35 protein-coding genes, 1 tRNA gene and 2 pseudogenes are annotated in these 41,215 nt (G+C 64.4%); 21 read left to right on the forward strand and 17 right to left on the reverse strand.

From position 1 onward, the window contains the following. Positions 1–54 precede the first annotated feature (54 nt). Positions 55–2,388 (reverse strand): 5-methyltetrahydropteroyltriglutamate--homocysteine S-methyltransferase, encoded by a 2,334-nt coding sequence (gene metE, locus AC3WJU_RS15605; RefSeq protein WP_441438087.1) that lies wholly within the window; start codon positions 2,386–2,388, stop codon positions 55–57. Positions 2,389–2,454: 66 nt separating this feature from the next. Further along, positions 2,455–3,423, reverse strand: coding sequence for a methylenetetrahydrofolate reductase (locus AC3WJU_RS15610; RefSeq protein WP_332602084.1), 969 nt, complete (start codon positions 3,421–3,423; stop codon positions 2,455–2,457). Positions 3,424–3,874: 451 nt separating this feature from the next. Between AC3WJU_RS15610 and AC3WJU_RS15615 the strand changes: the two genes are divergently transcribed. After that, positions 3,875–4,078 carry a hypothetical protein gene (locus AC3WJU_RS15615; protein ID WP_113990700.1) on the forward strand — a complete coding sequence of 68 codons (204 nt, stop codon included), beginning with the start codon at positions 3,875–3,877 and terminating at the stop codon, positions 4,076–4,078. An 18-nt stretch (positions 4,079–4,096) separates the two neighbouring features. Here AC3WJU_RS15615 and AC3WJU_RS15620 read toward each other — a convergent pair whose 3' ends face one another. The 4 genes from AC3WJU_RS15620 to AC3WJU_RS15635 all read right to left on the reverse strand — a co-directional run bounded on the left by AC3WJU_RS15620 (position 4,097) and on the right by AC3WJU_RS15635 (position 8,615). Continuing rightward, entirely contained in the window at positions 4,097–4,951 is an 855-nt protein-coding gene (locus AC3WJU_RS15620) for a carbohydrate ABC transporter permease (protein ID WP_492260325.1), read from the reverse strand. Between the two features lie 20 nt (positions 4,952–4,971). Next, positions 4,972–5,775, reverse strand: coding sequence for a carbohydrate ABC transporter permease (locus AC3WJU_RS15625; protein ID WP_253257420.1), 804 nt, complete (start codon positions 5,773–5,775; stop codon positions 4,972–4,974). Positions 5,776–5,901: 126 nt separating this feature from the next. After that, positions 5,902–7,257 carry an extracellular solute-binding protein gene (locus AC3WJU_RS15630; RefSeq protein WP_492260307.1) on the reverse strand — a complete coding sequence of 452 codons (1,356 nt, stop codon included), beginning with the start codon at positions 7,255–7,257 and terminating at the stop codon, positions 5,902–5,904. Between the two features lie 104 nt (positions 7,258–7,361). Then, complete coding sequence (locus AC3WJU_RS15635) at positions 7,362–8,615, reverse strand: ROK family transcriptional regulator (protein ID WP_284988286.1); 1,254 nt, start codon at positions 8,613–8,615, stop codon at positions 7,362–7,364. A 138-nt stretch (positions 8,616–8,753) separates the two neighbouring features. Here AC3WJU_RS15635 and AC3WJU_RS15640 point away from each other — a divergent pair, with 138 nt between their 5' ends. After that, the gene (locus tag AC3WJU_RS15640; protein ID WP_492260308.1) at positions 8,754–9,635 is read left to right on the forward strand and encodes an aminoglycoside phosphotransferase family protein; all 882 of its coding nucleotides are present in this window, start codon (positions 8,754–8,756) and stop codon (positions 9,633–9,635) included. Positions 9,636–9,638: 3 nt separating this feature from the next. On the opposite strand, the gene AC3WJU_RS15645 is transcribed toward AC3WJU_RS15640, so the two are convergent. Next, positions 9,639–10,778, reverse strand: a complete 1,140-nt coding sequence (locus AC3WJU_RS15645) for a class I SAM-dependent methyltransferase (protein ID WP_492260326.1) — start codon at positions 10,776–10,778, stop codon at positions 9,639–9,641. A 209-nt stretch (positions 10,779–10,987) separates the two neighbouring features. Here AC3WJU_RS15645 and AC3WJU_RS15650 point away from each other — a divergent pair, with 209 nt between their 5' ends. Beyond that, positions 10,988–11,365: a cupin domain-containing protein gene (locus AC3WJU_RS15650; RefSeq protein WP_059389338.1), complete on the forward strand. Its 378-nt coding sequence runs from the start codon at positions 10,988–10,990 to the stop codon at positions 11,363–11,365. A 73-nt stretch (positions 11,366–11,438) separates the two neighbouring features. Here the strand turns inward: AC3WJU_RS15650 and AC3WJU_RS15655 are convergent. Both AC3WJU_RS15655 and AC3WJU_RS15660 read right to left on the reverse strand, forming a co-directional pair. Beyond that, positions 11,439–11,514, reverse strand: a tRNA-Ala gene (locus AC3WJU_RS15655). Between the two features lie 251 nt (positions 11,515–11,765). Further along, positions 11,766–12,716: an NAD-dependent epimerase/dehydratase family protein gene (locus AC3WJU_RS15660; RefSeq protein WP_284988289.1), complete on the reverse strand. Its 951-nt coding sequence runs from the start codon at positions 12,714–12,716 to the stop codon at positions 11,766–11,768. Here AC3WJU_RS15660 and AC3WJU_RS15665 point away from each other — a divergent pair. Further along, complete coding sequence (locus AC3WJU_RS15665) at positions 12,707–13,405, forward strand: ScbR family autoregulator-binding transcription factor (protein ID WP_284988290.1); 699 nt, start codon at positions 12,707–12,709, stop codon at positions 13,403–13,405. The two genes, AC3WJU_RS15660 and AC3WJU_RS15665, sit on opposite strands and share 10 nt — an antisense overlap. 1 nt (position 13,406) lies before the next feature. Here AC3WJU_RS15665 and AC3WJU_RS15670 read toward each other — a convergent pair whose 3' ends face one another. Further along, positions 13,407–14,576, reverse strand: a complete 1,170-nt coding sequence (locus AC3WJU_RS15670) for a ScbA/BarX family gamma-butyrolactone biosynthesis protein (RefSeq protein ID WP_350224956.1) — start codon at positions 14,574–14,576, stop codon at positions 13,407–13,409. Here AC3WJU_RS15670 and AC3WJU_RS15675 point away from each other — a divergent pair. Further along, positions 14,458–15,075: a TetR family transcriptional regulator gene (locus tag AC3WJU_RS15675; protein WP_059389342.1), complete on the forward strand. Its 618-nt coding sequence runs from the start codon at positions 14,458–14,460 to the stop codon at positions 15,073–15,075. The genes AC3WJU_RS15670 and AC3WJU_RS15675 overlap by 119 nt on opposite strands. A 91-nt stretch (positions 15,076–15,166) precedes the next feature. Next, positions 15,167–15,946, forward strand: a complete 780-nt coding sequence (locus AC3WJU_RS15680) for an SDR family NAD(P)-dependent oxidoreductase (RefSeq protein ID WP_284988292.1) — start codon at positions 15,167–15,169, stop codon at positions 15,944–15,946. A 105-nt stretch (positions 15,947–16,051) separates the two neighbouring features. Here AC3WJU_RS15680 and AC3WJU_RS15685 read toward each other — a convergent pair whose 3' ends face one another. Continuing rightward, positions 16,052–16,837, reverse strand: coding sequence for a GntR family transcriptional regulator (locus AC3WJU_RS15685; RefSeq protein ID WP_492260309.1), 786 nt, complete (start codon positions 16,835–16,837; stop codon positions 16,052–16,054). A gap of 159 nt (positions 16,838–16,996) precedes the next feature. Between AC3WJU_RS15685 and AC3WJU_RS15690 the strand changes: the two genes are divergently transcribed. Genes AC3WJU_RS15690 through AC3WJU_RS15705 form a run of 4 tightly spaced genes read left to right on the forward strand, consistent with a single transcriptional unit; the run spans position 16,997 to position 20,837 of the window. Beyond that, positions 16,997–18,430, forward strand: a complete 1,434-nt coding sequence (locus AC3WJU_RS15690) for an MFS transporter (protein WP_492260310.1) — start codon at positions 16,997–16,999, stop codon at positions 18,428–18,430. 37 nt (positions 18,431–18,467) lie between these two features. After that, a complete protein-coding gene (locus AC3WJU_RS15695; RefSeq protein WP_492260311.1) occupies positions 18,468–19,445 on the forward strand; it encodes a nucleoside hydrolase in 978 nt (325 codons plus the stop codon). An 8-nt stretch (positions 19,446–19,453) separates the two neighbouring features. Next, the gene (locus AC3WJU_RS15700) at positions 19,454–19,951 is read left to right on the forward strand and encodes a nucleoside deaminase (RefSeq protein WP_492260312.1); all 498 of its coding nucleotides are present in this window, start codon (positions 19,454–19,456) and stop codon (positions 19,949–19,951) included. Positions 19,952–19,997: 46 nt separating this feature from the next. Next, a complete protein-coding gene (locus tag AC3WJU_RS15705; protein WP_492260313.1) occupies positions 19,998–20,837 on the forward strand; it encodes a ribokinase in 840 nt (279 codons plus the stop codon). Here the strand turns inward: AC3WJU_RS15705 and AC3WJU_RS15710 are convergent. Further along, positions 20,834–21,499 (reverse strand): TetR/AcrR family transcriptional regulator, encoded by a 666-nt coding sequence (locus AC3WJU_RS15710; RefSeq protein WP_492260314.1) that lies wholly within the window; start codon positions 21,497–21,499, stop codon positions 20,834–20,836. The two genes, AC3WJU_RS15705 and AC3WJU_RS15710, sit on opposite strands and share 4 nt — an antisense overlap. 100 nt (positions 21,500–21,599) lie before the next feature. Between AC3WJU_RS15710 and AC3WJU_RS15715 the strand changes: the two genes are divergently transcribed. Further along, positions 21,600–22,646: an agmatine deiminase family protein gene (locus AC3WJU_RS15715; protein WP_492260315.1), complete on the forward strand. Its 1,047-nt coding sequence runs from the start codon at positions 21,600–21,602 to the stop codon at positions 22,644–22,646. Continuing rightward, complete coding sequence (locus AC3WJU_RS15720; protein WP_492260316.1) at positions 22,643–24,364, forward strand: amidase; 1,722 nt, start codon at positions 22,643–22,645, stop codon at positions 24,362–24,364. Before AC3WJU_RS15715 ends, AC3WJU_RS15720 begins: the two co-directional genes overlap by 4 nt. A gap of 4 nt (positions 24,365–24,368) precedes the next feature. On the opposite strand, the gene AC3WJU_RS15725 is transcribed toward AC3WJU_RS15720, so the two are convergent. From AC3WJU_RS15725 to AC3WJU_RS15735, 3 genes are all read right to left on the reverse strand, one after another. Beyond that, entirely contained in the window at positions 24,369–24,740 is a 372-nt protein-coding gene (locus tag AC3WJU_RS15725) for a sec-independent translocase (RefSeq protein ID WP_332602078.1), read from the reverse strand. Positions 24,741–24,787: 47 nt separating this feature from the next. Next, positions 24,788–25,351: a hypothetical protein gene (locus tag AC3WJU_RS15730; protein ID WP_059389348.1), complete on the reverse strand. Its 564-nt coding sequence runs from the start codon at positions 25,349–25,351 to the stop codon at positions 24,788–24,790. Positions 25,352–25,439: 88 nt separating this feature from the next. Beyond that, positions 25,440–26,042 carry a cadmium resistance transporter gene (locus tag AC3WJU_RS15735; protein WP_332602077.1) on the reverse strand — a complete coding sequence of 201 codons (603 nt, stop codon included), beginning with the start codon at positions 26,040–26,042 and terminating at the stop codon, positions 25,440–25,442. 87 nt (positions 26,043–26,129) lie between these two features. Here AC3WJU_RS15735 and AC3WJU_RS15740 point away from each other — a divergent pair, with 87 nt between their 5' ends. From AC3WJU_RS15740 to AC3WJU_RS15780, 9 genes are all read left to right on the forward strand, one after another. Next, positions 26,130–26,975 carry a phosphotransferase gene (locus AC3WJU_RS15740; protein ID WP_492260317.1) on the forward strand — a complete coding sequence of 282 codons (846 nt, stop codon included), beginning with the start codon at positions 26,130–26,132 and terminating at the stop codon, positions 26,973–26,975. A gap of 159 nt (positions 26,976–27,134) precedes the next feature. Next, positions 27,135–27,998 carry an ATP-binding cassette domain-containing protein gene (locus tag AC3WJU_RS15745; RefSeq protein ID WP_492260318.1) on the forward strand — a complete coding sequence of 288 codons (864 nt, stop codon included), beginning with the start codon at positions 27,135–27,137 and terminating at the stop codon, positions 27,996–27,998. Continuing rightward, positions 27,995–28,795: an ABC transporter ATP-binding protein gene (locus tag AC3WJU_RS15750; RefSeq protein ID WP_492260319.1), complete on the forward strand. Its 801-nt coding sequence runs from the start codon at positions 27,995–27,997 to the stop codon at positions 28,793–28,795. The genes AC3WJU_RS15745 and AC3WJU_RS15750 overlap by 4 nt, the downstream gene beginning before the upstream one ends. Then, positions 28,792–30,054 carry an MFS transporter gene (locus tag AC3WJU_RS15755; protein WP_492260320.1) on the forward strand — a complete coding sequence of 421 codons (1,263 nt, stop codon included), beginning with the start codon at positions 28,792–28,794 and terminating at the stop codon, positions 30,052–30,054. Before AC3WJU_RS15750 ends, AC3WJU_RS15755 begins: the two co-directional genes overlap by 4 nt. Positions 30,055–30,088: 34 nt before the next feature. Beyond that, positions 30,089–31,615, forward strand: coding sequence for an ABC transporter substrate-binding protein (locus AC3WJU_RS15760; protein ID WP_492260321.1), 1,527 nt, complete (start codon positions 30,089–30,091; stop codon positions 31,613–31,615). Next, positions 31,615–33,357 (forward strand): ABC transporter permease subunit, encoded by a 1,743-nt coding sequence (locus AC3WJU_RS15765; protein ID WP_492260322.1) that lies wholly within the window; start codon positions 31,615–31,617, stop codon positions 33,355–33,357. Before AC3WJU_RS15760 ends, AC3WJU_RS15765 begins: the two co-directional genes overlap by 1 nt. A 31-nt stretch (positions 33,358–33,388) precedes the next feature. Next, on the forward strand, positions 33,389–34,045 hold the full coding sequence (imuA', locus tag AC3WJU_RS15770; RefSeq protein ID WP_216363235.1) for a DnaE2-dependent mutagenesis accessory factor ImuA': 657 nt from the start codon (positions 33,389–33,391) through the stop codon (positions 34,043–34,045). Then, positions 34,042–35,664 (forward strand): DNA polymerase Y family protein, encoded by a 1,623-nt coding sequence (locus AC3WJU_RS15775; protein WP_492260323.1) that lies wholly within the window; start codon positions 34,042–34,044, stop codon positions 35,662–35,664. The genes imuA' and AC3WJU_RS15775 overlap by 4 nt, the downstream gene beginning before the upstream one ends. Positions 35,665–35,699: 35 nt before the next feature. Continuing rightward, on the forward strand, positions 35,700–39,131 hold the full coding sequence (locus tag AC3WJU_RS15780) for an error-prone DNA polymerase (RefSeq protein ID WP_492260324.1): 3,432 nt from the start codon (positions 35,700–35,702) through the stop codon (positions 39,129–39,131). On the opposite strand, the pseudogene glgC reads toward AC3WJU_RS15780, so the two are convergent. Both glgC and AC3WJU_RS15790 read right to left on the reverse strand, forming a co-directional pair. Continuing rightward, positions 39,127–40,446, reverse strand: a pseudogene (gene glgC / locus AC3WJU_RS15785) (glucose-1-phosphate adenylyltransferase); the annotation flags it as partial. The gene AC3WJU_RS15780 and the pseudogene glgC sit on opposite strands and share 5 nt — an antisense overlap. Positions 40,447–40,549: 103 nt before the next feature. After that, positions 40,550–41,215, reverse strand: a pseudogene (locus AC3WJU_RS15790) (DUF3417 domain-containing protein); the annotation flags it as partial.

Genomic DNA, 41,215 nt, shown 5'->3' on the forward strand with positions numbered 1-41,215 from the left:
CCCCCCCCCCCCCCCCCCCCCCCCCCCCCCCCCGCCGTTCGTACTACGTGATGTCTACTTGGCTGCTTCGAGCAGGCTGGCGCGGACCGTCTTGGTGGCCTTGACCAGGTTGCGCAGGGACTCTTCGGTCTCGGCGTAGCCACGGGTCTTCAGGCCGCAGTCCGGGTTGACCCAGAGCTGGCGGGACGGAACGTGCTTGACGGCGGTGGACAGCAGCTCGGTGACTTCGGCCTCGCCCGGAACACGCGGCGAGTGGATGTCGTAGACGCCCGGACCAACGCCGCGGCCGAAGTGATGCGCCTCGAGGTCGTGGACAACCTCCATGCGTGAACGTGCTGCTTCGATGGACGTGACGTCGGCGTCGAGGCCGTCGATCGCGTCAATGATCACGCCGAACTCCGAGTAGCAGAGGTGGGTGTGGATCTGGGTGGCGTCGGCGGCACCGGCGGTGGCCAGGCGGAAGGAGTCAACCGACCACTTCAGGTAGGCCGCGTGGTCGGCCTTGCGCAGCGGCAGGAGTTCGCGCAGGGCGGGCTCGTCCACCTGGATGACCTTGATGCCGGCAGCTTCGAGATCGGCGATTTCGTCGCGCAGCGCCAGGCCCACCTGGTTGGCGGTCTCGCCCAGCGGCTGGTCGTCGCGGACGAAGGACCAGGCCAGGATGGTGACCGGACCGGTGAGCATGCCCTTCATCGGCTTGTTGGTGAGGGACTGCGCGTATTCGGCCCAAGCAACCGTGATGGGAGCCGAACGGGTGACATCGCCCCAAAGTATGGACGGACGGGTGCAACGCGAGCCGTAGGACTGGACCCAGCCGTGGACCGTGACGTCGAAGCCTTCGAGGTTCTCGGCGAAGTACTGGACCATGTCGTTGCGCTCGGGCTCGCCGTGCACCAGGACGTCGTAGCCGAGCTCTTCCTGCAGCTCGACAACGCGCTTGATCTCATCCTTCATGAGCTGTTCGTACTGCTCGTTGGTGAGGTCGCCCTTGTTGTTGCGGGCACGGGCGGAGCGGATTTCCGAGGTCTGGGGGAAGGAACCGATGGTGGTGGTGGGCAGCGGCGGCAGGTGAAGCGCTGCTTCCTGTGCGGCTTCGCGGACCGAGTACTCGGAGCGGTTGAAGTCGGCCTCGGTGAGGGCAGCGGTGCGGGCACGGACGTCGGCGCGCTGGACGCCTTCGGCGGTGGCGCGGGAGGCGATCACTGCGGACGCTTCGTCGATGGCGGCCTTCGCGGAAGCCGGGTTGGCCAGGTAGTCGGCGAGGGTCTTGACCTCGACGGCCTTCTGGTCAGCGAAGGCGAGCCAGCTGCGGAGCTGCGCGGAGAGCTGGGTTTCCTCGGCAGTATCGTGCGGAACGTGCTGGGTGGAGGTGGAGGTGCTGACGGCGAGCTTGCCGGCCGCGGCCTTCAATTCGTCGAGCTTTGCGGCCGAGACCGCGAGGTCGTTGCGCCAGATGTTGTGGCCGTCGACGACGCCGGCAACCAGGGTCTTGTTGCCGAGGCCCGCCAGGGCTGCCGCGGACGGTACCGCGCCCTTGAAGACGTCGATGTGCAGGGCGTCGATGTTGGTGGCGGCAAGGGTACCGAGCTGGCCGTCGAGGGAGCCGTACGGGGTGGACACGAAGAGCTGGGGGCGCGCTGCGGCACCGGAGAGAACTTCGTAGGCACGGGCAACGGCAGCCTGGATTTCTTCGGCCGGGGTGTCCTGGTCGACGACGAGGGCGGGCTCGTCCAACTGGATCCAGCTGGCGCCGGCGGCGGCAAGCTTGCCGAGCAGCTCAACGTAGACCGGGAGGATGTCCTCGAGTCGGGACAGCGGGGCGAAGCCCGCAGGAGCGTCGTCCGAAGCCTTGGAAAGCAGCAGGTAGGTCACCGGGCCCACGATGTACGGGCGGGTCTCGATGCCGTTGGCCAGGGCGAACTCGAATTCCTCCACGATGCGGTTGGAGGCGAGCTTGAAGTCGGTCTCCGGGCCGATTTCCGGCACGAGGTAGTGGTAGTTGGTGTCGAACCACTTGGTCATTTCCAGCGGCTGCTGTTCCTTGTTGCCGCGGGCCAAGGTGAAGTAGCCATCGATGTCGAGCTGGCCTTCGGCGTTGAGCAACTGGCCGAAACGGGCCGGGACGGCACCCAAGTGAGCCGTCGCGTCGAGCACCTGGTCGTAGAAGGAGAAGGTGCCCGGAACGGCTGCGGCTTCGTTGAGGCCCAGTTCCTGGAGTCGCTTCGCCGTGGTCAGCTGGATGTCCTTGGCAGCGGCGTCAAGGGCAGCGGCGTCGATCTTGCCGGCCCAGTAGGCTTCAACAGCCTTCTTGAGTTCACGACGGCGGCCGATGCGCGGGTAGCCGAGCAGGGATGCGGCGGGGAACTGGGTGATGTTCTGTTCAGTCATGGGATTTCCTTGGGGCAGTAGGTGCAAATCGATGTGTCTAGGGGTGCGCGGAGCAGCGTTGGCTGATCAGCTGACGAGTTCTTGGCGGCGGGCGATGGCACTGAGCCTGCTGGCGGGCCTCGCCGGCCGGGGCAAGGCAAGCTTGTCCAGCACGTCCAGGGCGCAGGCGTGCTCGTTGAAGGTGTACAGGTGGATGCCCGGAGCACCGGCCTGGAGGGCGGCGTTGGCCAGGTCCACGGTGGCACGGACTCCGATCCTGCGCCGTTCGGCGTCGCTGTCCGCCGCGGCAAGGCGCTCGATGAGCTCCGGTGCCGGCTCGACGCCGGTGAGCTCGCCGAGGCGCTTGAGCCGGCGAAGGCTGGTCAGCGGCATGACACCCGGGATGATCGGGATCGTGACGCCCGCACGCCGGGCCCGGGAGATCAGGTCCGCATATTGTTCGGTGTGGAAGAAGACCTGCGTGATGGCGAAGTCTGCGCCCGAACGCTGCTTCGCAAGCAGCACCTCGACGTCGTGCTCCACGCTCGGCGACTCAGGGTGGCGGGTGGGATAGGCGGCCACGCCAACGGCGATCTTGCCCGCGCACAGGAGGGCCGAACGTCGCTGTTCCACGCGCCGGATCAGTTCGATCAGGTCCTGGGCGTAGCGCAGCGAACCGTTGACTGGTTGGCCGCTGTCCTTGGGGAGGTCGCCACGCAGCGCAAGGATGCCGCGCACGCCGTTGTCCAGGAGCTCGCCGATGATCTCGGCCAATTCCTCCGGGGTGTTTCCAACGCAGGTCAGGTGGGCCAATGGCCGCAGGGTCGTTTCGAGCAGCAGCCGGTTGATGAGCTCGACGGCGGTGTCCCGGTTGGAGCCGCTGGCGCCGTAGGTGACCGAGACAAAGTCGGGGTCAGTGGCCTCGAGCTCCCCGATGGTCGTCCAGAGGGACGCCGCGGCGGCGGGAGAGCGGGGAGGGAAAAGTTCGTAGGACAGGGCAACGGGCGCCGCGCCGGTCAAGTTTGGATGGGTGTCGATGAGGCTTGGTGGTGACATTTGCGTCCTTGGCTGTGTGTCAGCGGGCCTGCGTTCACGGACTTGAAAGCCAGGTCCATGGACTGCAGAATCGGTGAATTGAGTTTGGGGATACACGCAACGAACTCCAGCAGGGCGCAGCCGCGACTGTTACGCCTGGAATGAAGTTGTCCGTGTGCAAATGTCAGGCCCACATGGGGGCACCCACACCCTCCTGCCTGCCTTCAAGAGGCAGATCCGGCGGAGGATCGCTGACACGTTACCGCGGTAACTTGAATACGACTCTAGATCGGGGTTCCGGGCGCCACAAATCCCCCGCCGAATTAAGACGCATTTTTACGCTAGGTTTCGCCTGATTTCTGAAGATTGTTCGCTTTGGCTACTGGCAGGGTTTAAAGCCGAAAACAGTACGCCACAGAGAAGCCCGTTGCGAGCCCTCCCCATGACGGTCCTGCAGGACTATTCTTTTGCCATGATCCAGCTTCCAGCCAGTTATCAGGAATACCTCGACGGCAAGGACGAGCGGTTCATCCAAACCGTCCGCCCCATCTTGATGCAATCGGCCGCGGACAAGCTTCACGGGGTGCGGGTGCTTTACAACCGCGGCCTCACCGGCCACCAAGCACACCTGGATGATTCCATCCCCTACGGCACCATCGTGGAGGACATCGACTGAGTCCTGGCTGTCGGCCGCTCACCCCTTCATCGCGCCGGACAGCGCAAACGCGCTTCCCGAACCCTTGGCGACCACCGTGTAGAGGATAAGCACCGGGACCGAATACAAGATGGAGAACGCGGCAAGTTCCCCGTAGGCAATGGCTCCGTGCTGGCCAAAGAAGCTGAAGACAGACACCGCGGCCGGCTGCTTTGAGGTAGACAACAACAGGATGAACGGGACAAAGAAGTTCCCCCAGGCCTGGATGAAGACGAAGATGAACACCACTCCCAGCCCCTGCCTCATCAGGGGCACCACGATTCTCCGCAGCGTGGCCAGTCCCGAGGCGCCGTCCATCCAGGCGGCTTCCTCCAGCTCCAACGGCACGGAGTCCATGAAGTTCTTGGTCATCCAAATGGCCATCGGCAAGGTGGTGGTTGCCATGAAGAAAATGGTTGCCGGCATCGAGTCCAGCAATTGCAACTGTACGAACAGGCCGTAGACCGGCACCATGATCGCCGTGACCGGGAGCGAAGTGCCAAACAGGATCGCGTAGAGGAACGGCTTGTTGAAGCGCGATTGGTAGCGGGACAGCGGATAGGCCGCGAGCACGGCAACCGCGAGGTTCACGACGGCGGTTCCGGCAGAGAGCAGGAAGCTGTTCACGAGCGGCTGGAAGAGCAGCCCGGGCGTCATCACGGCGGCAAAATTGGCGGGCGACGCCGATTGCGGCCACCGCGTCTCGTATCCGGCGCGCGGATCAACGGAGGCGAGGAGCAACCACGCAAGGGGCAGCACAAAGCACAGCCCAATCACGGCCAAAGCCGCATTGGCAGCGAAGCGCACGCGGAGCCGCCGCCCTGGTACCGCCGTCGGGCGCCTCCCGGCGAGCAGGGGCGCACGCCGCAGGGAGGTCACGGCTTCGCCCCGCGGATCAGCCTGACGTACACAGCCCCGAAGACCATGCCGATGAGGATCAATACCGAAGCGATCGCGGTGCCGTAGCCGATGTCTCCGAGCTTGAAGGCTTCCTGGTACGCCAGCACGGGCAAGGTGGTGCTCGCGTTGGAGGGACCACCGGCCGTCATCACCCAGATGAGGGTGAATACCGCGAGAGTCTGGAGGGTGATCAGCATGAGGTTCGTGGCGATGCTTCCCCGGATGATCGGCAGGGTGATGAAGGCCAGGCGTTGCCAACCTCTGGCGCCGTCCATGAGGGCGGCTTCGGAAATGTCGCGCGGGACCTGGGAAAGCGCGGCCCTGTAGACCAGCATCGAGAACGCGGTGCCGCGCCACACATTGGCCAGGATGATGGCGGCCATCGGAAAAGCGTAGAGCCAGTTGGTGCCTTGGACACCGAACATTGCCAAGAGCTGGTTGAGTGTGCCGTCTTGGCTGAAGTACGCGTAGGCCGCGAAGGCCGCCACGATCTCCGGCAGGATCCACGCCGCGACCACCACCGTGCCCACTAGCGACGCCGTCGCTCCCCCGGATCTAGTCATCAACAGGGCGATGACCAGGCCCAGGGCGTTCTGTCCGAGGATCGCGGAAACGGCCACGAAAATTACCGTCAGCCATGCCGAGAGCGGAAAGACCGAATCCGTCAGCATCCGCGCGTAGTTGTCCAGGCCGACCCATTGGGGGTTCAAGGCCGCCTTGCCGGACAATGCGGCGTTGGTGAAGGAGGCGTAGAAGGACCACGCCACGGGTGCCACCATGAAGAGGGCCAACAGCAGGATTGACGGCAAAACCGGCAACAAGCGGAGCCTGCGACGCAGAGCCTTTCGGACGGGCGATCTGCGTCGCAGGGAACCGCGGTTGAGGGAATCAGGGACTGCCATGCGTCATTTCTGCATGACCTTGGCGTCGCCGACGAGTTTCTTGACCGAAGCGTCGTATTCGGCTGCGGCTTCCGCGGGGTTTTGTTTGCCGGTGATGACAGCCTCGGTGGCTTGTTGGACCGCGAGGGAGATCTTCGGATAGTCGGCGGTTGCCGGGCGATAGTGGGTGACGCCCACCAAATCGGAAACATCCTTCACGAACGGGTTGGCCGCTTGGTATCCGGGATCGGAAGCGACATCGGTGCGGACGGCGATCTGCGAGTTGTTCACGTCAAACGCCAAGGCATTCTTCTTGTTCACGGCAGTCGTCAGGAACTTGAAGGCCAGGTCCGGGGTCTTGGTCTTCGCACCGACGGCGAGCGTCCATCCACCGGACATGCTCACGCCACCGGGATCCTGTCCACGCTGTGTCGGGAACATGGCCACTCCCATGTCCTGCGCATAGCCGGCCCATTCGTAGGAGCCGCCCTTCTGCCAGAAAGACGGCGCGTAGGAGCCTTCCACGGTGGCACCCATTTTGCCTTGCGGCAGCCACTGTCCAAAGACTTTCTTCCAGACGTTCGAATCGAGGGCATCCGCAGGGGTCACGGAAAGCTTCTCGTCGTAGAGGGTCTTCAGGAACTGGAGCGAGTCGGTGAACCCCTTGGAACCCACAACCCACTTTTTGTCGCTTTCCGAATACAGGGAGCTTCCCGTTCCATAGAGCAATTCGTAGAAGCTCTGCATGACGGTTCCCTCACCGGTGCCTTTTCCGGCGTACATGCTGAAGGGAATCACGCCCGGATCCGCGGCCTTCATCTTGCGGGCCGCAACCAGGATGTCTTCCCAGGTCTTCGGCTGCCAGGGCACCGAGATGCCGGCCTTCTGGAGGACTGTCTTGTTATACCAGATGGCCCTCGTGTCAGTGCCGAGCGGGACGGCGTAGATGCTGCCGTCGTCACCGCGTCCCGCGGCCTTGGCACCCTCGTTGAACTTGGACCACTCGTCCCACGCGGCCAGCTGCGAGTCGAGTTTCAGCAAGTATCCGGCGTCGACGTCCGAGCGGACCTTGAAGGTGTCCTCGTAGAAGACGTCCGGAGCCGTGTCCGGGGAACGCTGGGCCAGCGCGAGCTTGGTGCCGTAATCGTCGTCGTTGGCTTGGATGGGCTCCAAGTCCACGGTGACGCCGGCGTTTGCCGCCTCGAATTCCTGTTTGGCGTCCTGGAAGACTTTGTCCAGGGCGGTGAAGGAGTCCGTCTTTTGATAGACGATCTTGATGGTTTGTTTGTTAACAGCTTGCGGTTGGGCAGAGCAGGCGGCCGAGGCCAAAAGGCCTACGACGCCGAGCAGTGCTGCTCCGATCCGGACTGGGCGACGCATGACGCTCCGATCTTCAAACGGCTGCAGCCCCCACACTTCAGCTGGCCCAGCCTGTTACCGATATTGATAAATGCGGCCCTGCGACGCAGGACGTGGTGAAGGCCTCAGCCTTCCAAAAGGAGCCGCTGGGCGCGCGGCGCAAGCGTATGTTCCAGCACCAGGCAGGCCGCGCCGATGGCGCCGACATCTTCGCCCACTCCGGTCCCGACAACCTCGATGCCGTGGATGCTGTTGGCGGCGCTGTTGGCCGCGAGCAAGGGCGGAATGCGATCCAGGTAACGTTCAGACATCCGGCCCCAGAACGGGCCGCCAAACACGACGCGTTCGACGTCAAGGGTGTTGGTCACCACCGCGACCGCCCGGGCAACCAGCACCGCCGACTTGTCTATGATCGCGATGGCCCGTTCGTCACCTGCATCCGCGGCATCGCAAAGCCGGGCAAAGCCTTCCTGGACCTCCGGGCCTTCGGTGCCTTTGCGGCCACCGTTCAGGACACCTTGCTCTTCGGCTTCGGCCACGAGCACCTGCGGGATGCAGGAGGACTTGACGCAACCGCGCAGGCCGCAATCGCATGCTGGCCCGTCCGGATCGACAATGATGTGTCCGATCTCACCGGCGTTGCCGGACGTTCCACGGACAACTTCGTCATTCAAGACGATGCCGCAACCAATACCGGTACCCATATACATGAAGATGAAACTTCCGGTGCCGCTGGCCCCGCCCGCCCAGGTTTCGGCGACGGCCGCACTGGTAACGTCCTTGTCCACAAGGGTCTCGAGCCCGGTGGCTTCGGCAAGGGCGTCCCTCAAGTGCACCCGGTCCCAACCCGTCATGAGGGGCGGATCCACGACCGTACCCTCGTCAAGGTCTATGGGGCCCGGCGCCGCGACGCCAAGTCCCGCGATCTTTCCCGTATCAACACCGGAATCTTCGATCAGCGCCTTGATTTCCTCCGCTATGGCGGCGATGACGCGCTGCGGATTGCTTCCGGCCGGCGTGGGAATCCTGGAGTGCTTCACAACGTCTCCGACCAGGTCCAGGACCACGGTGGTGATGACCGCAGGATCGAGATGGACGCCAAGCGCGTACATTCCGGAAGGGTTCAGGCGCAGGATGGTGCGGGGCTTGCCCGGGCCGCTGCCTTCCTTGCCCGCTTCGACAATGAGGTGTTGATCCAGGAGGCGCCGGGAGATGTTCGAAATGGTCTGCGGTGAAAGGCCGACAATCTGGGCGAGTTCCACCCGGCTCAGTCCGCCGGACGAACGCCTGATTGCGTCGAGAATGACGGTCAGGTTGAAGTCCCCCATGCGGGGCAGATTGGTTCCGCGCCTCGGAGTCGGCTGGCGGATCTCAGTCACGGATTCCCCTAAAATCATTCGAATAATGCTGTTGCATTTGCATCGTACGGCACCTGTGCTTGTCCCGGTATGCCCACACGCTGCCCAGGCGTAATGGACCCGGATATTGCTGATCGGAGGCCCCGGAATATGGCACTCATGCCGCAGGCCGAGCTGGACATCACCGCAGGGTTGGTGAGGAGTTTGCTCGAAGATCAACTGCCAGGGCTCGCCGACCTTCCCTTGGAGTTGGTGGCCAACGGCTGGGACAACGTCATGTACCGGCTCGGCAAGGAGTGGGCCGTCCGCTTGCCCCGCCGGGAGGCGGCAGCGCAGCTGATACTGCATGAGCAGCACTATCTCCCCGGGTATGCCAAGCGTTCGCCAGTGCCCCTCCCCAGCCCCATCCATTCGGGGCGGCCATCCGCGGATTATCCATGGCCGTGGAGCGTGACTCCTTGGTTGGAGGGACTCTCCGCGGCGCGGGCGCCCCAGGAGTTACGGAATGCGGCAGCCGAGGACCTTGCCGCGTTCCTCGTCGCCATCCATGTTCCGGCCGCACCGGGCGCGCCCGTCAATCCCCTCCGGGGGGTGCCTTTGGCAGCGAGGTCCAGCGTGGTCATGGAGCGGCTCGACGATTCCAGCCGCTATCCGCAGGCGGCACGGTTGCGGACGCTCTTTTCCGAGGCCTGCGGGGCGCCGCCGTGGGACGGCCCCGGGCTGTGGCTGCATGGAGATCTCCACCCGGCCAACGTCCTCCTGCGGCCCGACGGCCGCCTCGCCGCCGTCGTCGACTTCGGCGACCTCGGGGCCGGGGATCCCGCCGTCGACCTCGCCGTGGCATGGTTGATGTTCGACGGCGGTGCGCGGCGCCGTTTCATGGCGGCCTTCGGAGGCGCGGTGGACGCCGCTACGTGGGCCCGGTCCCGCGGCTGGGCTGTGGTCCTTGCGACGGCGATGGTCAGTTTCTCGGATGACAATCCGCGGATGGCGGGAATCGGGCACTTCGGGGTGGAGCAGTTGCTGTCGGAAGCGCTCTGATGGTTAACGTTTGATACTGCGCGTCACGGTGAATTTCGGGTTGCGGCCGATTTCGGTGGTGGGACCGATCAGCCTTTCGAGCGCCGCGCGGTACTGCAAATGGCTGTTGTAGACAGTCCAGAGTTCGCCGCCGGAAGACAGGACCCTCGCCGCGGCATCGAACATCTTCGTGGCCGCCCCGGCATGGACGCTTGCGCCGAGGTGGAACGGCGGGTTCAGCAGGATGAGGTCGGCGCTGCCCGGTTCGAAAGTGGACATGGCGTCGTCCTGGACTACCGTGATGCGATCTGCCAGTCCGTTGGCTGCCGCGGTTGCCCTCGCGGAAGCGACGGCTGCCGCCGATTGGTCCGTCGCCGTAACCCGGGCGTCGGGATGCTTCCGGGAGTAGATCGTGGCGAGGATCCCGGTACCGCAGCCGAGGTCTACCGCGTGCCGCGCTCCAGGGATCCTGTCCAGGAAGCCCAAGAGGAAACGCGTGCCGATATCCAGCTTCGTGCCCGAAAACGCACCCCCGTGGGCGCAGACCGTCATCCCCAGCTCCGTGTTCTGTTCCGAGACCGGGAAGGGCTCCGGGGTGTCCGGCCGCTTGGGACCGGCGGCAAGCAGGACACGTGACTTCCGTTGCGCAAGCTGCGGCTGCACCGATTCGAAGCGGCGTTCAAGGACGGCGTTCATGCCCAGGGACATGTGCTTGACGCGTCCTCCAGCGAGCAGGACAGCTCCCGGCGCCGCAAAGCGCGCAACGGCGTCGACGATTTCTTCCAGTTCCGCGAGGGCCTTGGGGAGCTGCATGATCACCAGTTCGGCGCCGTCGAGCAGGCCGGCGCCCAGCTCGAACTGACCAATGCGGCCGGACATCCCGGACGCCTCGGCGTTCCGTTGCAGCGCGAGCCTGCCGGCGTAGGGGTCCTGGGTCACCCGGACGTGCCCGACGCCGAGCGCCGCCAAGGCGCCGAGGGTCAGTGCTCCGTAGCGGTCGCCGATCACCGCAACGCGGGATTCCGGATTACTGAGGTAGCCCGCCGCGGTCTCAAGGAGGAGCCGGTCGGTGGCGTCATGCGCCTGCAGGTTCTCCGCCTCGACGTCGGGAAAGCGGCGCAGGGTGCCGAAGAGCGTCTCAAGGTGTGCATCCAGCTCGGTCAAGGTCACGGTGCACCAATCTATCCCCCTCAGGAACCCTCGACAACACGGGGGTGGCGGAGGATGGTAGAGATTGCAAGTAATCGACCGTCTGACCGCTGCTGAAGGCACGGCACGCGCCGCAAGCAGCCCGGACATCAGGGTCCGCTGCGAAGGGCGAGCCACGTTGCGGACCTGGAAGACCAGGCTCCCACTCCCCTTGTGAGCAGACCATGACTGTCAACCTCGTCACTCAGCTTGAAGTAAAGTCGCACAATTCCCCCGATGAAGTTCGCCGCCCGGAGAAAACCGTGGTGGAAAACGTCACTGTTGGTGACTACACGATCGGCCGCCTCAGCTTCGAACCGGGCTGGAGCTGGGCGGACTGCATCAAACCGGTGGTCCAAACGGATTCCTGCCAGCTCAACCACGTGGGTTACTGCATTGCCGGCGCACTGGAAGTCGAGACCAGCGACGGCAAGAAGATCAGCATCTCCAAAGGAGATTCGTACACCATTCCGCCCGGACACAACGCCTGGGTGGTAGGCGACGAGACCTACTCGGCGATCGAGTTTGTCAGCGCGGCAGAATATGGAGTCAAGCGCGAGTAGCACGGGGGCATCCACGGCTTTCCACGGAGAGACGAAAAAGGGAACCACCCGCTTGGGTGGTTCCCTTTTCTTGTGGTGGAGCTGAGGGGACTCGAACCCCTGACCCCCTGCATGCCATGCAGGTGCGCTACCAGCTGCGCCACAGCCCCGAACTTTGCTCACCGGGACTTCCATCCCCGCCGGAGCAACTCGTCAATACTAAACCACAAGGATGTGAGATAGGAAATCGAACGCCGTCGGCACCCGGACCGAGGATGTGCGGTAGGACAGATGAGGTGCGGTCGATTGCTCGGCCGCACCTCCCCCCATTACTGCCCTTCAACTAGTTGCCGCAAACACAACGAGCCGCTGGACTGAAGTCTAGAGACTGGCCGCCCATTAAACAAACCGTTCAACCGGTTTATGACCGGTTGGGCTCCCGGGAAACGTGGTAGGCGGAAGAAAATTCACCAAGGGCACTGCTGAACGTTTCCGGTTCGAGCCCGGAGATCCGCCAAAGGCCTCCGGAGGAATACCAGTGATCCTTCGTCACCAAGTCAACCTGATGGCTACTGAATCCTGCCGCGCGCAAGGCCGGGCCTGCCTGTTCGTCATCTCCCAGGAACTTGGGGCACTCCACACCGAATACCCGGGCAACGCTCTCCAGGAGGGATGACACCGGAACAGGTTCCGGATATGCGGCATGGAAAGCGCGCCCGGGTTGCCGGGGTGCCAACGCAAGCCCGGAAAGCAGCCTGCCAAGGGCCTCGACGCCGATGATCGAAAGCAGCGCCGAACCATCGCCCGGCCACCCGCCAGCAACCTTCATCAGCCTGAGCAGGCCCGGAACAAACCAGCGGTCTCCCGCACCGAACACGAGGTTGGGGCGAACAACTTCGCCGCCGTTGCCGAGAACCAGCTGTTCGGCAACGGCACGGGTGGCGCTGGCAACCGAGGCCGGGTGATATCCCACCTCGGATTCAAGAATGCCGCGGTGGGGACCGCTCCCGTAAACACTGCACGTACTGACATAGATCAGCCGGGCTACCCCGGCTTCCCGGCACTGCTCAACAACGTGACCGGTGCCGGCCTCGTTGATCGCATGGGCAAGGCGAGGCTCGGCGCCCACATAGGATGCTGCGTGGATGACCACATCCGTACCGGCCAAGAAGGGAATCAGGCTCCCCGGGACGGAAATGTCAGCGGTCGCAATGGTAGCGTTGTTGTTTCGTAGTCTTGCAACCGGTTTTCGTGAGAGTGCAACAACGTGCGCCCCTCCGGATCCGGCGAGTGAGGCTACAACCCGGCTTCCAATGAAACCGGACGAACCGAGGACCAGTACCCGGGGCACATGGTCAACACATGTTGACATGTCCCCCACCGATCTTCGGGTCCGTCAGTTTCATGTACTCAAGTATCCCGGACGCAGAAACCGGAGAGGTCTCCACGCGGATCATGCAACAACGTGCCAAAGCCACCCGAACGGCAGTCATCGAGGGTGCAGCGTCGATCTTTGAAGAGGTCGGTTACGGGAATGCAAGCCTGAGCGACGTCACTGAGCGCGCCTCGGTCACTAAAGGCGCGCTCTATTTCCATTTCAAGTCGAAGGAAGACCTGGCGCTTGCCGTCATCGCCGAACAGCACAACATCGTGCGTGTCGCCGGGGAGAAGATCGCCGCCGCGGGACTGCCCGCGCTGGAGACCATGATCGCCATGTGCCGGACATTCGGCCAACAGCTACTCGATGAGCCAATCGTCAGGGCCGGAATCCGGCTGACCTTCGAAGCTTCGGCGTTCAATGGAGACGTCAAAGGTCCCTACCAGGACTGGGTAACCACCATGGAGATGCTGACGCGCCAAGCCCAATTGGACGGTGACGTGCGGCCCGAGGTTGAGGCCGCAGACTTCGCACGGTATTTGGTTGCGTCTTTCACGGGCGTCCAGATGGTTTCCAACGTGCTGACAGAACGGCGCGACGTTCTCAAAAGGATTGACGACATGTGGGGTTTCATGATGCCGGCATTAATACCCAGCCACCCGCAAGGCCCAGGGACGCCCTGAATCAATGCGGCGTTTTGACCTGAGCCACCAAGGACATCAGAGTCTCTTCTTCGTGCAACAACCGGACTCTCATCACACCATGGGCGGCATGTGATTCGAGTCGAGTCACAACAACATCCACGGGATAGCTGAACTCAACCAACTTCATGAATTCCGCCTCAAACAGGGCAAAATCGACATCCGGCCGGGAACACGCTGCGCGCGCAGCCTGCCTTGCGGCCTCCACCAAGAGCATTCCCGGGACGTGGTCCAGCGGATGGTCAAAGAAGATGGGGTGGGTTGGGTCAACCCGCAGCGGCCAGACGAAGGGGCGCGAGCTTGGCCCGAGCATCACGTTCCGCTGGGTGGCATGCCCGACGTCGGCACACGCCAGCAAGTCTTCTCCAGCGGCCGGCAATACAGTGGGGACCGCCCCGCGCAATCGCTGGTACGTCGCAGGATTCACGATGCGGGCCGCCGCGGCCCCTTCCCCGATGGGAGTGCCGTCAACAACGAACCGAGCAGTGACAGTCAGGGCGGACAACTGCCCTCCACTGAGCTTCATATCCTTCACGTCAAGTTCGACCGCAACTTGCGCAGGTACCAAGGGATCCAGGAGCGCGGCTTCTACCGAGATGCTCATGTACGGCATGAGGAACTTGTGGGTCAAGGGCACTCCGCACAAATGGGACATGAAGATTACCGCCTGCCTCAATGTCTCAGCCATGAGCGCCGAGTCAGGCGAACCGTCCGGCGACCCATAAAAAACGTGCCATCGCGGCCACTGCGCTCCCGCAATGAACCGCCTTGAACTTGTTTGGACAAAGTCAGTCAAGAAGACTTCCGAAACGGAGCGCTTATGAACGAGCTCCCGCTTGACGGAAGCCTCGAAGAGCGCTTCATCGCGCATTGGGTCCCCCCACTCCTCCCAAAATCTGCCAGAGCAGCGATCGCTACTGTTGCGCCCCTTATTAAACGACCAAATCCTATCGGCACGCTGTGCCCATCGGATGATCGAAGCCGGCGAACTACCCAGATTGACATACCTACTGGTCGGTTTGTAACGTGGCAATATGGAGTTCGGCGACACAGGCAGTACGCCCAAGGGCGCGGCCACACGGAATGAGATCCTTCGAGTTGCCGCGGACGTTTTTGCGCGCAAGGGGTTCGAGCAGACCCGGATGGACGACATCATCCGCGAAGTCGGGCTCACGAAGGGAGCCATCTACTTCCACTTCTCTTCGAAAGCAATGTTGGCCCAGGCCGTCGTCGACGAGCAAAAGTCACGTTGGCTGCGTCGCGTGCAAGAAGAAATTCTGAGCAAGAACAACCCGCTGGAGGAGTTGCGCAGCCTCGGGGAGTTCATGGTCAGAACAGTCCTGAGCGACTCTTCCGCGTGGGGCGTGGTGCATTTGGCGAATCAACTGGCATCCACGAAGGAGCACCCCGGTGGCGCCTCTCCCCTGGCCGCATGGGTGGATCTCGTGGCCGGCATCCTTCAAAGGGGCCGCGCAAGCGGCGTCCTGGCGTTTTCAGGCGATCCCGGCGACGCGGCAACGGTTATCGTGGCCGCATTCGACGGGTTGAAGTCGGTCACCGATGCCCTTGACCCCAAAGATCTCGATGCCTTCGAGAGACGCGCGAACCTGCTGTTGCAATTCCTCGAGCAGCAGTTCATTTCCAGCCAGTAATGCAGCGGGCCACGAGCCTGAGACTTCGACTCGTGGGCAAAAAACAAACCGCACAGTCAGTTTATTAACAGTCGGAACGTAGGAGAAGAAAATGAACATTTCAGCCAAAACAGCCCTCATCACTGGAGCCTCTACGGGCATTGGTTCGGTCTTCGCCCGCAGACTTGCCGCTGAGGGCGCACGCTTGATCCTGGTTGCGCGCAGCCAGGACAAACTTGACGCGCTTGCGGCTGAACTCCGCGGGCACGGCACCGAAGTGACCGTCCTTGCCATGGACTTGAGCCTTCCGGACTCCGCAAAGGAACTCCAGCTCGCCACCGATTCGCTGGGACTCACAGTGGACATCCTGGTCAACAACGCGGGATTCGGAACACACGGACAAGTCGTCCAAGCGGACGCCGACCGCTACGCCGAACAGATCCAGTTGAACTGCTCCACCTTGGTCGGTACCAGCACACGCTACTTGCCTGGTATGGCTGAGCGCGGCTCGGGGGCCATCATCAACATCGCGAGTACGGCCGCATTCCAGCCGATACCCCACATGGCCGTCTACGGCGCGACGAAGGCGTTTGTGCTCTCCTTCACCCAAGCGCTGTGGGCGGAGACTCAAGGAACGGGCGTGAAGGTCCTTGCCGTTTGCCCGGGGGCTACGGACACGCCCTTCTTTGACATCGCCGGCGAGGCAGCAGCCGCCGGATCCTTGCGGACCCCGGAGCAGGTGGTGGACACCGCCATGTCCGCGATCCGCGGGAACAAGCCGAGCGTCGTGGATGGCCGGCTCAACTCCTTTGTTGCCCGGGTGGCCGTCAAGCTGCTCCCGGAGAAGCTGGTAATCGCAGCCGCGGGACGAGCCGTCCGCCCAGCCAACTAGTCCCCACGGCCACCCTCGCCCCGCAAGTCCCCAACTGACTAGCAGCAGGTGTCGTTATAGGCCCTCAAAACGACATCTACTGCGAGTCAGTTGGGTGCCCCCCCGTTAGGTTCCCTGGATGATTCCGATCTGGACCACTCCGGTGTTGACCAGTGTCTTGGCCAGGTAGACGACCTGGCCGGAGTGCTCCACGGTCTGGGTCAGGATCAGCACCGGGTCCTGGGCATCCAGCTCAAGCAGCTCGCCGCGCGCGACGCCCGGGGTGCCTGCTGCGATGTCGGTCTCGCCGGGACCAAAGGCCGGGCCAATAGCCGAGATCAAGTTAGCCAGCAGCGTGGCCTCGCGCCCGACGTCGTCCACAATGGCGCGTGCCGCTTCAGGGTCACGATCAATGAGACCCCCCTCGCTTGCGACGTGCTCTTGGACCAAAGCGATAGGAGAGCCGTCCCGGGTGAGGACGCTCTCGAAGAACCAGGAGGGCTCCTCTTCGCGGATTCCGAGGGGCTCTGCGGTAAACACCGACGACGACGGGTGCAATACGTGCTGCGTACGGCTGACCCGGATAGCCGATCCGGCCTCAGCGAGAATCTCCTCCATGGGCCTGATCCGTTCAAGGCCAACCCGCGGCAGGCGCGTGGCCACAAAACGTCCAATGCCCCGGCGGGACCGCACATAGCCGTCTTCCTCGAGGAGCATGAGCGCCTCACGGACCACCGTCCGGCTGACCTTCATTGCCGAACCCAGGTCCGTTTCCGAAGGCAATAGCGAGGAAACGGGGAAGTGCCCCGCCCTGATGGCGTTCATGATGCGCGAGTACACGGCAACACGGAGCGGGATGTTGGCCGTAGCATCCAACGGCTCCGACAGAACGGCTTCAGCACTGCGGTCCAAGATGGCTCCCTTCGTCGATGTTCAGAGTTTACGCGATGGGTATTCCGAGCTTGTATAACAAGCGTGTATGATGCATATATAAGCCATCCTGTGCTCTGCGCCACACCTGCATCGAGCCGCCCCCAGAAGCCGTTTTGTTTCAAACAAGGAAGTTTGTCCATGACCACCCAAGCCACCAGCACCCCAGGGCTCCCCCTTCGGCGAAAAGCAGCGCGAGTGCCCGTCCTCATCGCCACGCTCATCCTTTCGATCCTCAGTTACCAGCTCAACGCCAGCCTGTTCTCGGCGGCCCTGCCGGCCATGGCTGCCCATTTCCAGGAATCCACCGAAAACGTGGCCAAAGTCCAGTCGCTGTTCTTCCTGACCGGCGCCGTCCTGGGCATGGCGCTTTCGCGATGGAGCGACTTCCTGGGACGCCGCCGCACCTTGCTGATCGTCCTCTCGATGATGTTGTGCGGCACGGTCCTATGCCTGTGGGCGCCGAACCTGACCATCCTTCTCGTGGGCCGTGTCCTGCAAAGTGCCACGAGCGCCACGTTCACCATTTCCTTCCTGCTCTTGTCGGAGCGCTTCAGCAAACGCCTCTTCGGCATTTCCGTCGGCGTCATTTCGGCGGTCAACGGCGGCATCGGCGGACTCGACGGCTTCCTGGGCGGTTTCATCACCGACACCATCGGCTGGCAGTTCCTCTTTGTCCTTGTCCTCGGTGTGGGCGTGCTGGCGATCGTGTTGGTCGCCGTCGTCGTCCCGAAAAGGGCCGCCCGGACACGTGAGGGACGCATGGACTGGTGGGGCGCCGGCACCCTGGGCACCTTCCTGGTTCTCTTGAGCAACCTGATCGGACAGGCTTCCACGTCCGGATGGGGCGATATCTGGACCCTTGGCTATCTCGCCGGCGCCGTGATTGCCGGGCTGGCGTTCGTGGCCGTGGAAAAGAGGGTTGCGCGTCCCCTGATCGCCATCGAACAGTTGCGATCCCGCCAGGTATGGCCGGTTTTGGCGAGCACAGTGCTGACCCTTGCCGGTATCTTCTCGGCGTTGAACTTCACCGTGATCCTCCTCAGCCAGGACGCACACGCGGGATACGGACTATCCGCCTCCATGTCAGCCCTCCTGTACCTGACGCCTACAGCGTTCGTGGGTGTGCTCACTGCGGTGTTCTCCGGCTGGTTCGCGCAGCGCATCGGCTGGTTCAAGGCCCTGCGGATCAGCAGCGGGCTGATCGTCGTCGCGGCAGTCGCGGTGGCAATCTTTGCCGCGGACCGCTGGATGGTCTTCGCCTTGCTGATCATCATGGGAGTCCTTTATCTCGGCCAGTTCCAGAGCACCGTCAGCGGGATCGCCGTGCTGAATTCACCCAAATCGGCGCCCGGTTCCGTGCCCGGCCTGAATGGAGCATGCTTTGGAATCGGAGCCAGTGTGGGAATCGCCGTCGTCGCACCCGCCGTCGCCGCCGGAACCATGGCCGGTTACCAAACTGCCCTGTGGATCTCGGCAGGCTTCGCCCTGGCGGCTTTTGCTGCTTCCCTGATCCTCCGCCCCGTCGCTGCGAGCGCCGCAGCGGCACCTGCCGCCGTCGCCGCCCATGCTTAAGCCCGAACCCACGTCACCAAAACCCCGAAGGAGCACCATGACCACCACCACACCGCAGCCGTTCTACCTCGATTGCGATACCGGCATCGACGATTCCCTGGCCATCGCCTATCTCCTGGCGAGCCCAGAGGTGGAGCTGGCCGGGATCGGAACCGTCAGCGGCAACGTCAGCGCCGCAACCGGGGCCGTCAACACCTTGAATCTGCTCCATGCTGCGGGCCGGGCCGGGATCCCGGTTGCCGTGGGTGCCCACGATCCCCTCATGGGGAAGTTCGACGGCGGGGCGCCGCACGTTCACGGCGAGAACGGCATCGGCGGGATCACCTTGGAAGACGCCGGACTGACGGTGGAATCAGAGACTGCCGCGGAGATGCTGGTGCGGCTCGCCAACGAGTATCCGGGTGAATTGCGCGTCATCGCCGTAGGCCCGCTCACCAATCTGGCCCTCGCGCTGCAGCTGGACCCGAACCTCCCGGCACTCGTCCGCGATGTCACGATCATGGGCGGAGCCGCGTTTGTGCCGGGCAACATCAGCCCCGTCGCCGAGGCCAACATCTTCAACGACGCCGAGGCCGCGGCCGCAGTGATGGAAGCCGACTGGCCGGTCACGTTGGTGCCCCTGGATGTCACCATGAACCACCGCTTCGATGAGGCCCATCGTGCGGCGCTCGGAACTGCCGGACATCCGGTGGCCAGCGCACTGTCGGGCATGCTCGTCCAGTACTTCGCCTTCTACAACACGATTTTCGGTGAACACTGCGCCGCCCTCCACGATCCGCTGGCGGCCGCAATCGCCGTGGGTGCCCTCGAGCTCGACGACGCCCCGTACGTTGGAATTTCCGTGGATACGAGTAAGGGTGAGGCCCACGGCAAGACCCGCTGTGAGCGGCTCGACGGCGAAGCCGCCGGCGTGCGGGAGGTGCCGGACCGGGCATCGCGGGTTGTGCTGTCCGTCAAGGGCGACGCCGCGGCACACCTCTTGGAGCGGATCCTGTCCCTGCCGGCAGCGAACTGAAGGGGCTTTTGCTGAACACTTCGTTACCCGCCAAGCCAAGCCAGGCCGACCTTGAGTTCCTGCACCGCGCCATTTCGCTCGCGCGGGCTGCCCGGGATCGCGGCGACCACCCGTTCGGTGCACTTCTGTTGGCCCCGGACGGAACCCTCGTGGAAGCCATGAATACCGTCAACACGGAACACGATCCCACCGGGCATGCCGAGACCAATTTGGTCCGATTGAGCGCCAGGAAGCTCGATGCCGCGGCACTGGCCGGCAGCACTTTGTACACGAGCACCGAACCGTGTGCCATGTGCACCGGTGCCATCTATTGGGCGGGAATCGGGCGCGTGGTCTATGCCTTGTCCGAGAAGGACCTTGCCTCGATCGTCACCGAGCAGTCGGGCGTGCCCACCCTTGACCTGCCCTGCCGCGAAGTCCTTGCCCACGGCGGCAACACCGTCGCCGTGACCGGCCCGGTTCCGCTTCCCGAGGCGACAGAAGTCCACCGTGGCTTCTGGCACTAGGCCGGAAACCCGACCCCGCAATCCAGCACCACCCGAAGGACAACTCATGCCCCACCCCAGCACGCTCACTGTTGTCGGCAGCCTCAACGTCGATCTCACGTGCCGCGTCCATCGCTTGCCTTCCCCCGGTGAAACCATCGGCGGCGGCACGCTCACCCGCCAGCCCGGCGGAAAGGGAGGCAACCAGGCCGCGGCAGCTGCCCGGCTCGCCGGTGCCGCCCGCATGGTGGGCGCAGTCGGCGCGGATCCGGATGGCCGGCTTCTGACGGAGGCCCTGGACCGGGCAGGGGTTGACACTTCGGCAGTGGAGCAGGTTTCAGCGCCGACCGGCACCGCGTTGATCGTGATCGACAGCGAAGGCGAAAACCAGATCGCCGTGGCTCCTGGAGCCAACGCCATGGTTTCGCTGGAACGCGCTGATTTCTCGGATGGCGGGCCGGTACTCGCACAGCTTGAGATCGCCGTCGAAACCGTACTGGAAGCCGCGCGCCGCACCACCGGGTTCTTCGCCCTCAACGCGGCCCCGGCACAGGCACTCCCGGCAGAGCTTCTTGAACGGTGCGATCTGGTGATCGTCAACGAGTCGGAGTACGAGCTCATCCCCCAGCTTCGAAACGCCAAACGCGTGGCCGTGACGTATGGTGCGGGCGGGGCATCGATGTACACGCAAGGGGTCAAGACTGCCCATGCGCCCGCGACGAGGACGAGCGTCGTCAACAGCGTGGGGGCCGGCGACGCCTTCTGTGCGGCGCTCGTCCTCGCACTTGCGTCGGGCCTAGACGAGGAAAGCAGCCTCGCGGCGGCCTGCGCGGTCGGGGCCGCCGCCGTCGGGAGCGAGCTTTCGCAACCGGAGTTCGAGCGGCTGGAACACTACCTGCCGAACTAGGAATCCGAGCTTGGGGTCATCCCGATGTGCTGGACGCCGCCCGGCAACAGCGAACCGCGGGCCGCACCCACCATGCCCTCCACTGCGCGGGCCAGGTGCGTTCCGCGGTCGCTGACGCCATCCCAGCGCACCAGCGCCTGGGCGTTCAGTCCATCCACCATGCCCAGGATCTGCCAGGCCACAGACGGAGCGTCGAACGTGTCGAACTCACCGGCGTCGATCCCCGCTTCGACCACGCGCTGCACCACCGTCTGCCATGCATCCATCTGCTCACGGACGCAGGCTGCGAGCGCCTCGTTCCGGCGCCCCAGGGTCCACGCCTCCACCCAAATGGCTGTGACGTCCAGGCGGCTGCTGTCCATGAGCGTTTCAAGGAGCATGCCGAGCTGTTCCAAGGGAGTCGGCTGCGCCTCCAGAAGGCCGGCAACCTCCTCGGTCTCCGCCGCCACGATGGTCGAGAAGATCCCCGCCACCAAGGCCTCCGCGTTGGGCTGATAATGCGCGACGAGGCCCGAGGCCACCCCTACCCGCGCTGCAACGTTCCGCAGCGTAATGGCGGAAAGCCCCTGCTCAAGCGCTATTTCCTTGGCGGCCTCGGCTATTTCGGCCGCGCGTTCGGCCGGCGTCTTCCGCGCAGCGCGTTTCTGTATGGTGCTTGACATCACACAACAGTCTAAAGTAGTTTTCCTGTTGTTGATCATGCGATCAATAAGAAATGACACCTCACACAACATTTCACCTCACAACACGGAGGAGACTTCCATGGCCTGGAGAATGCCAGCCGAAACCGCACCCCATGAGCGCACCTGGATGGCGTTCCCCCGCACTGGCCTGACCTTGGGCGGTGACGCCGCTTCGGCGGAAGAAGCGTACGCGGCCTGGACCGCCGTCGCGCATGCGGTGTCCGAGTTCGAACCCGTCACCATGGTGGTCGACCCCAGCGAACGGGACAGGGCCAGCCGGATGCTCGGCGCCGGAATCGAACAGCTTGAGGCTCCCCTCGACGAATTCTGGATGCGCGACGTCGGACCCACCTTCGTCGTCGACGACGAACGGCCCGGAGTGCTCGGCGCAGTTGACTGGATCTTCAACGGCTGGGGCGCCCCGGCCTGGTCCGAATGGCAGAAGAGCGCTGGCATGGCCCGCTTTGTCGCCGAAGAGTCCGGCGCGGAACTGGTCACGTCGCTACTGGTCAACGAAGGCGGCGCCATCCACGTCGATGGCGAAGGCACTGTCCTCGTCACCGAAACCGTTCAGCTCGATCCACACCGAAACCCTTTCGCGGACAAGGCACGCGTCGAAGCGGAACTGTCACGCACGCTGGGCACCACCCAGACCGTGTGGGTACCACGCGGTCTCACCCGTGACTACGAGGACCTCGGCACACGCGGCCACATCGACATGGTGGCCACCCTTCCCTCTCCCGGTCGGGTCCTGCTGCACTCGCAGACCAACCCGGGCCACCCCGACTTCGAGGTCAGCCGCACCCTGCAGCGGTTCTTCGAAACCCAGCAAGACGCGGCTGGCAAGCCGTTCGAGATCACGCTGCTTCCCGCGCCTGAGACCCTCCGCGACGAAGAAGGCTTCGTCGATTGGAGCTATGTCAACCACCTCGTAGTCAACGGCGGCGTGATCGCATGCGGCTATGGCGAAGAGCGCGCTGACGCCCTGGCCGCGGAAATCCTGGCCGAGGCCTACCCGGGCCGCCGGGTCGTGACCGTGGACGCCCGGCCAATCCTCGCCCGGGGCGGGGGAATCCACTGCATCACGCAGCAGCAGCCCACACTCAACGGGCCGGTGGCACGATGAGCCGCTTCGACGTCGTCGAGGCCTCCATCGCGCAGTTGCGCACCGCCCTGGAAGCCGGCACGGTGACCAGCCGGGAACTCACCCAGGCGTACCTTGACCGCATCGACGCCTACGACCGCAACGGCATCACGCTGAACGCACTGGTGGTGATGAACCCCGACGCACTCGCCGAGGCCCGGGCCTCCGACGTGCGCCGGGCAAGCGGCACCACCCTCGGGCCCCTCGACGGCATTCCCTACACCGCCAAGGACAGCTTTCTGGCCAAAGGGCTCACGGCCGCCGCTGGCTCCCCCGCGTTCAAAAACCTCATCGCGCAACGCGATGCCTTCACCATCGAACGCCTCCGCGCGGCAGGGGCCGTGCTCATCGGCCTGACCAACATGCCGCCCATGGCCAACGGCGGCATGCAGCGCGGCGTCTATGGACGCGCCGAAAGCCCCTACAACGGCGATTTCCTCACCGCCGCTTTCGGCTCCGGATCCTCGAACGGCTCCGGAACCGCTACCGCCGCGAGCTTCGGAGCCTTCGGCCTGGGCGAGGAGACCTGGTCAAGCGGCCGCGCGCCGGCGTCGAACAATGCCTTGTGCGCGTACACACCGTCTCGCGGGGTCATTTCGGTGCGCGGGAACTGGCCGCTGGTCCCCACCATGGACGTCGTGGTGCCGCACACCCGGTCCATGGCGGATCTTTTGGAACTGCTCGATGTCATTGTGGCCGACGACGCCGAAACCCGCGGCGACTTCTGGCGCGCGCAGCCCTGGGTCCAGATCCCGGCCGCGTCCCAGGTCCGTCCGGCCTCCTACCCGGCGCTGGCACCATCCAACGTAGACGGCGCCCGCTCAGCGTTGAGGGGCAAGCGCTTCGGGGTGCCGCGCATGTACATCAACGCGGACCCCGACGCCGGCACCAGCGAAACTCCCGGCATCGGCGGACCCACCGGTCAACGAATCCAGACGCGCGATTCCGTCATGGCACTGTGGGAAGCAGCCCGGCGCGACCTCGAAGCCGCCGGCGCCGACGTGGTGCTGGTGGACTTCCCCGTGGTTTCCAACTACGAAGGCGACCGCCCGGGGGCGCCCACCATCGCCACCCGCGGACTGGTGAGCCCGGACTTCCTCCGGCGGGAAATCGTCGATCTCTCGGCCTGGGCCTGGGACGACTTCCTCTCCGCCAACGGGGATCCGTCGCTCAACAGCCTGGCCGACGTCGACGGCGCTGCGATCTTCCCGCATCCGGAAGGCGCACTCCCGGACCGTTATGACGGGTTCGACGACGATATCGCCGACTACCCGGCGCACATCCGCTTGCACGGGGCTTCCTCCGTCACCGACATCCCGTCCCTCGAAGAAGGCCTGCGCGGACTCGAAGAGACCCGGCGGGTGGACCTTGAGGAGTGGATGGACGGCCTCCGCCTGGATGCGGTCATCTTCCCCGCGGCAGCCGACGTCGGCCCGGCCGACATGGACGTCAACGAATCCTCAGCCGATCTCGGCTGGCGCAACGGCGTCTGGGTGGCAAACGGCAACCTCGTCCCCCGGCACCTGGGGATCCCGACAGTCACCGTACCGATGGGAACTATGAGCGATATCGGCATGCCCGTGGGGCTCACGTTCGCCGGCCGCGCGTACGACGACACCGCACTGCTGTCACTGGCCGCGGCCTTCGAAGGAACAGGCGAGCGCCGCACCGCTCCCCCGCGCACACCGCGCCTCGACTAACGGATCAGGTGGACTCGTCGTCGAAAGGGGCCTTCTGCCCGGCCGCCAACCGCACAACCGGGCGGGCAGGAGGCTGTCCAGGGGTCTGTGGCTGGGTTGGGATGGCAGGCTCAGGAAGCGGCTCGTCCTCGAGGAGGGCTTCACGGATGATGCGGCGAGGATCGTATTGGCGCGGATCCATTTTCCGCCAATCGATGTCCTCGAATTCCGGACCGAGCTCCTGGCGAAGCTTTTCCTGCGCTCCGGAAGCCATGCGCCGCAGTTCGCGGATAAGCCGCCCCAGCTTCCTCGCGTACTCCGGAAGCTTGGTGGGTCCAAGGACCAAAACGGCAATGATCAGGAGAAGAGCTACCTTCTCGACCGAAATATCGATCATGGCTCCATTCTAAATCCGCCGCCAGGTGGTTCCGGGCGGCACCGGGCTTAGGAGATCGCGTACAACGCTACGGCAAGTCCAGCTGCCACCAACGCCTCGCGGACACCCTTCAATCGGGGTACGGCGTGCGATTTACTCTCGGCCGGCATCGCGAACGTGCCCAACAGCCAACCCGTGGCGGCGAAAAGCATGAGGATCGCGCCCATGATGTCGGCGAGAATGATGCCCAGTTGGTGTCCTGGATGATCCGACACCGATCCGGCTCCACTCGACGCGGAGAGCAGCACCCAGCCCGAGAGGGCTGCCACCGCTGCGCCATAGATCGCCGACCACCGCCCGGCTCCGGCGGCTCCCGCTGCCCGTGGCCCTTGGTACACGATCCTCACGACGGACAAGAGGAAGACAACGCCAGTCGCCGCTCCCAGCGGGACCACACCGAGCGGAGCCCACCCGAGCCCTACCGCCGCCATTGCGGCGGCCAATATCCCGGCGGCTGCGGCGTCAATCCGGGCCGCGACACTCTTGGCCCGGAAGATGGCTCCGAACCCCAACACGGCCGCTGCCCCGAAAAGCAGAACCAGAGCGCCTACAACAAACGAACCTCGGAACATATCCTGCCAATCCTCCTGCGCGCTTCCGGATGAAACCCACCCGCAGTCATATCAGTTCCGGATGGGAGAACCCTGCATGCTACGAAGATCAGCGCTGGAACAGCAGCGCAATGATTCCGGAGCGGACAATGATGGTGAGCCCAAGCGCCACATACACCACGGGAATAGCCCAGTTTCCGGCCCGCCGGCAGAACGCGCCCACCTTCGGGTGGGCTGTCAGCCAGTAACCGGCGGCACACCACACCGCCACCAGCACCGCGAAAGTCAGCCCCGTCACGACCGAAGCAGTCGGTCCCAGCGAATGGAACAGTGGAATGTATACCGAGATGTTGTCTCCACCGTTGGCAACTGTCACCGCGACAACCACGGGCACGGTCAGCGAACGGGGCTTCGGTGGATCTCCGGACGGGCGGGAAACCTTAATCAAGGCGTAGCAGCCCAAGACAAGCGGCACCAGACCCAGGAAACCAACCCACTCAACCGGGACGGGAGTGAGCGCCAACGCGGCCGCGGCCGCCACACCGGTCAGTATTCCAATGCCGAGGTATTGACCTACCCAGATTCTCCAGAGTCTGGGCACCGGGCGCGTCCTGGCTGACAGGAAGAGAACGGACAAGACCAGGAGGTCATCAAGATTTGTCGCCGCGAAGGCTCCAGCCGCTGTCAGTACGGTGCCGCCCAGATCTTCCATCGCTGATGACACTACCGCGTCGGGCCGGTGCCCTTGCCCTGACCACACCGGCTGGCGCAGTCGACCCCGCCATGGCAGCATCGGACGATGACTAGCGATAGCCGTCCGTACGTCGAGCCCGGGCAGCAGGAACCTGCCGTTCCGCTACTTGGCGGGGACGTGACGGAGGGGCTCGTCCGGGTGGGCGATACAGTGCGGCGCCCTGTGGGCGACACTTCTCCGCGGGTCCGCCGCCTCCTGGATTTCCTCCAATCGGCCGGCTTCCAGGGCGCGCCCCGATTCCTGGGCATCGACGAAAGCGGCAGGGACACCCTGAGTTTCGTTCCCGGGGACACCGCCGGCCGTCCCTGGCCAAGCTGGGTAGCCGACGAATCGAGTGCCATCAGCGTCGCGCGCCTGGTGCGGGCCTACGATGACGCAGTGCAGCCGCTGGGCGTACCCGGCTGGGCACACGGGGACGACGCCGCTGATCCTCTTGGGTGCCCCGGCTCAATCGCGGGACCGGCGACATTCCTCGCCCACATGGACATCACCCCGGAGAATGTCGTCTTCCGGGACGGCACCGCCGTCGCCCTGATTGACTTCGATCTGCTGCGCCCCGCGACCCGGTCTGAAGAGGTCGCGAACTTGCTCCTCTGGTGGGGCGCGTGGATGCCCGTCGCCGACCGCGATCCCGTCATGCGCGGAGTCGACGCCGCCTCCCGGGCTGCCATGCTGGTGGACGCCTACGGCTTGGGCCCGGCCGATCGGGCCAAGATTGTTGGCGTAACCCGGAACGCCGCCGAGCGCTCCTGGCATGTGATGCGGCACAGGGCGCTTACCCAGGGCGGCGGGTGGAAACGGATGTGGGACGAGGGCATCGGGGACAAGATTCTTCGTCGCCAAGCGTGGCTAGCCGAAAACGCCGCAGTTCTCCACGCCGCAATAACGTGACCTGGCCTTAATCGTCGTCGAGGTGACGGAGCAGAAAAGGAAGGGTCGCGCGCATGGTCCGGAGATCGCCGTCGCTGGCTGCTTGTTCCCCAAGGTAGTCTCCATGGTTTCCAGGCACGATCATCAGGCGGCTCCCCGGAAACATTTGGATTAATGAGAATGATTATTGATAGCATCAGTAATCATATCGTCCCTAGCCGAAAGTTCACCATGCACCCTGCCCTCCTGGTTCAAGACTTGAGGGTGTCCCTCCATGGACGCGCCCTGATTGACGGAGTCAGCTTCACTGTCGACCGGGGCCAAAGACTGGCCCTTTTGGGAGCTTCGGGTTCGGGCAAGTCCCTGACGGCGGCTGCCCTCCTGGGACAGCTCCCGGCTTCGATGAGCGCCTCCGGGCAGTTGCAGATCAACGGAGTAGACGTGACCTTGTCCGACCGGCGAACCCGCCGCTCGGGACTCACCGCTATCCATCAGGACCCGATGTCAGCGCTCAATCCCTTGGTGCGCCTGGGCAAACAGCTGGAGATCCCGCTGCGGCATGCCGGCCTTTCAGGCTCCGCGGCGCGGAAAAGGGCACTTGAGCTGCTCGCGTCGATGGGAATAGAGGAAGCCGAACGGACCATGGAAAGCTTCAGCGGCGAACTGTCGGGAGGTCAGCTGCAGCGGGTCTGCATCGCGCTCGCCCTTGCCTGCCGCAGCTCCGTCCTGGTAGCGGATGAACCCACTACCGCATTGGACATGGTCAGCCAGGCCAAGGTCCTTGAGGCCTTGTCCCTGTATTCGGAATCAGCTTGCTCGGAATCCGCGCGTTCCGCGGCCGCCGGCGCGATGTTGTTCATTACGCATGACCTTGCTGTGGCTGCGGCGTTTTGCCACCAGGCCCTCGTCTTGAGTTCCGGCCGGATCGTCGAAGAGGGATCCATGGAATCGGTGGTGGAGCGGCCCCGGCACCAGTACACGAAGCAACTGGTGGAAGCCGCCCATCTCGGATTCGATTCCCTCCGCCGGAGAGCCACAGCATGAAGGCAGTCCTGAGCGCTGGCAATCTCGGACTCAGCTACCCGGGCCGCAGGCTCCTGAAGCAACGGCCGGCCCGGCCGGCATTGCAGGACGTTTCCCTCAGGATTGCCACGGGAGACAGCGTTGGCCTGGTGGGTGGCTCGGGCGCCGGAAAATCGACACTCCTACGGATCCTGCTTGCTTTGGACAAGCCGGACGCTGGAACCGTCTCGTTCAACGACACCCCGGTTGTGCCCGGCCCGGCGTCGTCCTTGAGGTGGTACCGCCGCGCGGTGCAATACATCCCGCAGAATCCGGCGGCGAGCCTTGATCCGGGCATGAACGTGGAGCGGCTGCTCCTTGAACCCCTGAGGCAACTGCGCATCAATGGAGATCACCGCAGGATGATCCTGGATGCCTTGCAACGGGTCGATCTCGATCGCGGCTTGCTTGCGCGTCGGCCCTCGGAACTCTCCGGCGGGCAAAAACAACGCGTGGCCATTGCACGGGCCCTGGTCCCCGCGCCAACCATCCTCCTGGCTGACGAGCCGGTGAGCGGACTCGACCTTCCCCTCAGGAACTCGGTCTTGGCCCTCTTGGAACAGCTGGTCCATCGGGACGGGCTTGGGCTCCTGTTTGTCTCGCATGACCTGGCCGCCGTCGCCCGGTTGTGCTCCCAAACCCTGGTCCTCTCCGGGGGAAGCATCGTGGAACAAGGACCCACCTCTGCCGTGTACGCGAACCCACAGACCCGGGAGGCCAGGGAGCTTGTCACCTCCATCCCCGGACTGGGCAGGGACGTAGGACAGGACAAGCCATGAACTCACGCGCGGAGCCCACGCCCCGGCTACTGCTGGCCAGCCAGCTCATCTTCAACCTTGGCTTCTACTCGGTTGTCCCCTTCCTGGCGGTTTTGATGCGCGAGGACTTTGGCATGGGCGCAATGGCCGTGGGAATTGTCCTCGGCGCACGTACTTTCGCCCAGCAAGGATTGTTCCTCGTGGGCGGAGCCGCCGCGGATCGTTGGGGAGCCCGGCCCGTCATGATTGCCGGATGCCTCGCCCGGATCTCCGGGTACCTTTTGTTGCTGTGGGCTTCGGACTTCCCCCTTTTCCTCCTGGGAGCCGTCATCACAGGGGCGGGTGGCGCCCTCTTTTCACCCGCTTTGGAAAGCCTTGTGGGTGGGGCCGAAGAACGACGTGCCACCCTTCAGCCCAACAAAACCACTCTTTTCGCGCTGCTGGTCATTTTCGGGGAAATCGGCGCCGTGGCCGGTCCCCTGCTCGGCTCCGTCCTGCTTCAGACCGGCTTCGACGCGGCCCTGCTCGTCGGGGCGGGGGTCTTCGCCGTGATGGCAGTGGTCTTCGGCACTTTCCTACCAGCGACGACGGCGAGCGCCGTCGCAACGTCCGCCGGGAACTCGGCCGCCGCGCCGCCGTCGGACGCTTGGTCCTGCCTCAGGGAGAAGGGCTTCGTCTCATTCGCGGCTTTCTATAGCGTCAACCTCTTTGCCTACAACCAGCTCTACTTCGGGTTGCCCATCGAGCTGGAACGGAGCGACGCGGGTTTGGGTGCGCTCTCGGCGATTTTCGCCTACGCATCCATTTTGATCATCACCCTGCAATGGCCCATCGCCAGGCTCATGAAACGGAAGGGACCGGGCGTCGCGCTCGCCGCGGGATTTTCCGTTCAGGCCCTGGGGTTCGTCGCTATCGCAGCCATGGCCGCCTTCCCCCCGCCCGACGCATTCCCTGCGCTACCGGCGTTCCTGCTGGTCACTGCGCTCGCCGTCGGGCACATGTGCGTGGCACCAGTTGCCATGGATCTGGTCCTCGAATTTGCCGCAGGACGCTCCACCGGCGCCTATTACGGCTTGCTCGCGAGTTGCGGCGGAACCATGGTTCTCCTCGGCAATATGCTCCTTGCTCCGCTCTATGAACAGGCCACCACACCATCCCTGGCCGCGGTCTCTCCGTGGCTGGTGTCGGCAATTCTCGCGGCGAGCTCCGCGGCACTCATACATCGCTTCCTTCCGGCATCCGTCCCGGCACCGCGTCCGCAACAACTCCACACCGTTTGATCCACTCACACCCACGAAAGACAGGCACCAATCCATGGCTATTCCACGCCCAAAAGCAGTTGCCGCGATACTCCTCTCCTCCGCAATGGCCGCAGCCCTCAGCGCTTGCTTCGCCCAAGGCACCGCGCCATCAGCCAGCAGCACCGACTCCCGAATCAAGGTAGCCATGCTGCAGCCACCGCGTTCAGGACTTACTCCCTTGAGCGACGACGCCTTCAAACTCTCACGCTGGAAGACCGCCGAGACACTGGTGGTCCTGGATGCCCTCGGCGATGCCCAGCCATCGCTTTCAACGGCCTGGAAGCAACAGGACGGCAGGAACTGGCGCTTCGAACTCCGTGCAGGCGTGAAATTCCATGACGGAACGCTCCTGACGGCGGAGCAAGTGGCGGCGTCGTTAACGGCAGCAGCCAATGCCAAGCCCAAGCCGCGGATCCTCGACGGCGTGCAGCTCAGCGTCCGCACCGACGGCGGGAACGCCGTCGTCGTGACCACCCAGACAGACGACCCGCTGGTTCCGCAGCGGCTTTCCAGTCCCCAGCTTTCCATCCTCGCCGCGTCCGCCTACAAGCCCGGTGGCGTCGTGAGCCCCATCAACGCCGGAACGGGGCCCTACGTCCTGGCGTCCGCGGACGGCACCAGCTCGGCAACACTCAACCGCTTCGCCGACTACTGGGGCGAGAAAGCGGCGAGCGGCGGCGTCGACGTCCAATACGTTCCCGACGGCACGGCACGCGCTGCCGCCCTCAGGACCGGAACGGCCGACGTCGTGGAGGCCATTCCCGTAGGCCAGGTCGCCCAGATCAAGGCCGACTTGATCCACGAAGTCCCCATGCCCCGCACCAACACCCTCTACCTGAACACCAAGGCGGGTCCTTTCGCGGATCCGTCGGTCCGGGCAGCGGCACGTACGTCGGTCGAACGGGCCACCATTGTTGACCGGGTCTACGAAGGACGGGCGGACATCGCCGAAGGTTTCCTCGGCCCGGCTCTCCCCTGGGCCGCCAAGGAGCGGCAAAACGCCTCCTATATCGAAGCCCTGAAAAAGCGGGCGGACGCGGCACCCGCCAATGGCCGCCGCATCAAACTTGGCACGTTCACGGACCGGGCCGAGCTGCCCGAGGTCGCCGTGCAGCTTGAGCAGCAGCTCGAAGCCGCCGGCTTCATCGTGGAGCAGGAAGTCCGCGAGTACCAGCACATCGAGGCAGACGCCTTGGCGGGAAAGTTCGATGCCTTCATCCTGTCCCGGGCCACGGTCCTCGACTCCGGCGACCCCGTCGCCTATATGTTCAGCGACTTCTCCTGCAAAGGCTCCTTCAACATCTCCCAGTTCTGCGATCCGGAGGTGGACGCGGCATTGAGCAAGGCCGCAGCCATCCCGGCAGGCCCGGAGCGCCGGGCGGCAATTGCCGCCGCCGAGGCACTGATCCTCTCGAAGGACGCGGCGGTGCCCCTGCTCCACGAACGCGTCATCCAAGGCGAATCGGCCAGGATCCGCAACGTGGAACGCGATCCCCGCGAGCGCGCCCTGATCACCAGCAAGACAGGAATCTCCGGCTGATGCGGTGCCCCGCGTTCATCAAAGCTGCGGTTTCCCGAGCTGTGGCGCTCTTTGCCATAGTCGTGCTGATCGGGCTCCTGCCGTGGCTTTCGGGACACAGCCCGGAATACACCATCCTGCGGGCCCGGTATGCCGACCGGGAAGCGACTGACGAAACGCTGGGCATGATCCGCGCGGAGCTTGGACTCGATCGAGGACCAGTACACATCTTCTTCGACTGGGCCGGAGGCCTTGTGCGCGGGGACATGGGAAATTCCTGGATCACCAACACGCCTGTTGGCGCCGGCACTGTGGAAACCCTCGGCGTCTCCGTCACCCTGATGGCCTGCGCGGTGGCCGTTGCAACGGTGGTGGCCACCGCACTGTGCGTTCCTTCCGTGATGCGGGGGCTGGCCGGGAACCCCAGGCGGGGCTCCGGCGTCGTGGCGGCGGCCATGACGGCGCTCCCCGAGTTCCTGCTGGCGGCGATGCTCCTTGTCGTCGGCGCGGTGTGGCTGGGCTGGTTCCCGCCGTACGGCTGGCAGGTCCTGGACCACGCGGTGTTGCCGGCTCTCGCCCTCGGCCTGCCCGCCGGCGGGCTCATCGGGCGGCTCCTGTCCGACGCCATCGGCGTGGCGTTCGCCGAAAAATGGGTGGCCACGTGGGCCATGGCCGGAGCAAGCCGCGCCAGGCTCACCGCGGCTGTGCTCCGTCGGGCCCTGCCATCGGTGATGAGCCAGATCGGGCTTGTCCTCATTGGCCTCACCGGTGGGGCAGTTGCCGTGGAGAAGGTCTTCGCGATTCCCGGTTTGGGCCGTGCGGTCCTGGGGGCGGCGAGCGCCCAGGACATACCCGCGCTGCAGGCAGGAGTACTGGCCCTCCTCATGCTGGCGATCGGGGCAGGTTCCCTCAGCGCCGCGGCCCGGAACCTTCTCATGGGAGCAGCGCTGCGCTCGGGGACAGTTCCGGTTCCGGACTCCCCGGGAACACCACGACGGCGGGATGCCGCGGTTCCGCTCGTCGCTGCGGGAGCGTTGCTGCTCATCGTCGTCGCGGGCTTGCTTCGCGATCCGTTCACCTCAAGCCATGCACGGCTTGCCGGCCCGGGTTTGGAGCTGCCCTTCGGGGCCGATGCAAGCGGACGGGACCTCCTTGCCCGGGTGGGGCATGGCGCCGTGTCCACGTTGGGAACTGCATTGCTCGTGGTCCTGGCTTGCCTTGTGATCGGGATCGTCGTCGGGCTCTTCCCGCTCGCGGCCACCGGTCCCCTTGAAGTAGCCAACGCCGCTCCGCCTATCCTGGCCGGGCTGATCGTTGCCGTGATGACCGGCCCATCGGCTGAAGGTGCGGCGATAGCCGTCACCCTGGTCAGTTGGGCACCCCTCGCCGCCCACACTGCCGCCCTGGCGCAGGAGGCCAGGGCCCAGCCCCACGTGAAGATCCTTCCGGTCCTGGGCGTGGGAAGGGTCCGCATCCTCTGGCGCTACATCCTCCCGACCATCCTTGGCCCGGTGTTCAGGCATTCGATGCTCCGGACACCGGGAATCGCGCTCGCCTTGGCTGCCCTGGGGTTCCTGGGCCTCGGCCCCCATCAGCCGTCGCCCGAGTGGGGCCTCGTCCTTGCCGAAGGAATCAACTACGTGGAGCGGGCACCGTGGGCCGTTGCCGCCCCGGCGTCGGCATTGATCCTCGTCTCGATTCTGGCCGTTTCACTGTCGAGCGTCACGTGGTCGCGCTCGCAGGGGGATCCGGCCCCCGATTGACTCATTCGAATATATGTTCGAAAATTGAAGCATGTCATCCCGCCTGTCTTCCGCTTCGCCGGCTTCGCTGCGCGATGACTTGCAGGCACAGATCCATCTCATGCAGGGCAAGCGCGGAAGCGAACGTTCGCTTCCCGTACTCCCCTCGCTCAGCAGGCTTCTCCCGGGCGGACTGAGACCGGGAGCGGCGTACTCCGTACAGGGATCCATGTCGCTGGCCATGGCCTTGTTGGCCGGCCCGTCACGCAATGGCTCATGGTGCGGAGTAGCTGGGCTGCCTGACTTCGGGATCGAGGCGGCAGCAGGTTTCGGCATTGCGCTCGACCGGCTGGTGCTGGTGCCTGACCCCGGGGCCAGTTGGATGCCGGTGATCGCCGCCTTGGCGGACGTGCTCTCGGTGGTACTTGCGCGGGCTCCGGAAAAAGTCGCACCCGCCGAGGCTGCCCGCTTGGGAGCCAGGCTCCGCGAGCGGAGTGCCGTCCTCCTTGTCTTGGGACCATGGCCGCAGAGTGAAGCCGTCTTGCACGTGAATGGATACGAGTGGGCGGGGCTCGGACAGGGCCACGGACATCTCGCCAAGCAGGAACTCGAGCTCGAGGTTGCGCTGCGGGGCAGTTCCCGCAGGGCCTCCGTGGATCTTGCGGACAGCGGCACGGTGGATCTGTCCCGCCATCGGATGGGAGCATGATGCTGTTTCAGCTTGAAACCCCGGTACGGGCGTTGGTGACTTGGTTCCCGGATTGGCCCCTCGTCGCCGCCCGCCTGGCAGATGCCCTGCCGCCTGATGTACCTGTGGCAGTCATCGGCCAAGGGGTCATTGCTGCTTGCTCCACGGAAGCCCGGGCAGAGGGAGTGGTCCGGGGCTTGCGGCTGCGGGAAGCGCAGACCCGCTGCCCTGAGTTGGTGGTGTGTGCCGTTGATCCGGTGCGGGATGCGAGGGAATTCGAACCTGTGGTCTCGTCACTCGAGGAACGGACCCCTGGCGTGGAAGTGCTTCGACCCGGCCTCTGCGCTATCCGGGCCAAGGGTGCCGCCCGGTATTACGGCGGAGAAGAAGCGGCCGCAGGTGCTGTGCTTGAATCGGCCGACCGCCTCGGCGTGGAGGCCCGGGTGGGGATCGCCGATTCCGTGTTCGCCGCCGAGCAAGCAGCCCGGAGCACCAGCGAACTATCTGCCGTCCTGGTCCTCCCGACGGGTTCTTCCCGGGATTTCCTGGCTCCATTTCCGGTGGAAGTACTGGGCCAGCCGAAGCTGGCTTCCTTGCTCAAACGCCTTGGCATCCTCACTTTGGGGAATTTCGCGAATCTTCACGCCGCAGATGTCAGGGCCCGTTTCGGGGCTGCCGGAATCACTGCGCATGCCCTGGCAAGCGGACAGGATCCCCGCAAGGTGATCCCCCGGACTCCCCCGCGGAAACTGGATCAACGTGTCGAATTCGAACCCGGCCTGGACCGGGTTGACCAACTCGCCTTCCAACTCCGCGCCACGGCAGACGCCTTCGTGGCCGGGGTGCAGACGGAAGGCCTGGTCTGCACGGAGCTGAGGGTTCTGATCACTGACGAAGGAGGGAGCCGCTCCGAGCGGACGTGGGGCCACCCCCGCCATTTCACAGCCAGCGACGTCGTGGACAGGGTGCGTTGGCAGCTTCAGTCGCAGCCCCCTGTATCCAACGATAAAACTGCCCAAGCCAGCGGAACGCACGACGGCGGCATGGCACGCGGCGGACTGTCGTCACCGGTCACGCGGGTCGAGTTCGTCCCCGTCCGTGTGGATTCCATTGCCCATCATGGTCGGGCGCTCTTTGGAGACGGAGCCGAGGAACAGATTCATCATGGACTCAGCCGGATCCAAAGCATGCTGGGGCATGAAGCCGTGGTAGTGCCCGCGGTTTCCGGAGGTCGCTTGCTGGCCGAGCGGCGCCGCCTGGTTCCTTGGGGAGATGCCTTGCCCGCGGGAACGGCCGCCCTGGCCTCCAGGCCGTGGCCGGGCAGGATTCCAGACCCGCAGCCCGCCACGGTGTTCGCTTCCCTCATCCCCGTCCTGCTGCTTGATGCGAACGAGGAAAAAGTCCGTACAGACCATCGCGGCGGATTGATTGCCCCGCCCATGTGGTTCTGTCCCGGCGGAGACCCTGCACGACGGCGACTGGTAGCTCAGTGGGCCGGCCCCTGGCCGTTGCGGCAGAGGTGGTGGGACGCCGATCATCGCCTTGAATCGGACCGGTTCCAGCTTGTGGACGGAAACGGAGAGGCTTGGCTCCTTCTCCTGGACGAGCAGAACTGGTGGGCAGAGGCCCGCTACGACTGAACACCAGACACTGAACTTTAGTCAGGAAGACAAAGATGGCTTGGAACAACCCGTCGATCCCGTGGTCGGAGTTCGAACGCACGCTGTCGGACCGGCGCGTGCCGGAGATCGGCAAGTCCAAAGGGGACGGCGGCGACAGCCCCGCTTGGTCAAGGAAACGCGGGCCTTACCGCCCGGTCCCCCTCGATCCCGCAAGGGTCGCGTCGAGGGCGGGTGCCGCCGTCGTGCCTTATGCCGAACTGCACGCGCATTCGCACTACAGCTTCCTGGACGGCGCCTCCTCACCCGAGAAGATGGTTGAGGAGGCGGTCCGGCTGGGCCTCCATGCCCTCGCACTGACCGATCATGACGGCTTCTACGGGATCGTGCGAATGGCGGAGGCCGCCGAAGCCTACGAGCTGAAGACCGTGTTCGGCGCTGAGCTGTCACTCGGGCTCAGCAAACCCCAGCAAGGCGAAGCCGACCCCGAAGGTGACCATTTGCTCGTCCTCGCCCGCCAGGAAGAGGGGTACCACCGTTTGGCAGGGGCCATGACTGCCGCCCATCTGGCGGCCGACGCCGAGAAGGGCCACCCCATCTACGACCTCGACGAGCTGGCGCATTCGCTGAGGGACCACTGCCTGGTGCTGACCGGATGCCGGAAAGGCTCAGTCCGGAGGGCCCTCATGAGCGACGGCGAGCAAGCCGCTGCCTTTGAGGTGGATGGGTTGATTGAGAGATTCGGGCGGGAAAACGTGGTGGTGGAGCTCTTCGATCACGGGAATCCCCTCGACAGCAGCCACAACGATGCCCTCGTCCGTATTGCCGAGCGCGCGGGCATACCTTTCATCGCCAGCAACGCCGTACATTATGCGTCCCCGGAGGGATATCCGCTGGCAACGGCCATGGCGGCGGTCCGGGCACGCCGCAGCCTGGAGGAGCTGGACGGGTGGCTGCCCGCAAGCAGCGGCGCCCATTTGCGGAGCGGTTCCGAGATGGTAGCGCGGTTCGCCCGCTACCCCGGCGCGGTCGAACGGACTGTCGAGATCGCAGACGAGCTTGCATTCCAGTTACGGGCAGCCCGCCCGAAGCTTCCCAAGCTCGATGTTCCTGCGGGGCACAGCCTTATCACGTGGCTGCGGCAACTTGTTGAAGAAGGGGTGAGGGACAAGTACCCGGACGCCGACGAACGGGTCCATCGCCGGATCGAGCAGGAACTCGCAGTGATCGAGGCGAAAAACTTCCCCGGCTATTTCCTGATTGTGCACGACATCGTGCAGTTTGCCCGTTCCCGCGGCATCCTCTGCCAAGGCCGGGGGTCCGCGGCGAACTCTGCCGTTTGCTACGCGCTGGGGATCACCGCGGTCGACAGTATCTTCTACAACCTTCCGTTTGAGCGTTTCCTCTCCAGCCTCCGCGAAGAAGAACCGGACATCGACGTCGATTTCGACTCGGACCGGCGGGAAGAAGTCATCCAATACGTCTACCGCAAGTACGGACGGTTCAACGCGGCCCAAGTAGCGAATGTCATCAGTTACAGGCCGAAGAACGCCGTCAGGGACATTGCCAAAGCACTCGGCTACAGCCAGGGCCAACAGGACGCCTGGTCCAAGCGGCTCGATCACTGGGGCGATCTCAGCGATGGCAAGACCAACAACATCCCGGCCCCGGTCCTGGACCTTGCTGACCAGATACTGGGCTTCCCCCGGCACCTGGGCATCCACTCCGGCGGCATGGTCCTCACCGAACGGCCTGTCGGCGAGGTGGTACCCATCGAACGCGCCCGGATGGAAAACCGCACGGTCCTGCAATGGGACAAGGACGATTGCGAATGGATGGGCCTGGTCAAGTTCGACCTTCTAGGCCTGGGCATGCTCGCCGCCCTGCAGTACTCCTTTGATTTGATCGACAAGCATTTCGGGGAGCGTTGGACCATCGAGACCATCCCGCGGGAAGAACCGGCCGTCTACGACATGCTCTGCCGGGCCGATTCGATCGGGGTGTTCCAAGTGGAATCACGGGCCCAGATCAGCACGCTGCCGCGGCTGAAACCGAGGAAATTCTACGATCTGGTGGTCGAAATCGCGCTGATCCGCCCAGGTCCCGTCCAAGGTGGCGCCGTCCACCCCTACATCCGGCGCCGCGCAGGCACGGAAAAGATCACGTATCTTCATCCATTGCTGGAGCCCGTGCTTAAGCGGACCTTGGGTGTGCCCTTGTTCCAGGAGCAACTGATGCAGATGGCAGTTGCCGTGGGCGGCTGCACCGCCGAGGATGCGGACCTGCTCCGCCGCGCGATGGGCTCCAAACGGGGCCGGGAGAAGATCGAGTCGCTCGAGGCCAAGCTCTATGCGGGGATGGCGGCCAACGGGATCAGCAAGGACGACGCCGACGCCATCTACGCCAAGATCCAGGCCTTTGCGAACTTCGGTTTCGCGGAATCCCACTCCTTGAGCTTCGCGGTGTTGGTCTACGCAAGCTCGTGGCTGAAGCTGCACTACCCTGGCGCATTTCTCGCGTCCCTGCTGCGGGCACAACCCATGGGCTTCTACTCCCCGCAAACCCTCGTGGCGGATGCCCGCAGGCACGGGGTCCAGGTGTTGCGCCCGGATGTACTGCATTCCCTTGCCGAGGCGACCCTCGAAGTGCTCGACGAGGCTGCAAGTGCCGAAACAGGCCAAGTGGGCGGCATGGATTCCTGCCTGGACTTCCACCAGCCGGAGATCGGCCTCTTCCAGCAGGATCGACCACGCGAGGACCACCTGCACCGGCGGGATGGCTCACGCGCCGTGCGGTTGGGGCTCGACGGCGTCACGTCCATCGGCGCCGAAGTGGCGAAGCGGATCGTCACCGAGCGTGCGGAGCATGGCGCCTACCGGGACATGGCGGATCTGTCCCGCCGCGCGAATCTCAGCGCGGATCAGCTGGAGGCACTCGCTTCAGCGGGAGCACTCGATTCGCTGGGAATGAACCGCCGCGAAGCATTGTGGCAAGCCGGAGATGCCGCGCTCGAGCGGGAAGGACAATTGCCGGGGACCCACGTCGCCGTCCAGCCACCGCTGCTGCCCGAGCTCTCCCCCCTGGAAAATGTTGCCTACGACATGTGGGCGACAGGAATCAGCACCGATGACCATCCGATGCGCCATGCCCGCGAGGCCCTGGATTCGAGGGGGGTGCTGCGGGTGGACCGGCTCTCCCAGGTCGAGTCCGGCACGCGTGTTGAAGTGGCCGGTGTCGTGACCCACCGCCAACGCCCCCAGACCGCGCAAGGGATCACCTTCGTGAATCTGGAGGACGAGAGCGGCATCCTCAATGTCATCTGCAGCGTTGGCCTCTGGAAGAGGCATCGCCGCGTCGCCCGGGAATCATCCGCGCTGGTCGTCCGGGGTTTCCTCGAACGATCGCCGGAAGGAGTCACCAATCTCGTGGCGGACAAGCTGGAACCCCTGGTCCTGACAGTGAAGTCCAACTCCCGCGACTTCAGGTAGCCAGGAGTGCCGCACGGGCGAGTTCCCGGTCGTGTTCATCCGGGAGAGGTACGTGTTGACCTTTGCTCAGGACCGTGATGCCCGAATCCGTGACGTTATAGCCGCGCCGTCGGTCCAGGTCCGGGTCCAGGCCGATGGTTGCGCCGGCTGGAACCCTGACGTTCTTGTCCAGGATGGCCCGCTTGACCACCGCCCCTTCGCCGATGGTGACGTTGTCCAACAGCACCGAGTCGATAACGCAGGCACCACTGGAAATGAACGCATCGTTGGAGAGCACCGAATTTTCCACGAGACCGCCCGATACGATGACGCCGTTGGAAACAATTGAGTCCTGGGCCGTGCCGACGGTTCCGCCTTCCCCGCGAACCATCTTGGCCGGAGGCGAAGCGCTTTGCCGTGTGTAGATCGGCCAATCGGAGTTGTAGAGATTGAACACCGGATCCGGCGAAATCAAATCGAGGTGTGCTTCAAAGTATGAGTCGATAGTACCGACGTCGCGCCAGTAGTTGCGGTCACGATCCGTGGCCCCTGGGACATCATTGCTTGAAAAATCATAGGCGAACGCTTCGCCACGGGAAACGAAATAGGGGATGATGTCACCGCCCATGTCGTGTTTCGTGTCTTGCCGGGTGGCGTCGTGCTCAAGCGCCCCCACCAAGGCATCGGCGTCGAAAACGTAGTTCCCCATCGATGCCAGGAACTGGGAAGGGTCTTCAGGAAGCCCACGCGTCGAAGCCGGCTTTTCCACAAATGCTGCGATCCTCTTGGCCGTGCCGCCGCTCGCGCTATCGGAACCAGCGGCCTGGTCCACCTCGATCACGCCGAACTGGTCGGCCATGGCCAGAGGTTGACGCACGCCCGCCACAGTGGCCTTTGCGCCGGAGCTGATATGGCTGCGCACCATGTGCTCGAAATCCATCCGGTAGACGTGGTCAGCACCCACTACCACGACGATGTCAGGACGGGCGTCTTCGATGAGGTTGAGCGACTGGTAGATCGCATTTGCGCTGCCTAGGAACCAGCTTTTACTGACGCGCTGTTGAGCCGGAACCGACGCTACATAGTTGCCCAATTGTGCGGACATCCGCCACGTTTCTGAAATGTGCCGGTCCAGGCTGTGGGACTTGTATTGGGTCAGCACCACAATCTGCCAATAGCCCGAGTTGGTCAGATTGGACAGGGCGAAGTCGATCAGCCGGTAACTCCCTGCGAACGGGACGGCTGGTTTGGCGCGATCTCCGGTAAGCGGCATGAGTCGCTTACCCTCACCGCCGGCCAGCACAATCGCCAAGACTTTCTTCGAAGCCATCGTCACTCCCTTGTGTTTGATGTTGGCCTTGGAACTACTCACCGCGCGTTGCGATGAAGCTCGGGGTGGAACGCGCCCCCGCTGCTCGAACAGCAGCGGGGGCGCATTCCTAGGCGTTCGCGATCAGCCCCAGTTCGGCCTTGGAGGCCAGGGAGGGGTGTTTCGGGAAGACCCGGACGGTGTAGCCGAAGGACCCGGAACGGTTGATCAGGATGGACCCGGTGAACAGGTGTCGCCCGTTGCCAAGGTCCTCCGTTTCGGTCAGCTCGACCAGAGCCACATCTTCCAGTTCGTCTCCGTCCTGGGCCCGGCCATACGCCACCTCAACCGACACGTCCTCGGGCGTGAGTTCGTGCAGGGCGATGTAGGCGTTGACCTGGAGGGTGTCGCCGATCTGGGGCTCCTCGGAGACACCGATGGAATCGACGTGTTCCACGATCAGCTGTGGCCAGGCGGTGCGGACCTTGGTGGTCCAGGCCGCGAGCTCCTTCGCTTCCTTGAACGACGCCGTTCCCGCCTGCCTCCCGGCGACAGCCGCCGGGCGGTAAAGGGTGTTGACGTAGTCCTGGAGCATGCGGTCGGCCGAGACGGCCGGGCCGAGGTGGGCCAGGGTGTGCTTGATCATCGAGACCCAGTGCGTCGGCACGGCTTCCGGGCCGGACTGCGAGGGCCCGGCCGCGCCGGCTTCCGCGGAGACCGTGGAGCCGTAGAAGCGCGGGGCCACCTGGGTTTCCAGGAGCTCGTAGAGCGCGGCCGCTTCGATGTCATCGCGTTC

Source organism: Arthrobacter sp. FW306-1B-F12A, assembly GCF_058781865.1.

Bases quoted from the DNA above. Each gene is read 5' to 3' on its own strand.
- metE (WP_441438087.1), bottom strand. From the start codon at position 2,388: ATGACTGAACAGAACATCACCCAGTTCCCCGCCGCATCCCTGCTCGGC.
- AC3WJU_RS15610 (WP_332602084.1), bottom strand. From the start codon at position 3,423: ATGTCACCACCAAGCCTCATCGACACCCATCCAAACTTGACCGGCGCG.
- AC3WJU_RS15615 (WP_113990700.1), top strand. From the start codon at position 3,875: ATGATCCAGCTTCCAGCCAGTTATCAGGAATACCTCGACGGCAAGGAC.
- AC3WJU_RS15625 (WP_253257420.1), bottom strand. From the start codon at position 5,775: ATGGTGGCACCCGTGGCGTGGTCCTTCTACGCCTCCTTCACCAACGCC.
- AC3WJU_RS15630 (WP_492260307.1), bottom strand. From the start codon at position 7,257: ATGCGTCGCCCAGTCCGGATCGGAGCAGCACTGCTCGGCGTCGTAGGC.
- AC3WJU_RS15640 (WP_492260308.1), top strand. From the start codon at position 8,754: ATGCCGCAGGCCGAGCTGGACATCACCGCAGGGTTGGTGAGGAGTTTG.
- AC3WJU_RS15650 (WP_059389338.1), top strand. From the start codon at position 10,988: ATGACTGTCAACCTCGTCACTCAGCTTGAAGTAAAGTCGCACAATTCC.
- AC3WJU_RS15665 (WP_284988290.1), top strand. From the start codon at position 12,707: ATGTTGACATGTCCCCCACCGATCTTCGGGTCCGTCAGTTTCATGTAC.
- AC3WJU_RS15660 (WP_284988289.1), bottom strand. From the start codon at position 12,716: ATGTCAACATGTGTTGACCATGTGCCCCGGGTACTGGTCCTCGGTTCG.
- AC3WJU_RS15675 (WP_059389342.1), top strand. From the start codon at position 14,458: ATGGAGTTCGGCGACACAGGCAGTACGCCCAAGGGCGCGGCCACACGG.
- AC3WJU_RS15670 (WP_350224956.1), bottom strand. From the start codon at position 14,576: ATGTCGTCCATCCGGGTCTGCTCGAACCCCTTGCGCGCAAAAACGTCC.
- AC3WJU_RS15680 (WP_284988292.1), top strand. From the start codon at position 15,167: ATGAACATTTCAGCCAAAACAGCCCTCATCACTGGAGCCTCTACGGGC.
- AC3WJU_RS15690 (WP_492260310.1), top strand. From the start codon at position 16,997: ATGACCACCCAAGCCACCAGCACCCCAGGGCTCCCCCTTCGGCGAAAA.
- AC3WJU_RS15695 (WP_492260311.1), top strand. From the start codon at position 18,468: ATGACCACCACCACACCGCAGCCGTTCTACCTCGATTGCGATACCGGC.
- AC3WJU_RS15705 (WP_492260313.1), top strand. From the start codon at position 19,998: ATGCCCCACCCCAGCACGCTCACTGTTGTCGGCAGCCTCAACGTCGAT.
- AC3WJU_RS15710 (WP_492260314.1), bottom strand. From the start codon at position 21,499: ATGTCAAGCACCATACAGAAACGCGCTGCGCGGAAGACGCCGGCCGAA.
- AC3WJU_RS15715 (WP_492260315.1), top strand. From the start codon at position 21,600: ATGGCCTGGAGAATGCCAGCCGAAACCGCACCCCATGAGCGCACCTGG.
- AC3WJU_RS15720 (WP_492260316.1), top strand. From the start codon at position 22,643: ATGAGCCGCTTCGACGTCGTCGAGGCCTCCATCGCGCAGTTGCGCACC.
- AC3WJU_RS15725 (WP_332602078.1), bottom strand. From the start codon at position 24,740: ATGATCGATATTTCGGTCGAGAAGGTAGCTCTTCTCCTGATCATTGCC.
- AC3WJU_RS15730 (WP_059389348.1), bottom strand. From the start codon at position 25,351: ATGTTCCGAGGTTCGTTTGTTGTAGGCGCTCTGGTTCTGCTTTTCGGG.
- AC3WJU_RS15735 (WP_332602077.1), bottom strand. From the start codon at position 26,042: ATGGAAGATCTGGGCGGCACCGTACTGACAGCGGCTGGAGCCTTCGCG.
- AC3WJU_RS15740 (WP_492260317.1), top strand. From the start codon at position 26,130: ATGACTAGCGATAGCCGTCCGTACGTCGAGCCCGGGCAGCAGGAACCT.
- AC3WJU_RS15745 (WP_492260318.1), top strand. From the start codon at position 27,135: ATGATTATTGATAGCATCAGTAATCATATCGTCCCTAGCCGAAAGTTC.
- AC3WJU_RS15750 (WP_492260319.1), top strand. From the start codon at position 27,995: ATGAAGGCAGTCCTGAGCGCTGGCAATCTCGGACTCAGCTACCCGGGC.
- AC3WJU_RS15755 (WP_492260320.1), top strand. From the start codon at position 28,792: ATGAACTCACGCGCGGAGCCCACGCCCCGGCTACTGCTGGCCAGCCAG.
- AC3WJU_RS15760 (WP_492260321.1), top strand. From the start codon at position 30,089: ATGGCTATTCCACGCCCAAAAGCAGTTGCCGCGATACTCCTCTCCTCC.
- AC3WJU_RS15765 (WP_492260322.1), top strand. From the start codon at position 31,615: ATGCGGTGCCCCGCGTTCATCAAAGCTGCGGTTTCCCGAGCTGTGGCG.
- imuA' (WP_216363235.1), top strand. From the start codon at position 33,389: ATGTCATCCCGCCTGTCTTCCGCTTCGCCGGCTTCGCTGCGCGATGAC.
- AC3WJU_RS15775 (WP_492260323.1), top strand. From the start codon at position 34,042: ATGATGCTGTTTCAGCTTGAAACCCCGGTACGGGCGTTGGTGACTTGG.
- AC3WJU_RS15780 (WP_492260324.1), top strand. From the start codon at position 35,700: ATGGCTTGGAACAACCCGTCGATCCCGTGGTCGGAGTTCGAACGCACG.